Below are 56,244 nucleotides of genomic sequence, written 5' to 3'. Positions count from 1 at the left end.
TGTAGTGCTGTTGCTGGTGGCCGGCGAGGAGTTTTTGCCAAGTTTGCCGGTTGTGGTGCTGGAGTTGCAGTTGCTGTAACTCGGTTGTGTCGGCTTGCTGCTGCTGCTGAAGCAAATCGGTTGCTTGCTGCAATTGAGTTTGTTCGGAGGCGAGAGCCTCTTTTTGTTGCAGTTGCTCTTGTACGGTTAGCAAACTCTGTTTGAGCACTTCGACTTGAGCTTTAAATTGTTTGGAGGTATCCTTGGCTTGGTCGGATAAAGTATCGTAGGAGTCGAGTTTGAGCAGGTTGGCTAAAACTTGTTTGCGTTCGATCGGTTTTTTGAGCATAAATTCATCAGCTCGCCCTTGCCGCAAATACGCCGAGTTGATGAAAGTATCGTAATCTAGTTTAATGTGTTCGAGGATTTTTTGCTGAGTTGTTCTCAGCCCCTTGTCTGTGAGCGTGCGAAAATTCACCCCCCCCGCCCCCCCCTTACTAAGGGGGGGAGAAGAATTTAAGTTTTCTGGATCTTCTTTATTAAGGGAAGAATTCACTTCTTCTGGCTCCCCCTTACCAAGGGGGGGGAAGGGGGGGTTTGTTGCTACTTGAAATTCCAAACTTCCCGATTGTCCGCGCCGACGGTTGCGAATCACCCGGTAGATTTGGCCGCCGGTGGAGAAAGTGAAATCAACGCGCACATCAATTTCGCCGATATGGATGATATCGTCTTCCGTATCGCTGCGGCAACAGCCCCAAAGTGCCCAGGATATGGCTTCTAAGAGGGAGGATTTGCCAGCACCGTTAGGCCCGCAAATGCAAGCAGTGTGCAAGCCGCGAAAGTCTAAAGCAGCTTCGCGATAGCTGAGAAAATTTTTGAGTGTAAGTTGTATAGGAATCATTTAGGCCATCGCGCCATACAATCTATCTATAAATAACACTATTTGTACGCTGTTGCCTAGTTATTCAATCTAGATCCAGAACAATTGTCAGTGCTTCTGTAATTTCTTCCATAATTGTCTCGGACAGGGTTCCGAGTTGTCGGAGAAATCTTTGTTGAGAAACGGAACGGACTTGAAAAGCGTCGGCGGCGGAGAGTTTGGCCAAGCCATTTTCTGATGTCGGTTCGAGCTGCACCATCCAATCAAGCGGGGAAAAAAGATCGTTCCATGCTGTAATTGGAACAATTACTTTGAGGCGCAAATTTCCCACTTCATCATCGCTGACAACCACAACAGGTCTAGTTTTGCCGATTTCATCTCCCACCGTTGGATCTAGTCTGACGAGCCACACTTCGCCCTTACGCATTAGTTTCTACCCCTGCGCTCAGGTATTCTTCCTCTGAATCGAAATACGGTTCGCTGTCGGGCGACCACAAATCGTGCAGCGGCCCTCCTGGTTCATACAAAGGAACCGCTGCTTCGGCTGCGGCTCTGAGTCTCCGCTTTCTCTCAGCTTTGCGCTGGGCTTTTTCTTCTATTTCTTCGCGCATCATCCGCGAAGCTGTTTCGATGATTTCTAGGCGTTCTTCTGCTGTCAGATTTTTGAGTGCTGCTAAGATTTCTGTTTTGGTCACGGTTTTTTCGGGTGGTTGGTGAGAAAGTACGATCGATCCGGGAGCATCCCGATACTCGGCTACAAACGAGATTTGTGCGGTTTTTACTGTACGGGCTTGCAACCTTACGGGTAATTGTTGGGATTTTCAACTATCAAACCCTCACTTGTTGCTGCTGCATTCAGCTCCCCGTCAGCAGATACAAAAGTCATCGCAGGCAAACTGTTAGCTGTGCAAAGGTTATTTATGCCACAGCCTGTTGCTAGCTGCACAGCATCATAGCCTCGCAATCCGTAGGTTTCAGCTAATGCCATTGCAGAGTTAATAATGCTTTCGGTGAATTCTACAACCTGATACTAAGATTGTAGGTCACTCCTGAACTGATTGCACGCTGCTGTAGCATCTGTCGCATTGATACTTCGGCCGCGCGACCTTATGGTAATTGCAGCAACAATTTCAACACTTGTAATAGCAGCAATCAATATATCGTTGTTAAGTGCAGGATCGCACAAACTCAAAACCCATGCCGAACCTATTTCATTAATGTAGCGTTTGACCAGCGCACTGCTATCTACAAAATAAATTGTCATCTAGCGGCGTTCCTCAATAATTGTCTCAGAAACAGGCTTACCCTGTACCTGAATTAGTCGCCGTTCTGTTTGCTGACTCCCAGAAGAATGCTTGATTTTTTTTACTAAACCAGAAGTTAACAGCGCTTGGTGCAATTTTGTCCGTTGAGCAGTTTGTTCTTTCTGGGCCAGATATATCCCTATAGCGCGCTCTAGTTGCTGTAGTTCTAGCAGTTCCAGAGTGTCAAGCTGATTGAGGATTTTGTTGAAGATTCCCTGCGGCATAGGATTCTACTTTTTACGCTTGGCTAGTCTGTCTATTATACAACTATCAGACTTGCACACTGTCACGAATATTCCGGCTTTCTGGACTTAGATTGATGGCTGAAACGACCTATTATCCTTCATCGATCGGGCTTGTGCGTCCAGGACGAGTAAAGAAACCAGGTTTCTACGAAGATTTCCAACCCTACATTACCGCTCTGTGCTTGTGGCGCACCCTACATTGATCGCATAGACAGATTTTCCATCATCAAAAAGGGTTGACTGTATTCCTACAGCCAACCCCGCACATATTTATTTGTCCTGCGTTTGCTCAAACAGCAACACTACCGGGCAATATTCGGGAACGTATAGCCGACACCGACTAACAATCCCACTTCAGCTCCGTCTACAAAACCAACATTCAGTCCCGCTGTTGCTGTTAAATTTCTCGACAGCGGCACATCTACACCCCCCGAAATCAGGAAGCCAAAAGTACCGTCACCGCCGGTAGAAATTAGCACGCCAGCACCTGCATAAGGAGCCGCAGTAATCACAAAATCCTCGCTGACTTCGACGGCATCTTGAGATACAAAATCGAAGGTAACGGGAACTAGAAAAGCTAAGTTGTCGCGGAACAAAACAGTCGGTCTCACCGATAAATTGTTCGTCAAACCGATTTTGCTAATAATCGCAAATGAACCGTCGCCTAAAGCTGAATCTCCGCCAAAACCTAGATTGCCGCCAATGCCGATGTAGCTGGGCCCAGAACGAGTAGCTCGGCCTGGTCGGATTTGAGTTCCTTGAGCTACTTTTTCAGTTGGTTCCGAGACAGTTGCCGGTTTTTCAGCAACTTTCGGTTGGTTTGTCAAAGCTGAGGCGGAAGTGCTGACAGGATTGCTCAACAATTCTTGTGCTGTTTGGACTTCTTTTTCTTCCTTCGTTGCAGTTACTTCCAGATTATTGGTCTGGGCAACAATTGAGGTAGGTCGATCGCTCTTTTTGGCAGTCTCGACTGTTGACTGCACTTTGACACCATTATCAGCAATTTTAGCGGTTTCTTCCGACTTTTGGGTCTCAGCAGCAATGGATGTATTTTGCGCTGTTTCTGTCTCAGCAATTTCAGATGTTACTGCTTCCGATTTTTCGGGTGCAGCCATAGATACTTGCAAGTTGGCTGCCGATTCAGAGGCTGCTGGCTCTGCCACTTCTGTTAGTTCGCTCCAACTGATAGAATCAATTTTTTTATTACTAGCCGTTGTTTCTGCGTCGGGTTTAACTGCTGAAGTTGCCGTCGGCTCAGAAATTTGGTCAATATTTTGAGCTGCGATTGTTGCAGTTGTAGCGACATCGGGCAAGTTGCCAGTTTCAGCTTTCGCTGACATGGTACTGCAACAAACAGCTAAAGCTGCAAGATTTATTAACGCAAAAGTAGACTTGGAAAATAGACTATTCATAGAAACTCCTCAATGAAGGGTGTGTTAAAAGTGTAAGTGTTTGAGGGCGAACATCGAGAGCTTTGCTCAAAAAAGACACAAATATGAGTTGTGTTGTTCCTAGATTGCCATTTTACTGTTGAATAGTCAACTCTCAAGCTGATTAGATTCAAGAACGGACGGCGGGTTTAGAGGCTAATTTAAATTTACCGATCGATCGGCAAAAAATCAATCCTAGGGATGATTCCATCCTTAATCGTGTTTAATTGATGGGTCGATCGCGCGTCTCGCTTGCATTCTACAATACTGTACTTGGGGGCGCTGCACTCGCAGCCACGCCGGAAAAACCCGGTTTTTGAGGGCGCACCAGCTCGAAACCAAGAGACAGCAAGCTGTCAAAACAGTTTGGGCAACCCCGCCGCCCCAAGCAAGTGCAGTTAATACAACGCGATCGGCTGCTGCACAGTCCATGACAATTAATGTAGAATAATACCACCGATCCGAGAAATATTTGTGGCTCGATCGTGTCAAAATTACTGAATTTTATGAAAATTGTGTAAAATTTAGTGTTCTATTTGTAAAGTTTAGCCTTCGCTTTCGCTCAGGGTCTGACCATCTCACAACAGCACGCAACTAAACAAGTAAAAAAATACAAAGTATCTCATCTCAACCTGACTTTATGAGCAAAGTTCTAGTGATATTAGGCGAATTGAGCGATCGCGACATCGATTGGATGCTCGCCAACGGCACCCGCACCCAAGTCCTCCCCGGCACAACCCTGATCACCGAAGGTAAGCCCTTAGACGCCCTGTACATAGTTCTGGAGGGAACTTTGAGCGTTTCTGTATCATCTTTGGGCGACAAAGAAATTGGAAAAATTATTTCCGGGGAAGTGTTAGGCGAAATGTCTTTTGTAGACGGGAGGCTTCCTTCTGCTAGCGTCACGGCAATTGAAGAGTGCCTCATCCTGTCAATTCCCCGGCGACTGCTAACTGAAAAACTAGAGCAAGACGTGCTTTTTTCCCTGCGGTTTTATCGGGCGATTACCAAATTTCTGTCGTCGAGACTGCGGGGTACAGTCAAACGCTTCGGCGATGATAGTGATGGTTTAATATATGAAGATCCCGACGGCGAGGACGGGATCCCGCAAAATGTCGAAAATCCAGATTTGGCGGCATCGAGATTTCAATGGCTGTTGGAGCGTTTGAAGGGGAGTTGAAGGAAGAAGGAAGAGGGAAGAAGGAAGAAGGAAGAGGGAAGAAGAGAAAAGAACACCTCTTTTCAATTTCCAATTTCCAATTTCCAATTACAATTACAATTAGAAAACATATTTTTCAGCGACGCGCCAATAGCGAGAAAAACGCTTCAAATCAATGTAACCATCGTAGCGGACAAAGGGTTCGGGTGGCAAAACTTCTACTGGGTGCGATCGCTTAATTTCCCGGCAAATATCCTGAAATCGAGGACTGGGACTTTCGGTAGTTACCACTTGATTAGCGCCGGATTCGATCGCAAAAGCGATAACTTCGGCAGCCACATCGCCCCGCCGAATAACTACCGGCAACTCCAGCAAACATTCGTAAATAAACACCATTCGTTTGAGACTCAACTGCCATTCATCAATGAGCGCATCATCCCAAACCCAGATTGCCGGTGCCTGTGGGTGCGCTTGAAAAGCCGGGCCTTCAGGACTCAAGCAGTCACCGTGCAGCCAAATAATCGGATTGTTCATAAATTAGTAATTGTTAACTGTTGACTGTTGACGGTTGACTGTTGACTGTTGACTGTTGACGGTTGACTGTTGACTGTTGACTGTTGACTGTTGACGGTTGACGGTTGACTGTTGACGGTTGACTGTTGACTGTTGACAACTGACAACTGACAACTGACTACTGACTACTGACTTTTTAATTTCTGCGACCTTTTTTAGGCCGATCCCAACTTTTAGAACCGCCGCTACGATCGACCTTTTCTCCATGAGGAAACAACTTCCCTTCCAAATATTCGTAAGTTCCCTCAAAATCGCATTGCCCATACAGAGGACAATCGCGACAATAAACCGCCTTAGTGTAACGCTCCAAATTTTCCCGATTAAAAAAATAAGGTTTGTGACTAAAAGTGCTTGCTACCCACTGCCAAGAAAGATTATTGCTCGCCGGATCTCCATCTAGCAAATGTTGCAAAAACCAGCGAGCTCCGGCTTGCCAGCGCACGTGGCGCCAGTGTACGAGATAAGCGGCAGTCCACATCCGCTGGTGATTGTGCAAATAACCAGTTTCTCGCAACTCGCGGCTGAAACTGTCGATGCAAACCAAACCAGTCGAGCCCTCGACGACATCCTGCGGCAGAGTTTCGCTGTAATCTTTAGCAGTGTAACCAGTTTTGTAGGCTTCCCGGTCTTGCCAAATCCCGTTGCCCAATTCGGCATACAGTCGCTGCCAATAATCCCGCCAACCCAACTCGTTGACGAGTTTTACGGCTTCTTCTGGATGACGCACCTTCTCCAGTACGGCATCCCGGACTTCGGCAAGACTCAAAACGCCGTAGCGCAAATAGGGCGACAAGCGCGTTACCGCACCGTTGAGGAAATTGCGGGTTGAGGCGTACTTGCCGGGGTCAATTTGTTGCAGGGCTGTCTCGGCTGCTTTCCGCCCGCCTGGGGTTGGGGGTACGCTGCTGTCCCCGGCGGGGGCTTCGGGGAACTGTTCGCGCAGGTAGGCTATTAATTCGTCGCGGCTGGCAAATTCCCGCTTCATGTCCTGACTCATTCTTTTTTCAAGCACCTGCTATTGTTTCTTAATCTTAAAGCTATGCGATCGATCGTGCGGGTCGATGTCCTAAATTGCTTTTCACTCCTGGTAACTCACATCTTGCACCATTGTTAGCAACAGGCTTTTCGGCCTGTTCCACAAGAAAATTTATCTTTTGTGGAACAGGCATCTTGCCTGTTCATAAAGGCTAATTGAGAATGGTGCAATATCTCAGTGGTAACGTACAGTTTTCCCCCGCCGCAATCGATCGTCGGATCGCAGCCAAAATTAGCATCAAAGTTCAGTACACTCAGGGATAGATATAATACCAAAATCTTATGGAAACTTTTCCGGCGCACGCTCAAGCGATCGCCAGCTTAGCTAACCGACAGCAGCAAGGTACAAAACAACTGGAAAACAGCGAAGTTCAAGAGTTCGATCGAGCCATGATGCGCCGCTGCATAGAATTGGCTCGCCGTGCTCTCGGCAAAACCGCACCCAACCCCCTTGTCGGTTCTGTAATTGTCCGAGACGGCAAGATTGTCGGCGAAGGGTTTCATCCCGGTGCCGGTCAACCTCACGCCGAAGTTTTTGCGCTCCGGGAAGCGGGGGAACTCGCCGAAGGAGCGACTGTCTACGTGAACCTGGAACCCTGCAACCACTACGGCCGGACTCCCCCTTGTTCCGAAGCTTTAGTTAAGGCCAAGGTGGCAAAAGTAGTGGCTGGCATGGTCGATCCGAATCCTTTGGTAGCTGGAACTGGGCTAGCCCGGTTGCGAGAGGCTGGCATTGAAGTGGTGGCGGGAGTGGAAGGGGAAGCTTGCCAGAAACTCAACGAGGCTTTTGTGCACCGGATTTTGTACCGCCGGCCTTTTGGAATTTTGAAATATGCAATGACTTTGGACGGTAAAATTGCTACCAGTAGCGGCCACAGCGCTTGGGTGACAGGCGAGGAGGCTCGGAGCGAGGTACACCGGGTGCGCGTCGGCTGCGATGCTGTGATTGTTGGGGGAAATACGGTGCGTCTGGACAATCCCCTACTGACGAGCCACCAGCCTGATAGGAATAATCCCCTGCGGGTGGTGATGAGTCGCACTCTGGATTTGCCGAAGTCGGCTTGGTTGTGGGAAACCTCTGTGGCGGCTACTTTGGTGCTGACTGAGCCTGGGGTTAACCCGGAATTTCAGGAATTTTTGATCGCAAAAGGGGTGGAAGTTGTGGAATTGTCGCCGCTGACGCCGACTAATGTTATGGGTTATTTGTACGATCGATCTTTTCTTTCTGTACTCTGGGAGTGCGGCGGCACTTTGGCCGCGAGGGCAATTGCTGAGGGTGCAGTTCAAAAAATTATGGCTTTTATTGCTCCTAAAATTGTCGGTGGCCAAGGAGCTCCAACTCCTGTGGGAGATTTGGGCTTTTCGGCAATGACTGAGGCTTTGACTTTAGAGCGGATTTCTTGGCGCGCGGTGGGTGCAGATTGTGTGGTAGAAGGCTATTTAAAAATTAAAGATTGAAAGTTAAAAGCGAGTCTTTTGAGTTTTTGATTTTTAACTTTTAACTCCTTTTATGGTGGAAATTCTGATTTGGAGTTTGATGATTGGCAGTCTCGGCTTGGAGGCTGCGCTTGTGGGTCTTTTGGTGAACCACGAGCAATTGGATGCGGGGCAAAAATGCGATGAGGATGAGGAAGTTTTGACTCGGTACGAATCTCAAGAGGATAATTTTAATACGCCTGAAAATGCGCGAGCCAATGGCACTCCCCAATCTGATCCCAATTCTGTTGATTTGACGGTTTGGGAGTACAAGATTGTGCGGGCTAGCAACGATTTGTTCCGCAATCCTGCGATTTTTCAGAAGCTATGCCGGGAAGAGGCGGAAGTTGGCTGGATTTTGCTCGAAAAGCTAGACGACAGGCGGGTGCGGTTCAAACGTCCGATCGCGCTGCGGGACGCGCCGATGCCTAATTTACCACTGTTTGACCCTTACCGCACTCATTACGGCCCGCTCTCGAATGCGATGACTTGGGCTGCGACGATCGTGTTTCTGAGTGCGATCGTGCTTCCTGCTATTTTGGGCTATGCTTTGGTGTCTACTACTCTAAGCAGAAGTCGCTCTAATTGGCCTCCGGCACCTGTTCAATCTTTGCCTTCTCCCAGCGGGCCAGAAACTAATAATTGAAAGATCAGCCCAATGGAAGATAGAAGATGGAAAAGAGAATTGTTTGTTTTAATATCAAGTACGGTCAAAAATTTATAATTAGGTTTGTAGTGAGGGCTTAAGTCTTCTCTTCTCTTAAGAGGATGACAACAAACAATTATATTATAAGTCATTAACCGGACAGTATCTAACTGACAATCCCGCAGAATTATTTAATTATAAATTTTTATTTAATTCTGCATTCGGTCTTCCACCTTCCTATTTTGGCTGCCTTCGAGTGTAAACCCTCATGTCATAGAAGCGGCGTGGGAGAAGGAGCGGAAAGCAATCTCAAGTCATAATTTGTATCGCCTTGAAATTGAGAAACGCGGACAAAATAAGTCCCCGCAGGTAAAGCCCCATTGCTGACAATTGTTTCTGATGCCGTGCCTAAATTGTTAGACGAAGCAATAAAATCCTCTAACCCAACTGCGCCGTTGCCGTTGAGATCCTGAATTAATTCTACATCAACATCTGCACTCAAACCGTCAATAGTTACACTGAAAAGGCTGGGAGTATTGAGGATAAAACTGTAAATGTCGGCTGGTTCTGCATCTCCCACAAAATCGCTCGCCGTTTGAATTTCTCCCAGAATACCCAGGCTTTTTGCTACGTTCAAATTGTCTGCGGTATCGGGGAGAGTGCTCAACAGTCCTTCTTGTTGACCGAATTGAATGTAATGGCCGATCGCACTTTGAACTGCGCCGCTTTGAACGGCTGCTGCTACCAGCGGATATTTTTCTAGATAAAAGCTGGGATCGAAGAAAACGCTGGCTTTGCGGTTTTCTAATTGACCGGCTTTTAAATAGTGTTCAAAGGCGGTAAATTGATTGGTTTGGACTGCTGTCTGAACGTCTGGGTTGCTTGCTAGATAGAAACCAACATCGAAAAAAGGATTGGGGTTGCGTCGTTCAAATTGACCGAATCTAATAAAGTGATCGGCTGCTGAAAAGCCGTTGAGTTTGGCTGATACCGCTACATCTGTATTGGTGTCTAAATAATAGCTGGCGTCGAACAGGGCATTCGGGTCGCGATTTTCAAATTTGCCAATTTTTCGGTAGTGATCGAAGGGACTCGATACCGTGCCTCTGGCAACTGCTACGGCGACATCTGGGTTGTTTTCGAGATAAAATTTCCTGTCGAACAGTGTTCTGAGGGTTAGCATTATTAAAAAAATCTCTCTGGGCTTTAGTCTGGAAAGTGCACGATCGAGAATCCAGTTTACATCAAAGTTTTGTTTTGTGAGGATGTCTTAATTATGGCTAAGTCTGCACTGATGGCTATGCTGCGCCGCGCTGCGAGTATTGCCCAGAAATCAAGGGAAACGGGCATTCCGGCTGATGAACTGCTGGGGATGCTGAGCGTGAAGCGAAGCTATCCCGTAGGGAATCGCATTCCTAATTCTGCCATATCTCGTCGCCAGTTGCTGCACGGGGGTTTAGCTGCTGCGGGGGCGGCCGCTGCTGCGACTTTTACCAGGGATGGAGGGGGAGCTTTTGCTCAACAGGGCGGACGATCGCCGATTTTGGTTGTGGGTGCAGGGATTGCGGGTTTGACGGCGGCTTATCGCTTGGGCCAAGCGGGCGTGCGCGCCGATATAATCGAGGCAACTAACCGCGTGGGGGGGCGGATACGCACGGTTCCCAAGGTGGCTGGAACGCTAATTCCGGCGGATTTGGGGGGAGAATTTATTGACACCGGTCATACTAATTTAATCTCGCTGGCGACGGAATTGGGTTTGCGGGCGATCGACTTAGCCCAAGTGCAGAGTGGACTGGTGAAGGATACTTTTTTCTTTGAAGGACGGCGCTTTTCTCTTGAGCAATTAATCGCCGATTTTGCGCCCCTAGCTAGTAAAATTAATGGAGATTTGGCCGCTATTGGAGATAACATTAGCTATCAAGATTTTACGGAAGCAGCGGAAAGATTGGACAATCTTTCGATCGCTGAATATGTAGACCAAGCTGATACTAGCACTATTGTCCGGCAGTTACTCCGCATTGCTTATACGGGAGAATACGGTCGAGATCCTGAAGAACAGTCGGCGTTAAATCTGCTTTTTTTAATCGGTGCTGAATCTGGCAGTTTTGAATTGTACGGCAACAGCGATGAGCGTTATCAAATTGACGGCGGCAACAGTCAAATTATCAACAGTTTAGCCGGTCAATTATCTGGTTCGATCGAGGCGGGGACGGTTTTGGAAGCGATTACTCTTTTGCCGGATGGCCGCTATCGCGTAAATTTGCGATCGGGACAAAGCGCCTTCGATCGCACTTACGAGCGAGTTTTGTTAACTTTGCCGTTTAGCACTCTGCGAGACGTTAAAATTAACGTACCTTTGCCACAACCGAAGCGTAGGGCGATCGAGCAATTGGGTTACGGTACTAATTCTAAGTTAATTACTGGCTACCGCAGCCGAATTTGGCGGGAACTTTATCGATCGACAGCTTCTGTTTATAGCGATTTAGGATTCCAGAGTACCTGGGAAGCTACGCCTTTCGCCCCTACTCCTAACGGTTTAGTTACTAATTTTACAGGAGGAAAGCAGGGTTTGTCGATCGGTGCGGGAACTCCAGAAGACCAAGCACAAAGATTTTTAAACCAATTTGAAAGAGTTTTTCCCGGAGTGAGAAATTTGCGATCGGGCAAAGCTGTGCGAGCTTATTGGCCGGGAGAACGCTTTTTCAAAGGTTCTTATTCCTGCTATTTAGTCGGACAGTGGACGCAAATGTACGGCGTTGAAGGCGAACGAGTTGGCAATTTATATTTTGCCGGGGAACACACTTCGCTGGAAAATCAAGGTTACATGGAAGGCGGTTGTGAAACTGGACAAAGGGCGGCTTTTGAAATTTTGCAAGACTTGGGTTTGATACCTTCTGCTAATGCTTTGAATACTCGAACTGCGAGCAGTTTGAACAGTCCCCGTCCGAGCCGAAAAATTCCCGGAGCGCGGAATCTTGGGAATAGAAAGCCGAGTATTAGATAAGCTCGTAAGGTGTACATCTAATTCTTGTTTGCCGTTGCTCCTAGCCCGTGCATCTAATTCTTGTGGGGAGTAGGGGTTGGGCTTCTAGCCCGCCCCAAAATACAATTTAGATGCCCAACAGCTTATGGCGTACAACTTATCAAATAATCTCGTCCGGGTTAATTCCCCGATCGCGCAAATATTCAGCCAGTCGTTCGGCCCGTTCACGTTCGCGATCGGCCCGCTGGCGTTCTGCTGCTAACTGTTCTACACCCCATAAAAGCAGATTTCCTGCTTCATCCCACCAGCGCAACCAATAGCCTGAACGTTGTTCTTTCTCCCCCCGCCACGTTCCTAAATACAAACCAATATCTGCCATCCAGTGGCGACCTTCCGCGTCGGGAAATTCTAATTCGTAGTTGCCATTTTGCAAGCGATATACTTCCAGCAAGCCAGTTTCTGGGTCAAAAATGATGTAAGTTGGTACTTGCAGAATTTGTTCGTAAAAAAACCACTTTCCCGGAGGAAAAGTACGTTTTACAGAATATTCGCCGCCGTCTGTTTCCGACAAAAATTCCATGACAATGGTCGGGATTTCTCCTTCCAAGTTTGGGGTATAACTTTTGCGGTCTCTTCTCGATTCGGCAGGCAGTACCGACGGTACATAAACCCAATCTGGTGCTTTGATGACTAACTCGCCGTTGACAGTAGCGCAAATGCCAAAGTTGCTGGCTATCAGCATTCGTGACCCGATAAATCCTCTCAGTTCTAAGATTTCTCGCAGTGCACCAGCAATTAGCGGTTGACCTGTATTCTCCACTGGTTTTTCTTCTAATTGGAAGTCGTCGGGCAACTTCTCCCAAGTTACGATCAGTTCTAACGTTTTTTGTCCTGGGTTATTTTGAGTAACGACCATGACTTTATTTTCTAAATTGTGATGTCTTATGATAGCATAATTTAAATAGTTGACAGTTGACAGTGAGCTTTTTAGATTTGTAGGTTGGGTTGAGGAACGAAACCCAACACATCCTTGCCGCGAAAAATTTGGGTGGAGTGAAACGGAGGGTTAGTTCATTCGTGTCCAAGCTACGCAATCTCATTTTTATAACATTAACTGAAACCTATTTATATATAATAGATATGTAAGCGGAAATTTTAGGTAAACTATTTAGTAAAATTAACTTGAAAAAATCCTGAATAAATATGAACATTTTACATTTAACCGTAGCTTTATCGAGTTTGCTAATATCGCCGATATCTGCTCGTCCTTTGCTGGCAGACGCTACAAATACACTGGCTCAAAATTCACCAGTTGATGAGCCGTTTTGCTACATGAAAACCCCCGACGGCAAAACAGTAGACTTGGGCAGATTGTGCGATAAACAGCCAGCATCTGGAACTGCCAAAACTTGCATTCCCGGTTCCAACATCGCTGCAAAAGTGTCAATCGCGGCGGCCAATTATGACGGCAACTTTTTCAGCGGTCAAGTGCTTAATCGAGGCTGCAAAACAATCAAGAATGTCAAAGTCAATTATGAAGTTTTGGACGAGTCAGGCAATTTAATTGACAACGGATTTATCTACTCTGAACCAGTTACTCTTGCACCCGGACAGTCAGCCGCCTTTCGGGGCGAAGTTGTCGCGGGGGCTAAGGTAGTAGCTACTCATGCAGACGCTCAAGAATGATTGTTGAGATTTGTCCGATCGCTGTTATCATATTCTGGCTCCGATATCTCTATGACTTACGCAATGAGTGACCCAGAGATCCCCCTAAATCCCCCTTAAGAAGGGGGACTTTGAATAATAAATAATCTTGTCCCCCCCTTATTAAGGGGGGTTAGGGGGGATCGAAGTTTGAATATTCTTGCATAGATCCCCAAAAACAGAATTTGCGAGGGCAAAATATCTTGAAAACTCGATCGACATACTGGCAAATCTTACCCTACCTCCGTCCCCAAAAACAAACCATCGGTAAAGCATTAGCTTGTACCGTAGTATTTACCATATTTTGGCCAATTATAGCGTGGCTAGTTGGCGAAACCGCCAAATTTATAGGTAAAGGAGATTTACAAGGGTTCGCTCAAATTGCGGCACTCAGCGCCATTATCTTTCTAATTCGCGGTACAGCCCAGTACGGTCAAGATACACTGATGGCCAAAGCTGCTTTGACTATTGCTTTAGAAATTCGCAAAAAAGTCTACTCCCATCTTCAAACTCTCAATATCGGCTACTTTGAAACCGCCAAAACCGGAGACTTATCCTACCGCCTCACCGAAGATATTGACCGCATTGGCGAAGTAGTAAATAAATTTTTTCATCAGTTTATCCCTTGTGTTTTGCAGCTAATTGCCGTCATGGGATATATGATTTATCTCAACTGGCAATTAACCTTGGGTGCATTAATTATTGCACCGCTGATGGCTATTTTAATTGGCTGGTTTGGCGAAAGATTGCTGAGTTATTCACGCCAAAGTCAAAATCGCATCTCTGATTTATCCGCTTTGCTGACAGAAGTATTCAGCGGCATTCGTTTAATCAAAGCATTTGTTGCTGAAGACTACGAAATTGCCCGCTTTGCAGAAGAAGCAGAACAAAACCGCCGCGCTAAGTATTTGTCAGAAAGAGTAAAAGCACTTCAGTTCGTTGTAGTTGGCTTTCTGGAAGCGATGAGCGTGATTTTGCTCTTTTTCCTGGGAGGTTGGCAAATTTCTCAAGGAAATCTCACAGGTACTCAATTTATCAGTTATATCGCAGGGGTGGCACTTTTAATTGACCCCATTGCTATCACAACTGCTAATTACGGAGATTTTAAGCAGGGAGAAGCTTCTAGCGATCGCATTTTTGAATTATTAGCAATTCAACCAACAGTAGTCGAAAAGCCTGGGGCAACTGAACTTCCCCACGTTACCGGAAAAGTCGAATACCGCAATATTAATTTTGCCTACCCCCCTCAACCCCCCCTTGATAAGGGGGGGCAAGGGGGGGTTCCCATTCTGCAAAACATGAGTTTGTTGGTGCTTCCCGGAGAAATGATTGCTCTCGTGGGCGCATCCGGTGCGGGTAAAACTACTTTAGTAAACTTGTTACCGAGATTCTACGATCCGCAAGCGGGACAGATTTTAATTGACGGTATTGATATTCAAGATGTCACCTTAAATACTCTGCGGCGGCAAATTGGAATTGTACCGCAGGAAACTATTCTTTTTTCGGGTACGATCGCTCAAAATATCGCTTTCGGTCAATCTTATTATGAACTGAAAGATGTTCAAAAAGCTGCGGAGATTGCTAACGCTCATCAATTCATTAGTCAGTTTCCCGACGGCTATCAAACTTGGGTAGGAGAAAGGGGTGTAAATTTGTCTGGGGGACAAAAACAAAGAATTGCGATCGCCCGTGCAGTTTTGCTCGATCCGAGAATATTGATTTTGGATGAAGCGACATCGGCGCTGGATTCGGAATCCGAAGGTTTAGTGCAAGAAGCGCTGGAAAGATTGATGCGCGATCGCACGGTTTTTATTATCGCGCACCGCTTGGCTACTGTGCGGAGAGCCGATCGTATTTTAGTTTTGGAAAAAGGCAGAATTGTGGAATCGGGGACGCACGAGGAGTTGCTGGAAAAGGGATCTCGCTATGCTGGCTACTACGCTCAACAGTTTAGTCAGTAGGCTACTTTAGAAACCGGGTTTTTGGCCGTTTCTGCTGGCCTCAACCAAGTATTTTGGAAAAAACCCGGTTTCTGACCACCCGTGCATCCAGGACTATTCTTTTCGGAGTGCGATGGCACCCCCAACTAAGCTAAATAGGCGTTATTTTTCCGAACCTACTTCCGTTATTTTTAGACTCAAAACAGCCGAAAACCTTGTAAATTCGTGAAACATCCCTCAAATTAGGGGCTAAATGCTCAAATTAACTTCCGCTATTTTCCGAAACTGATTCCCTTATTTTGAAACAAGCAGCGATCCACTCTTCAGCTAGTGCGTAACTGCGGACTCTTGACCCAGAACCTGCTAAAACTGGATGGATCAAACTACCTTCAGTCCACTCAAGCAGCCATTCGCGGGCCGTCTTGTCAGAAATGCCAAACCAGGATGCAACATCTGAAACGTCGATGGCAAAAGGATTTTCCACTCCATCCAAAACCCTTGCCAAAAGTCGGGTGAGGAGTTGTTGAGAGCGACGTGGCAATGCTTCCCAGGGTAGGGCATCAGGAGAAGCGCCTTGATAAAGAGACTTAGCTTTAGCTTGCAGTTCATCGGCGGCACGAGCCATCGTCTCCACAAAGTAAAGCAGCCAGGGCGTGTGGTCTGGGTCGTGGCGACCTTCGTAGAAGTTCACCGGCAGTCCCATCTGCAACGAACGGTAATAGCGATCGCGATCGGCATTAAAATACTCATCAAATGAGAAAAACCCTCGCATTCGATAGCCGGAACGCCACAGTTCAGCAGTAGCCAATAGCCGTCCCGTGCGACCGTTCCCGTCGTTAAATGGATGGATACTGAGAAAGCGGTGCGTCAGAATAGCCGCACGGATAGGGGCTGACCATTCTGCTGCTGTCGTTGAAGATAGCCAATCGACTAATTCCCGCATCAGGGCGGGTACGTCCCCCGGTTCCGGTGGTCCGTAATCGATCGCCCGCGTGACTGTATCCACCACAGGGCATTCTGTAATGCGATACTCGCTTTTGCTACCCCGCCGCCCGCGACCGCGCACGATGACTATTCGGTGCAGTTCTTTGATAAATGCTTCTGTAATCGGGGTTTGGGCTTCTGCGAATTCTTCCACGCGATCGAGTGCCCGCCAGTAATTTCGGACTTCCTGTTCAGCATCACTTCCCGTGCGCGAGCTCCTGGCGATCGCCCGTCGCACCGCCGCTTCATCCAAGGGATTACCCTCAATCTGAGTAGAGCTGCGCGTACTTCTTTGCAAAGCATCGTGGCGCAGGCGTAGAGTCGTATCAGGTGGCAATGGTAACACCTTAATGACAGCACGGGCACCCTCGATGACTCCCAAATGCTTAACCAGATTGTGATTGTATGAGAAGCGGGGAATAAAGCTCATAGACTAATAGTTCTGAAGTTCGCGATCGATTTCTTCAACAGTTCTGGAAACGTGACGGCTGCGGATTTCTGTAAGCAATTCCAACACTTTACGCCGCCACGGAGGCTGTTCTGGTATAATCACAAAAACTTCAACATCTTCGCCCACCGATCCAGGCGGCACTTAAATTTCCAGTTTATTTCCTGCAAGAACTTTGGTTGTAATTCGTATTGCTGACTGCATACTTCCTCCTTTGCGATGATTAATTTTCAACAGCCCCTAAAGCTTTGAGCGTAACTTTCTCAACTTCCGTTAAACCCGTAACTCCAGCAATATTCATGTTTTCATAAGGTCTGTCACTTTTGAGGATTTTGAGGCACTCACCAGTCTCAATCTCCCACATCATAATTGTGCCATCCCGACTGCAAGCAGCAAGAATTTTTTCATTTGAACTGAAGGCAACTGAGTTAATTCTACTGGTATGATCTTGCAAAATTTTTAGACATTCACCTGTACGGATATCCCATATTCTTACCGTTCCATCGACACTTCCACTAACAAGTATTTCACTAGAAGAACTAAAGGCAACTGAACCTATCCAATCAGTATGCCCCTGCAAGATTAGAAGGCATTCACCGCTGCGAACATCCCACAGTCTGACTGTTCGATCGACACTTCCAGTGGCAAGTATTTCACCGTTGTGGCTAAAGGCGATCGCCCGCGCCCAAGCCGTATGCGCCTGCAAAATTTGGAGGCATTCACCAGTATGGATATCCCACAGCCTTACGGTTCCGTCATAACCTGTACTCGCAAATATCTCGCCCAAAGGACTGAAAGCAGCCGAGTGTACTGAACTGTTATGCCCTTGCAAGGTTTTGAGGCATTGACCACTGCTGACATCCCATAACTTCAATGTTTGGTTATAACTTGCACTAGCAAGTATTTCGCCCGAAGGACTGAAGGCGATCGAGTGTACTTCATTTCCCCACTCTGGCAAAGTATGGAGGCATTCACCACTGCTAACATCCCACAACCTCACTGTTTCGTCATAACTGCCGCTAGCAAGTATTTCACCGTTTGGACTGAAAGCAACCAAGTCTACCCGATCGAGATGTCCGTGCAAGATTTCGAGGCATTCACCACTGCTGACATCCCACAGCTTGACTGTTTGCGCGTCATCCCCGCTGGCCAGCATTTCACCGTTGGGACTGAAGGCGATCGACCTTACTTGATTGCTATGCCCTTGCAGTGTATTCAAGCATTCACCAGTATTGATATCCCACAGCTTCAGCGTTTGGTCACCGCTTCCACTAACAAGTATTTCACCAGCAGGATGGAAGGCGACTGACCCTATTCGATCGTTATGTTCTTGCAAAGTATTCAAGCATTCACCAGTACGGATATCCCACAGCTTCGTTGTGCGATCGTGACTTCCACTAGCGAGTATTTCGCCATTTGGACTGAAGGCGATCGACCGTACTTGATCCAAATGTCCCTCCAAAGTTTTGAGACATTCACCGCTACCGATATTCCACAGCCTCACTGTTTTGTCGGCGCTTCCACTAGCAAGTATTTCACCAGCAGAATGGAAAGCAACTGAAAATACAACTTTAGTATGACCTTGCAAAGTTTTGAGACATTCACCAGTACCGATATTCCATAGCCTCACTGTTTGGTCGCCGCTGCCACTAGCAAGCATCTCACCAGCAGGATGGAAAACAACTGAAAATACAACTTTAGTATGGTCTTGCAAAATTTTGCAGCATTCACCCGTGCGAATATCCCATAACCTTACCGTGCGATCGAAACTACCGCTAGCGAGTATATTTCCATCAGGATGGAAGGTGACTGACATTACTGATTCGGTATGTCCCTGGAAAACTTTTAAACATTCACCAGTCTTGACATCCCATAACTCGATCGTTTTGTCATAACTGGCGCTAGCAAGTATTTTGCCGTCAGGACTGAAGGCGACTGACTCCACCACGTTGGTATGTCCTTTACAGGTCAATATTTCTCTGCAACTGCTAGCTTCCCACAAGCGAACTATGCCATCAGTATCACCTGTAGCTAACAGTTTGCCATCTGGACTAAATATTACTGACCGAACACTGCCGAAGATTTTAGTAAAAGTAGAATTAGCCAAATTCGCTTCAGCCAAATTGACGTGGCGCAGCGTCGCGTTTGTAAAATCAGCACCTAAAATAACTGCACTAGAGAGGTCTTTCCCTTCTAAAGCAGTCTTGTCCTTTTTTAACAACAGAGTTGCCGCATTGCCTCCCACGTAGCCTACTTCAGTTTCTGTTTTACCTCGCGTTGCTTCTATAATTTCGAGTAGGGGCAATCCCCCCGTGGTTGCCCCTAAACCTTGGTCGGGCGGGCACGGGGGCACCGCCCCTACTAGCATCGGCAACAACAAATCCATGACTGCTTTTGTTAGCGGCGCGTGTCCGAAACTCTGAAGAAGTTGATCTAAATCTTCAGCAACAAATCCCTTCAAAGGTGCGATTAGTTCACCATTATTTCTCTTCTGGGCTTGAAGCCGACAATAATTTGACCAAGTGTACGATCGAGGTTCTGCATCAGGGTTGACGCAAGACTGTTCGGGCGCCACTAATTCGGTAAAATCTGCGGCCAAAACTCCCAATTCTGCTGCAAATTTATAAGCGACAAAAAACTCTAATAACGAACGGTGGGCTGGAGTATAATCGCCATCTGCATTGCGGATCAGCATCGTTTGACCCATCATGTCATAATGCCAGTGGTCTAAGTCTTTTTCCTCTTGGACGACGGAACCAAACAGGCCTCGAATGCGATCGGGAAAACCGCGATAATTCAGACTCATTTGGTTTGTAGACAGCATTTCCCACGATAACTCGCACAAAAAGTAAAGCTTATCTGCTAGCGAAGTAAAAGTCCGTTCAGCTTTGATATCTCTCTCTATCTTCCGCCGCACCGCATACAGATAGATCCGCGACATATCGACAGGTTTTCCAGCTTCAATATCGGGCAATGCTTCCAAAATTAACTCGGTCATCACAGGGCGACGCGCTAAATCCAATAGTTGCGGGTTTCCCATCACTTTTTCTACTGTCGCCGCTTCTGTTTGAAATGACAGCGCTTGGCTAATTTGTTGGTCGTTAAATTTCTCTAATTCTAAGACTTCAAATTGGGGAGTTTCGCCTGTTAAAATGGTTGTTGATGCTTGCAGTTCTGCATTGAACAATGCCCGTCCTTCCTTGCCTTCAGGAAAGTGTTCGGTACGGCAAGTGAGGATGACTTTTGCGCCGGGAACCACGGCTTTTGCTAGTTCCCAGAAGTTGTTGATGGTTTCTTGCCGATCGCACTTAGCGGCCATTTCATCAAAACCATCGAAAATCAACAAAAATTTACCCATCCGATTCAGTTGTTCAAAAGCCGAATAACCCGCCAAAGGTATCTCGTGTTTCCTAAAGAAAAACTCGGAAAATAGCGACTCGACACTAACTGCTTTGGCGTAATCTCGCAGCGGAATTACTAACGGCAAACGCGGACGTTCTAAGCCGCTTTTTTGAGCTTTTTTGTAGCGTTGCAGCGCCATCCAAGCATAGTGCATCGCAAACCAAGTTTTCCCGGTTCCAAATTCTCCTAAAACTGAAATATGTTCTTTTACTGGGTCATCCAACCACAGGTCAATATAACCTTCAATCCAGCCATCTCGCTCGCCATAATGACTCACGCCTATCTTGCGGTGAGTATCGGGGTCGATTTCTTCTTTCGTACAAGCTAGCGGTACGTATTTAGTATTAATTCCCCGGCTGGTGATTTCAGTTTCCAGCCAATCCAGATAAGCCGTAAAATCGGCATCTTGGTCGAGTAATTCATCGAAAGTATAGCAAGCTAGATCGCTATTTTCTGGTTTATCTACTTCATCCCGCGCTGCGCGACTGATGCGGCGGGCGGTGACTAACCATCCTTCATCGGTGCGCTGTTTTTCCACCGACTGGCGCAAGGCCGAGATATCTCTGAGTCCCGCTTCTCCGGCTATTCCGCGCACTAAAATGCGATCGTACCGATTGCGTCTGACGGGGACATTGATAATCCATTCAAAATAGTTATCCTCCGAGATTTGATAGGTTTCAAACTTATAACTTAATGTTTCAAACCAACCGCGCACTTGTTGTGATAAAATAAAAGCTTGAGACTTTTGAATATTAGTTGATGCTGCTGCGGGAAGTGCGGGATAATCTTCGGATTCCAACCGCGCAAATTCGGTGCGAATTCCTTCGATAGTGGGGAGGCGTTCGATGCGATCCATTACCAGAGATAGGCGTTTTTGCAAAGAGGCGATCGCATTTCCCACCATCACATCTCCCAGCGTCCGCGTCCGCTTTGCTACTTCCATAAACACGGCGGCAAATGCCATGAATTCCCGTCTGGGGTCAATGCCTAAATCTCGAATTTCTTTGCCTAAAGCACTCTCATTCAGATAGTCATCGCCTGCTTTAATTAAAATGGCTGGGCTATCGGACTCGAAGGCTTGGCGAAATGCTGATTCAATCTCTTTTTGGCGAAACAGTTCTAAAATCTGCTTGGGTTTGCCAGCGCCGTATTCTACTAAAGTATAAACATAAACTCCGCTAAAATCTGCCGGCGGAGCATCGGGGTCGAGGTTAAATTTTTTTAAGAGTTTGATGACAGTTTCGTTGCGCTGAAACTTGTCTCTGATGGTGCCGAGGGGAATGGCTGTCAGGAGGCTGATAACTAAGTCGAGACTAATTAACATGATTTAGGCTTTCCTGTTTGTCCGTGGAAGTAATGCTCAAATCTCGAATCGGTAGGCTGTGTCCCTGAAATGCGCTGCGGGCGATCGCAAAATGCTCTATTTTTATGGTAACCCATCAGCCAACTGTCGCCCACTGACAGTCCGAGATTCGCACAATCCGAGATTTGCCATCTTCCGACAGTAATCTAACAGTCCGAGATTTGCCATATTCCGATAGTAATCTAACCATCCGAGATTTGCCATATTCCGATAGTAATCTAACAGTCCGAGATTTGCCATATTCCGATAGTAATCTAACAGTCCGAGATTTGCCATATTCCGACAGTCCGCCAGGGGTTGAAACCCCTGTCTCATAGCAAAAGTCCTCTTGCATAGGACTAGGGAATCATATTTTATTTAGCAATTTGATTCGACCCAGGTATTATCTTGATATGCATTAACATTATTTGCGAATTTTTTACCCACCAATAGGATAATTTTCAATAAATTATTCAGTCCTCTTAAGAGGACTTTCGCTATGAGGCGGGGGTTTCAACCCCTGCCGGACTGTCGGATTATGCGAATATTTTAACCACTGCCGGACTGTCGGATTATGCGAATATTTTAACCACTGCCAGACTGTCGGATTGTGGGAATATTTTAACCCCTGCCAGACTGTCGGATTGTGGGAATATCCTCTTGCATAGGACTGTGGAATCGTATTTTTATTTAGTAATTGGATTCAACCCAGATATTGAATGATATCAAATCTATTAACATCAGAATTATTAATCTCTCTCTTCTCTTTCTCTGTGTGCTCTGCGTTCTCTGTGGTTAAATCATTCCGATCGAACGCTCGACGTTGCACAAAGAGTCAACAAAGGAATTTTCGATGGGATCGGGCGGGTTTATTTAACCTATTTGCACCCCAAAAGGCTCTGGGCGAACCCGCCCCTACATCACACGAATGGTGCAACATATCATATCCAACCGAAATTGATATGATATATAATAAGATTGCTTGATGAAATTCAATTCACAACTCCGAGCATTTTGAATAAATTCTTCAGTCCTCTTAAGAGGACTTTAGCTTTGAGGCAGGGGTTTCAACCCCTGCCGGACTGTCAGATAGTGCGAAATCAGACGGCGGAAAATCAACCAAAAATATTACCATTTTTTCCGCAAGATGACAACGATAATATCCAGGAAAAACCGACATATATTGTAGTAATAATAGCTCTCATATTAGTGGTCATCTCAGAGTTGACAAAGTTAAAATATAGATAACTAACAAATAAAACTTGCTATCTATGAAAATACAATCTTCCGTCTTAGTCCACCTGGGATTTGGCAAATATGTACGCTCCGATCGAGTAACAGCAGTAATACCAATTGAAGAAGAACGGGGGCCTGGTCGGCGCACTTTCGTGCACGTAGATGGCGAAGCAGACCCGATCGTTGCTTCGCGCGCGGAAGATACAATTGTTCGCGATTTGGTGCAGGAACCGCGCGAAATAACTCAAGCTCGGCAGCAACAAGAAATCCTGCAAGATTTGCTGGCAGATTTGAGCAATGTTAACGTCACCGTGCGCCGCATCAGCCGCGATGAAGGCGGACTCGACCTCGAACGTTTGGAGCGCCGCATTCGCCAAATTTTAGAAGCCTAAAAAACAAAGACCGCCCGCGCGGTCTTTCTTATTGTTTGTGTCGCTAAAAATTTTAACTTCAGGGTTTCAATGTAATTTCGATGTCCGCTAAACCAGTAAGTTTTTCTACCACTGGCTCTTCTTCAATTCGCGGTACAAAAATAGTTAAACCTCCCGGAACGCACTCAATAGAAACCGGAGTCATGCCGATGATTTCCCCGTCTAAAACCACTTTTTGAGGCGGATCGGTAGTAATTTTTATTTTTTTTGCCCGCAAATAACCGATGTCGTCGCGATCGGTAGGATTGCCGCTCAAAGCTGTTTGCAAAAGGTGATAAGAAGCTGCGATCGCCCCAGCTTTATTCTGAGGCGCCACCAGCGTCACGTCCAGCAAGCCGTCATCAAAAACAATTCCTGCCGGGCCTTGAGCTAAAATCGAAGTAGCCGGCGCTGCATTCGCCACCGTCACCGCCACAGCAGTAAGGCTGATAATTCTATCTTCGGTTTCGATTTCCGCTTCAAATCTTTCTAAATTGTTTAACTGTTTAATTCCCGACAGAATGTAAGCCAGCATTCCCCAGCGATTCTTCATTTCGCGATCGGCTAGTTCGACAGTTTCTGCCTCAAAACCCACTCCCGCTAACAAAACCATCGGCATTTCACCGTTGCAAATCGCCGCATCCACCACCCGCGTCAACCCTCCAAAAATAGTGGCGCAGGCGGTTTCAATTGTATTCGGAATCTCTAAAGCATTAGCAAAAGCATTAGCCGTTCCCCGCGAAATAATTCCTAAAGGAATATTTGTGCCGACAATCGCCCCAGCAACTGCTGATAATGTGCCGTCGCCCCCGCAAGCAATAATTTCCTCAACTCCTCTATCAACAGCTTCGCGGGCGATTTTATCTGCGTCTACTTCTGGGGTTGTCAGCCGAATGTCTAAGTCAATAAAAGGCTCTAAAAGTTCCTGAATTTTAGCTAAGTCTTGGTCGGGGTCGCTGTTGCCGGCGACGGGATTGAAAATTAGGCAAGCTGAACGTTTCATAGTTGGTAATAGGTAATAGGTAATGGGTAATGGCTGAACTGAAACCCTCGATTTTTTTTCGTTTGTCTCGAAGTTTCGATAGCCATCGCATCCCCCTTAATAAGACCCATTTTGACTGTTCTTATCCCCCCCTGATTAAGGGGAGTTAAGGGGGAGCAAGACTCAACTATAACGCTGATTGATATCATGTCCGATCGAGTGACCGCGATTAACAGGGCGGGTTTTTGAGATTGTCAATTATTGGCAAATATTTTTCGTGAACCCGCCCCTACCGTATTAGGGGTAATCGACCCAACATAATATGAGACATGGTTTTAAGATTAAGTTAACACAAATGCCATGCCCGCTAAACTTCGACAACAACCCTCACCTATTTTTCAAAGGTTTAGTTAAGACTTGACAAAAGTCCACTCTAAGACTTCGCGGGGAGCTTTGTGCAACGCTTCCTTAATTTCCTCGTTGCTGTCAAACTTGACTTGATTCAAATTGCACGCTTCGACGTTCACAGTAAACTTATCTTCTTCAAAAGGCCAAGGAGTTACAGTAACGAGTTCGTTGCTGTGCTGTACAATATCGTAGCGCTTGCCGTCCGGGCCGACAGCAATTTCTAAAGCTCGTTCTCCGGCCGGTAACTCGCGGCAGCAAAGAATTAATGATAGCCGATCGCACCACTGGAAAAAAGCATAAGCTGCCTTAGCATCTTCCTGAGAAATATTCAACTCTTTTTGCCATTTTTTTTGATTTTCCAGTTGTTCGTCCAAAAATTCGTCGAGTTCCTTCGACTCTCCCCGCTTTCCTTCATTGAGATAGCTCATGTGCATAGAAATCAGCATGGCTACCCACCTACCGCGATATAGGGAATTCTGCGCCATAGCTTTAATTTTCGGCAGAGAAGTTTCCGTCTGCAACGTAAAATCAAAGGGCGCGCCCGCTTCAGTTAAAATATTTTCTTCCCACTCTTTCTCCAAATCATCGTGATGCGAAATCGCGGCTATGGTTTCGTACAAGCGAAGCGGAGATTTCGAGCGCTTCCACTGTCCGCCAAGTTGGGCGGCGAGCAAAGCATGGGCGCGGTGGTAAATAATTTCCCAGCCGGTGGCGGTTAAGTTAGCAATCATTGAATTTTTCTCCTGAATTAAGTGAGGTTGGTTTTGTGGAACAGGTATCTTGCCTGTTTGGGCGGGCTCGCGTGCCCAACCCACAATCAAATTGAATTTTTGTGGAACAGGCCGGAAAGCCTGTTTGGGCCGGCTAGAAGCCCAACCCCTACTCCCCGCAATCAAATTGAATGACTGATGCTAAATCACAAAAGGTTCGATCGATATCTCCTGCCATTTCCCCTCAAATCGTTCGACAACCATAGGTCGGATGCGGAACTTCGGGGGACACCCGTCGAGAACATCAATCCGCAAACACGAATAAGGACGGCGTTTGTAGGAACCTTGACCGCTGCGGCCGACAAATAGCAAAGATTCCGCTACCCGCCTGCTGGCTGTTTCGGAACCAGACTGCCGCGCCAACCGATAAGCTTCAGGACTCAAGGCTTCCTGCAACATCGGCCCTTCCGGGCGCTGGCGGCGGAGACTGTGGCCGCTTCCCCCGCAGACAATCCAATTAATCCCAGAGTCGCCGTGTCCGGTATTCCCAGTCCGCAGGTATTCCAAACAGTGAGCGTGGCCAGTCAGCACCAAATCTACTAGCGGACGCCCCTGCGCCACATCCCCAACTGCATCGGCCACCCCGTCGAGTACCTCGCGCAATCGCAACCGAACCGCCAAAGTTTGAGCTTGATTCCACTTTGTCGCCTCGGTCACGTAGGGGGGATGGTGCAGGTAAATTACCCGCCCCCGCACCTCGGAATCGCCCCAAGAGTTAATCAGCCTTTTTTTCAGCCATTCGAGCTGTTCAACGTCGGTGGCGGCTGTTTTGTCGGGGGACAGTTGTTTGTCAATATCCATCAACATTTCGTCAACTTGCTCTAATTTGGCGGTCAAGTCGTCTAGCTGTTCGTCTTCCTCGGGAATCTCCGGCTTGAGCCGATCGCACATTTCGAGCATTGCCAATTTTTCTTGTTCCAACTTCTGGCGATCGAGTTCCAAATCCTGGCGGCGAATGTCGCCCTGTTTGGTTTTCGGGATCGGTAATGGTTCGTTGAAGGTGTTGGAGTCGAGGGCGAAGAAGTCTATGCCGCCGCTGCGGAAGGTGTAGTAGCGGTTGGGTAAGCGGGTAAAGCGTCCGGGTTGGTAGCGGATGCAGCGGCCTGTGCTGGTGCTGGCGGTGTAGTGGGCGTCTAGGTGGCGATCGAGCTCTCCCGGCATTTTGTGAGCTTTGAGGTAGTCGAGAAAGGCTTTGGCGTAGGTGTTTCCGCGATCGGAACCGTGCCAGCCGACATCGAGATCCAACTTGGAACCCAACAGCCGGCGCAGCGGCAAAGCTGTCGCCGACAGAATGCCGTAGACTATCGGCAAGTCGTAATAGTCGTGGTTTCCCGGTACGGGCAAAAACGGAAAGTTAAACACCATGCGATCGTAGGCAATCCGAGAGGGATGCTCGCCGCCGACTATAAATTCTCGGTAGGGGCGAATAAAGTTTTGCAAGTAATATTCGCTGGAACCTACGAGATAAACTACATCGCCGGTGTGGAGGACGAAACGGCAGGTTTCGCGCTCGGACACCATCTGTTCGGCAATCTGCCGCTGGGGATTGTAGCCGCGGTGATTGCCCGTGCCGCTGTCGCCTACGACTAAAAACGAAAACTCTGGAGAGTCGGTGGTTTGAGATTCTAAAACCATCCGAGTTTGGTCGATTCCCCGATGGACGATCGACTGTTCTTGCCACCGCACCCGCTCGTTCATTTTGCGGATTTTGACTTTTATTTGCGGGTCGGAAACGAATTTCAATTCACCTCTTCTCCAAAATTGCTGAGTTCCTAGTTAATAGTGTAGCGATCGGGCGAGTTTTTACATCTCTCTAAAAGCTGAAAATCGACGCGCGGGTACTCAGAAACCTGGTTTTTAGGAGAATACTGCCTGACAACTGACATATTGCACCATTCTCAATAAGCCTTTTAGGAACAGGCAAGATGCCTGTTCCACAAGAAAATTCACTCTTTGTGGAACAGGCATCTTGCCTGTTCTTGAGAATGGTGCAACATCTCAGTTAGAACTCACATCTTGTCGCATTCTCAATAAGCCTGTTATGGGCGGGCTCTGGGGTTCACCCCACAAGAAAGTTCACTCTTTGTGGAACGGGTCGGAAAGCCTTTTAAGCGAGAATGGTGCAATATGTGAGACGATCGCACTCTCCGACTCCAAGGGCGATCGAGCCCTACACCCTGCCCCAAGTGGGCAACATCAGATAGAATTTCGGGTTGGTATTTAGGCAGACAGCTTGGAGATTCGTCAAAACCACAAATCCCATCATCGCGAGTAATGTACCGATTTCTAGTTATTCGTTTTTTTCACAAGCCATAATTGTTTGGCGATAAAGCTTGCACATCACAGTAAAGAGCGTTATTCTTAAAGAGACAACTTAAAAACGACTCACAGATACTTATGACGTAGCCTGCCTAGCACCCATTTGCCTAAAATATCCAGCGTGAATTTAACTTTCAGCGGGATAGTTGTGTCAAAAAAAGGTGCCAAAATGGGAACAGGTAAATCAAAGCTGCATAAGTTGACCGTAGAAGCAATTAAAGCGGGCCGCATCTGTATTTCAGTACACGCCATAGATCGCATGGAAGAATGTGATCTTCTGGTAGAAGGCGTTATCGATTCAGCGCTGCGTGGCACTGTGATTGAAGAAAATTTTTACTACAAACGTTATTATAATCCTACTTGCTCGATCAACGGCATCACCAAGAGTGGTGTTAAAGTTAATAGTGTCTGGGCATATAATGAAGAGACAAAGTGGGCTATGCTCGTTACAGCGTACTGTGATAAAGGCTGGTTCAGCCGCCGTGTAAGGAGATAAAGTTGCTGCCTTTTGAGAAATGCCCCGTTTGTGCGGGGCAAATACTAGAAAAAGAAGTAAATCAGAAAATCAAAGGAGGCGGAAAAGTAGTAACGCTCAAAGTTCCCGCCTATGTTTGCAGTCAGTGTTCGGAACGACTGTACTCTCTTGATATTGTCAAGAAGTTTGAAAGGATCAAAGCACAACTCGAACGCCCCGTTTAGCAGAGTGTATATGTTTTGCACTTATTCCATACTTGACTGATATTGCTGTGAACAAATTTAAGCAGCCTGAAATAATCGTTCTAGCTTCTTAGTTGCTGGCAATGGTTTACCTTCTGCTTGACAGCTTTCGATTAGCAACTCTAGCACCTCTCGCGCATTATAGATAGCTTCTTCATAAGAATCTCCGTGAGTTACTGGTTGCATTACATCCTCAAATTCAGGCAAAAACACGACAAAGCACCGATCGTCTTCTGACCATTGGATCACAACTGTATATTTCATGGTTCTGTCTCCTCTGCTTCGATTTGCCTCAGCACCTCAATTGTTTCGTTTACTAACTTCTCTAAATATAGTTTAGCATCATTTCCGTCTTTGCCAGCTATGATAATAGCCTTGGCTAATTTGGGATGCTTCCACTTACTATGACTGCCTTTGGCGGGCTGACAAATGAATCCTGCTTTTAGTAATAGGCTTTTCAATTCTCTAATCTTTTTAGGCATAAGTGAATGGGAGCAGATATTGTACAATAACTCTACGCTATCTGTAATCGTTTTCGCAAAGTCTGACGTTCTGGTAGAGGTTTGCCATCTTCTTGATAAAGTTCAATCAATGTTTCTAACAATTATTGTCCCTGTTTTGCCGCTTCCTCGTAAGTGTGTCCGTGAGTGCAAGGCTGCATGACATCGGTAAACTCCGGCCAACTGACAACAAAAAGTCGATCTTCTTCTGACCACTCGATGATGAGACTGTAATGGCTATTCATTCTTCTATCTCCTTCAGCTTCTGCAAATCGGTTATTTTAATCAGCTTGTTGCTCCTCAACCCTATTTATTGTTAATTCTCGATCCCAGCTTTGAGCAAATATTTTTAATGCTTTGATATCCTCTGATGAGATATTCCCCTCAATTTCCTCATTCTGAAATCGTAGAATTTCACCTCTACCATCTTTCGCAGTAATTGTAAGTGTTTTTTCTTGCTGCCAAATACGATACCGATCTCCCTCAAGAAATTTACCGCCTTCGGGTATTTTTCTGCCGTAGTTCCTTAAGACTGTTTCCGCAGTTTGCACCATATCTAGACTATATTCATATAACAAAATATCACTAGCAAATTTGGGCATACCTGCTTTTTTTTCCAAAAATTCAAGTAATTCAGCAACAGTCTTCGGAGGTTTTTTGTACCTTTGCGACTGTTGCCGTAATAATCTCACTATTAAGTCCGGGTATTCGTCAAATAGCTCGCTCATAAACTCATCAGGTGACAGCGATTTGATGTTCCAAGGAGCTAAATCCTTTGCTTTGAAATCCGCTAGATTGCTGGTAACAATGACATCAGCCTTGGCTGTTACAGCAGCAGCAAGAACATGACGGTCTTTAGGGTCATTTTTCATGATTTGCTCTAAGCCGACAGGTACTTCAATTATTGCTTCGGGAAAGGCTGCATTGATTTCCGCTTCAAGATTGATTGCTTTCTCCTGGCATAATATCCCTTGGCGGACAAGGTTGCTCATTGCTTCATCAAGGATTTTCTGCGACCAATACGGTAAATACAGACCAGCCTCGGCGGTGGAAAGCAGAGTATCGCGCAGATACATAGGAAACAGGACACAAGCATCGAGGACAACACTAAGCTTAGACATATTAATGTTGGAATTATTTCTATGCCTCGTACAAACCAGCTTCTTCGGTCATCTCGATTAGCCGATCCAAGTGTTTGCGACGTTTGTTGTCTCGATGTTCTTTATATAAAGTTAAATCCTCCAAACGAATACGTCTATGCTTTCCTACTTTGATACAAGGAATTTCTCCCTGGTCTAGTAACTTGACCAGAAATGGTCGGGATACATTCAGAATATCAGCAGCTTCTTGTGTTGTCAGTTCGTGATTGTGAGGTACTAGAGAGATAGCTTGACCTGATGCCATTGCACGCACGACCTGACGCAAAATGCTGTAGACTGATTCAGGAATTACTATCTCTTCTCCGTTACTTCCGACTAATTTTGGTTGTGCAAATTCGTGGCTGAGAATCCGATATAATTTTGCTATTTCTTCTTGTTTTTGTTCAGGAATCAAAACTGACTCAAGCGATGCTTTTTGGTTCAACATAATTAATATCTTTTTTGATGTGATTGTTTTTGAAGCAAAGAGCCAATATTTTATGCCTCAGCAGACAGAGGCCGCGATCGGGGAAAACCTGTGCAGCCATTGCTGGAAGGGTATGTAAGTATTTGGCCGGCATATACTTGGTTGTTTCCTTCACGATAACACTTACTCTGCCATAAACGCAATATCCGAAACAAACGAAATATTCAAATCCAGAAATCGGAAAGTTCGATCGCCCGATCGCCCGAAATTCCCCATCCCGACTCAAGACCGATGCCTCGCAGATGTACAATAGGGCGATCGCACTCTCTGACTCCAAGCGCGATCGATCCCTACACCCTGCCCCAAGTGGGCAACATCAGATAGAACGCAGTAAAAAACTAGAAACAGGTTTATTGCAAGCTGGTTTTCGGCCAGTAGCAAGTGTTGAAATCAATGGTGCTTTTGTTTCAAGATGAGCATCGATCGCCAAAGAATAACGTATAATGAGACTATCGCTAACATTGAGGGAAGATGACTTCTCAAACGATCGAACTTTTGGAAGATTTGCTAGGCAAGTTACAACACTTACTCCCGGAAAATCAGCAGCTTCTGTTAACTTTTGCAGAGTTTTTGCTGGAACGACAGATGCGATCGAACCCCGAAAACACTTCAGTTGAAGCTGAACCTCCTCCTGGGCAACAACGGGTTTTGGGCCTGCATCAAGGGATGGGCTGGATGAGTGAGGATTTTAACGAGCCACTTCCTGATGCGTTTTGGTTGGGTGAAGCATGAATATTTTGCTGGATACGCACGTCTTGATTTGGCTGGCGATTTCTCCCCAAAACTTATCGCAACAAGCGACGAATATTCTCACCGATCCAACTCATACTTTCTCCTCTGCTTCGATTTGCCTAAGCACCTCAATTGTTTCATTTTACGCTATCTGTAATCGTTTCCCCAAGGTCTGAGGTTCTGGTAGAGGTTTGCCATCTTCTTGATAGAGTTCAATCAATGTTTCTAACAATTCTTGTCCGTGTTTGGCCGCTTCTTCGTAAGTGTGTCCGTGAGTGCAAGGCTGCATGACATCGGTAAACTCAGGTAAACTGACAACAAAAAGTTGATCTTCTTCTGACCACTGGATAATGATACTGTAATGGCTATTCATTCTTCTATCTCCTTGAGCTTCTGTAAATCAGAAATTACTCTTTTTTCGTGATAATTGGGTGCATCATCACCATCATTACCTGATAGTGTAATTTTTTCAGGTAATAATGGGTGTTCCCATACAGTGTGACTGCCTTTTCCCTGTCTGTAAGTAAAGCCGGCTTTTAGTAATAGGCTTTTCAATTCTCTGATTTTTTTAGGCATGAGTGATGCCCGCTAATGAGGTTTAGGATATTATAGCCGATCGCCCAAACGACAAAAACCGAGTTGATTTAAGAAACCGGGTTTTTACCAAATCTGCGGGCTGAAACAAAGTATTTTCGTAAAAAACCCGGTTTCTGGGCCCATGTGTAAGTCCTATGACTCTTGTATCCCCTCGCAGAGGTACAATAGGACGATCGCATTCCCCAACTCCCACCGTGATAGAGCGCTACACTTTGCCCGAAATGGGCAACATCTGGACTGAAACCGCCAAACTGAAAACCTGGCTGCAAGTAGAAATCGCTGTCTGCGAAGCTCAAGCCGAACTCGGCTACATCCCCGCCGCGGCAGTCGAAGAAATCAAAGCTAAGGCTAATTTTGATCCCAAACGAGTCCTCGAAATTGAAGCCGAAGTCCGCCACGACATGATCGCCTTCTTGACAAATGTCAACGAATATGTAGGCGATGCCGGCCGCTACATTCACCTCGGCTTAACCAGTTCCGATGTGCTCGATACCGCTTTGGCGCTGCAATTAGTCGCCAGCGTCAATATTTTGTTAGAACGTGTCGAAGAATTGAGTCAAGCTATTCGCTATCAGGCTCAACAGCATCGCAATACCGTCATGGTTGGCCGATCGCACGGAATTCACGCCGAACCGATCACCTTTGGCTTTAAACTAGCAGGATGGCTGGCAGAAGTGTTTCGCAGCCGAGAAAGATTGGTGAATTTGCGATCGTCCATTGCAGTCGGCAAAATCTCCGGCGCAGTCGGAACCTATGCTAATATTGACCCGCGAATTGAAGCGATCGCCTGTCAAAACCTCGGCCTCGAACCGGATACCGCATCGACTCAAGTCATTTCGCGCGATCGCCACGCCGAATACGTCCAAACCTTAGCACTCTTAGCAGCATCGATCGAGCGTTTTGCAGTAGAAATCCGCAACCTGCAACGCACCGACGTTCTCGAAGTCGAAGAATTCTTTTCCAAAGGGCAAAAAGGCTCATCCGCCATGCCCCACAAACGCAACCCGATTCGATCGGAAAGACTGACAGGAATGGCGAGAATTGTCCGCGCCAACGCTGTCGCAGCCTTAGAAAACGTTGCACTTTGGCACGAAAGAGACATCTCTCACAGTTCCGTAGAACGGATGATTTTGCCCGACAGTTCTACAGTAACTCACTTCATGTTAGTAGAAACCACAGACTTAGTAAAACACCTGCTAGTCTATCCCGAAAACATGAAACAAAACATGAACCTTTACGGCGGAGTCATCTTCAGCCAGCGCGTGATGTTAGCTTTAGTAGAAAAAGGCACAAGTCGCGAAGACGCCTACAAAATTGTGCAATCTTGTGCTCACGAAGCCTGGAACAAACCGGGCGGCAATTTCTACAATTTAATTGCTAAGGACGATCGGGTAACAGCTAAGATGACTACCAAAGAAATTGATGATTGTTTCGATCCGCAGTATCAATTGAGGCACTTAGACTTAGTGTATCAGCGCTTGGGAATTTGATGAGAATTAACAATTAAAAATTACTTCGAGAAGTGATTTATCATTCTCGCGCTTGTCCCACAGTCCGCCGGGGGTTAAAACCCCCGTCTCATAGCTAAAGTCGGTTAAAACCGACTGAAAGACTCATAAAATAAAAGTTTTAGAGAAATATTTCAGTCCTCTTCAGAGGACTTTAGCTATGAGACAGGGGTTTCAACCCCTGTCGGTCTGGCGGGATGACAGACAACACGAAAAGCGCGAAAATTCCCCAAGATAGGAAATGTAAAAACTCTATTAAATATCCACTTAACACAGCTATGAAATCAAACAGATCTACCAAATATTTAATTGTATTCGCTCTAATATTACTATCTACAACCACACTGCATCATACAACATTTGTCCGCGCCCAGGAGCCGCCACAAGTGCAAATTACCCAACCAGAACCAAACCCAGTAGTACCTGAAAGCATTTTCATGAGTCAACTTCCCAGTGGAGCACGACTGGTTGACATCCGCAGCGTAAATCCCAACATTCGGCTCGATATCCGATACGCCACTACTAACAATTTCTTGAAACGAAAACTTTACCCTATATCGAAATGCGCCTTGAGAAGTTCTGTTGCTCAACAGTTAGCGCTGGTTCAAACAGATTTGGAAAAAATCGGATTGGGTTTGAAAGTTTACGATTGCTACAGGCCTTTCTCTGTGACTAAGCAAATGTGGCAAGCTTGGCCAGATCCGCGCTATGTTGCTAATCCTGCTAGGGGTTCGCGGCACAATCGCGGTGCTGCTATTGATTTGACTTTAGTCGATCGCACTGGCAAAGAATTAGAAATGCCTACACCTTACGATGATTTTACCGAAAAAGCTCACGGAGATTATCAAGGGGGCAGCGCGGAATCTCGGAAAAATCGTCAAGTGCTTAAGGATGCGATGAAAAAACACGGATTTATGAGTATCACAACTGAATGGTGGCACTTTGATTCGGAAGATTGGCAGAAGTTTGCGATTCTGGATATATCACTTTCCGAGATTCCTTAATTACTGGAGTAGCGTCTACGAGGCACTACAAGATACAAGGGTTCGATCGTTCATCGGTTAATAGACCTCTTGCAAAAATAACTAGGACGGGCTCTGGGGCCCATCCCACAAGAAAAAATAACTCTTGTGGGATGGACCCCAGAGCCCGTCCAATAAATTTATGAAAAGGACTTTTGCAAGAGGTCTAATGAAGCTCTACATCGCACAAATCCCGCCGTCAGAAAGAATTGTGTTAGCAGGCGATCGCACCAGGAAAGTCGAGACCGCTTGCCAAAACCCTTCAATAACGTATTTAATACGCTGTAAAAATAAGTCGCGCTTCGGAATTTGTTCGGCAGTTAGCGTGGCATTGAAATATTGAATAAATGGATATTTTTCTCTGGTTAAGACGATTTCCGATACTTCTGCTGTCCTGCTCTTTTTTTACGAGCGATCGCTTCATAGGGATCTTCATCCCCTTCCGCATATTGCATCAACTCTGTCATAGACCAACCGATAGCATAGGCAAACTGAACTAACTTTTGCAATCTGGGATCGGCTTTGCCCTCGTTCCAGTTCACCAGCGTGTTGAATGCAACTCCTGTAATCCTTCCTAGTTCCCTAGAACTACCAACGCGCTCATCCTCCACCAACGCCTCTATTAACTGACCGAGACGTTTATGGATTCCAGTATTGATCGCTAGATTTTCCTCTACTTTTGTTGACATTCCTGTTTTCTACTAGCTAAGGAGTTACCGCAGGCATAATTGTATCCCCTGTATTATACCAGAATAACTCGTTTTACAGTCAATCAACGCCGCCCAAAATACAAACAAAGTCGGGATAGGGCATTGCCACGACTCGCTTGACTGACGACGCAGAGGGGACGTAAGACTACCGAAGGTAGCAGACCCCAAAAAAGCGTCAAGAATCATAGTTCGACTACGCTCACTAACCACCGCACATGAAAGGGCGATGAGTATGTCAACGCACTTGTACTAAAAATTCGTATTCGTACCCCCGGAAATTTGAGTCTAGTTGTAATGTGTAATTGCCAGTTACTGGCACTTTTCCAGTCCACTCTGTTTCATTGCCTTGATAAGGATCTCCGGCTAAAAGTTTGCCACGAGGAGTTAGAATTTGCGGGAAAACATCTTTCCGATTCCTAACAGTCATTGTTTGACCTTTTCGGGCGCGAATCCGGTAAGAGTGGGTGCCGCCGCCGATGATTCGACCTTTAACAATTGCCTCATCTCCTCCCGGTAGAAAATTAATCTGCTGGTTGACGTTAGAACAACTGCTTTCGGTGCGGTTTTTGGCAATCCAACCGGGCGGATCGGTAATTCGCAGCCAACCGTTTTGTTCTTCGGCGACTGAAACAAAGGTATTATTTTTAAGTTTTCCTACTATGTTGCTGCCCCTTACTTGGGGGATCGATCGCACATTTAGCGGTGGATTGGGATCGCTGACTACAGCCATACTGATTTTGCAACCAGAATTGGGCGGTGTGACAACTACTGGCTCACCTTTTGGCCCAGAGACTCCTGCAACTAGCGAGGATTGAAGTGCTGGTGTTTTTGCCGGTTGGGGTTGGGATTTCGGAGATTCTGCCGCTTGGGTTTGTGCTTGCAGAGGTTCTGGTTGCCGAGATTCAGGGTTGTTCCTCGGCCCTGCAATCTGGTTTCTGGTGGATGTCGGCGATTCAACGAGGGGAAGATGGGATTGTTTCATCGCACCCGACTGTATAGTTGCAACAGCTACTCCCACCGCTGTTGCAACTCCTGCTAAGCTTACTGTGATGATTTGACCCTTCGTAAATGACATAAAAAACCCTCTCTGTATCTATACTAATAATTTTTGTTTAGGAGTTGAGGCGATCGCCAGTTAATTTATAGTGGAAATACCTAGTGCGGGCCACAGGGTCAGGATTTTTAGATAAAATTTCATATCCATAATTGTCGCAATAATTTGAGTCAATATATACTGGACGCCTATACTGATGGTAATCTTGCTCTGGGTTATCGAAAATTTGGGTTTAAAACCCCGCCCTTCTAGGACGGCTTTACATTAATTTGAAGACCTTACAGAATATCTGATACAATGTAAGTATGACACAAAAAGCATTTAAGTACCGATTCTATCCAACTCCTGAGCAAGAAACTTTGCTGAGAAGAACGATGGGATGTACTCGATTAGTTTACAACCGTGCTTTAGCCGCAAGGACAGAAGCATGGTATGAACGTCAAGAGCGAGTCGGCTACTCGGAAACCTCAACAATGCTAACCAGTTGGAAAAAGCAGGAAGACTTGCAGTTTCTCAATGAAGTTAGCAGTGTGCCATTACAGCAAGGATTGAGACATTTACAAACTGCCTTTATTAATTTCTTTGCAGGAAGGGCAAAATACCCGAACTTCAAGAAAAAGCATCACGGCGGTAATGCTGAATTCACTAAAGCCGCTTTTAGGTGGAAAGATGGCAAAGTATTTTTAGCTAAATGTACTCAACCCTTGGATATCCGATGGAGTCGTCAACTCCCAGAAAGCGCAGAACCATCAACAATTACGGTGAAGCTCTCACCGTCTGGACGGTGGACTGTTTCTTTACTGGTAGATGTTGAGATAGCTGCATTACCGGCGTCTCCTAATCAAATTGGTTTGGATTTGGGTATTACTAGCCTGATCGCTTTGAGTAATGGCGAGAAGATTGTTAACCCTAAAACTTTCAAAGCAAAGCGCCGTAAGTTACGTAAAGCTCAAAAAGCGCTTAGCCGAAAGAAAAAAGGCTCTAAAAACCGCCACAAAGCAAGGTTGAAAGTCGCTAAAGTTCATGCAAAAATTAGCGAGGCTCGCAATGATTTTCTTCACAAGTTGACAACTCGACTGGTTCGTGAAAACCAAGTGATTGCAGTCGAGGATCTATCTGTGAAGAATCTGGTAAAAAATAGAAAACTCGCTCTCTCGATTAGTGATGCTAGTTGGGGGGAAATCGTCAGGCAACTTGAATATAAGTGCAACTGGTACGGTCGTACTTTTGTCAAAATTGACCGATGGTTTCCTAGCTCGAAGCGGTGTGGACATTGTGGACATATCGTTGACAAGCTGACTTTAAATATCAGAGAGTGGGATTGCCCTAAGTGCGGTACACATCACGATAGAGATGTAAATGCTGCTAAAAATATTCTTGCCGCAGGGCTTGCGGTGAATGTCTGTGGAGCGACTGTAAGACCCGAACAGAGTAAATCTGTTAAGGCTGGTGCTATGAAACAGAAACCTAAGTCGTGAGTCTTAGGAATCTCCGTCGCAGAGAGCGCGGAGTGGATGTCAATTGCGCGCAAATTTGCGAAGGTAAGCGTTCAGCGCGAGGTACATAAAATGTCAAAATTGATTCCTCTGAGATTGCAACAGCCTCGCGATCGATTGTTGGAGGAGGTGAAGCAGGAAGTCCAAGCAGGCCTCGCGCAGTCTTTGCACGCTGCTGTGCTCGCTAACCTCAGCCAAGACTCGCCTCCTGTTGGTGTTAACCGCTGTTGGGATGTGGAAGTGAAAGCGGGCAACCGTCCGAGTTTTCGGCTTCCTCCCACAGCAAGCATTGCCAAAGTGTTCGATCGCACCGGTGGCAAATTGGTAATTTTGGGAGCGACGGGTGCAGGCAAAACTACGACGCTGCTAGAATTAGCTCGCGTGTTAATTTCCCGCGCCCAAAAAGATGCTAGTTTGCCAGTACCAGTGCTGTTTGAACTCGGATCGTGGAAAGCAGAATCTGGGGCGATCGCAGATTGGTTAATTGCTCAACTTCAGTTCAAATACGGCATCTCTCCTGCGGTGGGCAAAAAATGGCTTGCCGCAAAACAATTGCTGCCTCTCCTCGACGGTTTGGACGAAGTAGAAACCCACCGCCAAAATATCTGCATTCAAGCAATTAATCAATTTGTTGAAAGCGAATTTAAACCCAAACATTTAGTAGCTTGCAGCAGTTTTGATGCTTACAAAAACTGCGAAAGTCGATTTCGCCTGCAAGCAGCGGTTTTATTGAAACCTTTAACAGAAACTAAAATTCAAAATTATCTGCTAGAAGCCCGAAGCCGCGAACTTTGGTACAGCATTGAGCACGAGCCGGAGTTGTTGAAATTGGCAAAAGTTCCCTTGCTTTTGAGCATGATGGCTCTGGCTTACGACGATATTTTAATTGAAGCTTGGAAGCGCATTATTTCCGCAGAAGAACAGCGCAAATATCTGTTAACTGCGTATATTCGCCACCAAATCACCGGCGAAGTCAAGCAGTATCCCAGAGGTAAGGAACTGCGGCCCGAACAAATTCGCCACTGGCTGGGATGGTTGGCGAGAAGGATGGAACAGGAAGGAATTCAAGAATTTTACCTCGATCGCATACCATCTAGCTGGCTGCAAACAGACGAGGAACGGCGCAAGTATCAGTTTGGAGTTAAGCTGGTTGGCGGGCTGATTTGGGTGCTTTTGGGATTAATTGCCAGCCTAGTCTCCGGGTCGATTTGGGGATTAATTGCCGGCGCTGTTGCTGCGGTAATTAGTGCTTTGTTGCCGGGACTTCCGGGGATTGAAAGTTTTATATTGCACCTTGTACTGTGGTCGAAGGGTTACATTCCTTGGGATTACAGGCGTTTTCTCGATGCTGCGAGCGATCGCTTGTTGCTGCAAAAAACTGGCGATCGGCGTTATCGATTTATTCACGATTTATTGCAAAAACATTTTTCGGAAATCTAAATGCCGGAGCTTGACAAAAACAAATATTTATGATATAAACTGGTCTCCTATAAGGTATGAGTTGGGACTCTTTTAACTAGAGGTATTTAACAAAAAAAAGAAATATAATAAATGGAACTGTGGAGGAACCGTAAATACCCACTAGCCAAATATTTGCCAAGCAAAAGGAAACTCAATGACTGTAAAATTCATTCTGAGCGAATACGTTGACAAAGCAATGGCGGAGGCGATGTATGACAAACTTGAAGATCGTAGCTTTGTTGGGAAAATTCCTGTTTGCAAGGGAGTCATCGCCTTTGGTTCAACTTTAAAGGAGTGTCAAAATGAGTTGCGCTCAACTTTGGAAGACTGGATTTTGCTAGGGTTAAAATTGCAACATCGAATGCCCGTCATTGACAATATTGATTTAAATAGGGAATAGCTTGTCAACTACCACACACTCATCCTAAAAAAAGTTTATGGTATTTTTGCCATCTGAAATAGCTGTTCTGCCGTAAATTCTAATCCCTCAAAAAGTGTATCTGTTAATAGCGTATCTCCCCTATAAGTCTGCAGTGCTGCATCGGGGTAAAAAACTGTAATGCTTCTCGCCTTGCTATCTACTACCCAAACCCGCAATACCTTAGCATCTAAATAATCTCTCGCTTTAGCAGCTAACTGACCGAAAGTTGGTTCTGGTGAAATAATTTCTATGACTAATTCTGGGACTACAGGACAGGCTTCATCTTGATTCCAGTCAGGAGATAAGCGTTCGTAAGAAACATATAAAAGATCGGGTACAGGCACCCAGTCTCGCCCCAGTCTGGTTAATCTTACCGCCCATTCTACACCAATTTCTCCCCGTTCCTCACCCCACTGTTCGAGGATTTTTATTAGGCTTCGGGTGAGGCGAGAATGAAATTTTTTAGGTGACATCTTCGGTACTGCTTGCTCGTCAATAAGTTCGTAGGTAATATCGCCTTCTCCTTCGCCAAGAGCGAAAAACTCTTCCAGAGTTAGTTGAGTTTTTGTCTGGAGCATAATATTCCTCTGCTGTGGGCAGGCAAGTTAGTATTATTTTAACTTCTTAAATATTCATTGACATAATACAAATGTTATGATAAAGATTGGGAAAATCTCAGGTTTTAACTGCCGAATTTGCGATCGCATCCTCATCGACACCCCCAAAAGGTTAATATTCTAGTCTGACCCTCCTGCAATCATTGCTTAATCTCCTATGGCAGAAACCTTACTTTTCAACGCCCTCCGCGAGGCGTTAGACGAAGAAATGGCCCGCGACTCCGCCGTATTCGTACTCGGCGAAGACGTAGGTCAATACGGCGGTTCCTACAAAGTCACCAAAGACCTCTACAACAAATACGGCGAACTTAGAGTGCTCGACACCCCGATCGCCGAAAATAGCTTTACAGGCCTGGCAGTAGGCGCAGCAATGACGGGGCTGCGGCCGGTCATCGAAGGCATGAACATGGGCTTTTTGCTGCTGGCCTTCAACCAAATTTCCAACAACGCCGGAATGCTGCGCTACACATCGGGCGGCAACTTCAAAATGCCAATGGTAATTCGTGGGCCCGGCGGCGTGGGCCGGCAACTCGGCGCCGAACACTCCCAGCGCTTAGAAGCATATTTCCAAGCAGTACCCGGTTTGAAAATAGTCGCCTGTTCGACTCCCTACAACGCCAAAGGACTCTTAAAATCAGCTATCCGCGACGATAACCCCGTTCTGTTTTTCGAGCACGTTCTTCTTTACAACCTCAAAGAAAATTTGCCAGAAACAGAATATTTAGTGCCGCTGGACAAAGCAGAAATTGTGCGATCGGGCAAAGATGTCACAATCGTGACATATTCGAGGATGCGACACCACGTCATGCAAGCCGTCCCCGCCCTGGTAAAAGAAGGTTACGATCCAGAAGTAATCGACCTAATTTCTCTCAAACCCCTGGACATGGAGACCATCGGCGCATCCCTTCGCAAAACTCACAAAGTAATTATTGTAGAGGAGTGCATGAAAACAGGAGGCATTGGTGCCGAACTAATTGCCTCAATCAGCGATCGATTTTTTGACGAACTCGACGCACCAGTTTTGCGCCTGTCTTCACAAGATATTCCCACACCTTACAACGGGAATTTGGAAAGACTGACCATTGTCCAGCCCAATCAAATTGTCGAGGCCGTCCAAAAAATGGTAGCTTTGCGAGTATAAATAGTCATCAGTCATTAGCCATTAGTCATTAGTTATCATTCTTTGGTTGTTCGCTAAAACTAACGATATCTGCCAGCAGGACATTGATGCTAAAACACGGATGCACAGATTGATTATTTCTTCCACCTAACTACTGACTAATGACCAATGACCAATGACTAATGACCAATGACTAATGACTAATAATTAAATATGCAAAAACAACGTTCCCTATTAGCCCTAATTTTTGTTTTAATCATCGCCGCCATTACTGTAATAGTAACAATTCCGACGCGGCTGGGATTAGACTTGCAAGGAGGGTCGCAACTCACAATTCAGGTAAAAACTACCCCCACAATTCCCAAAATTGACCAGGGAATGTTAGAAGCAGTGCGGCGGATTGTCGAAAACCGCGTCAACGGTTTGGGTGTTTCCGAAGCATTAGTCCAAACAGTAGGAGAAGACCAAATTCTCGTGCAGTTGCCCGGAGTAAATGACCCGCAGCAAGCAGAACGAGTTTTGGGCGGCACGGCAAAGCTAGAATTTCTGGAACAACTGCCTGGAACAGAAGCACAATTAGGCATTGAAAGGCAGTTGCAGCAGGAATTGCTGGTCAAACAAGCAGAATTGAAAACTAGCCCGAATGAGGCGGCTATTAAAGAAAATCAGGCTGCTTTGAAAAGAAGCAATGAGGCGATCGCCAAACTCTTCAAAAGCAGCGGCCTCGGCGGCGAAAACCTCAAAGACGCTCAACCTCAACCCTTGGCGGCTGGGAACAACTGGAACGTTGCTCTTGTTTTCGATTCCAAAGGAGGCGAACTATTTGCCCAACTCACTAAAAATTTAGCCGGCACCGGACGCAGTATCGGTATTTTCCTAGACGAAAGAATGATCAGTTCTCCAGTCGTCGGCGTTGAATTTGCCCAAACAGGAATTACTGGTGGGAGTGCCGTAATTCAAGGCAACTTTACAACGCAAGAAGCCAACGATTTAGCAGTGCAATTGCGGGGCGGCGCTTTGCCTGTGCCGGTCGAAATTGTAGAAAACCGCACCATCGGCGCTAGCTTGGGTAAAGACAGCATTCAAAGCAGTATTAACGCAGGTATCGGCGGCTTAGTTTTAGTCTTGATTTTCATGGTTGCCTACTATCGACTCCCCGGCGTAATTGCCAATATTGCGCTGTTAATTTATGCTCTATTAACTTGGGCAGCTTTCGTGCTTTTGGGAGTGACATTGACGCTGCCGGGAATAGCTGGTTTTGTGCTCAGCATCGGGATGGCTGTGGATGCTAACGTGCTGATTTTTGAACGCACGCGGGAAGAGTTGCGGGCGGGGAAATCGCTTTATCGATCGGTAGAATCGGGTTTTTACCGCGCTTTTTCCAGCATTTTAGACGGTAACGTCACAACAGTTATTGCTTGTGCTGCTTTGTTCTGGTTGGGCGCTGGTTTAGTTAAAGGGTTTGCTGTAACTCTGGCATTGGGGGTGGGAGTGAGTATGTTTACGGCGCTCACTTGCAGCCGCACTCTGCTGTTCGTAGTATTGAGCTTTCCAGCATTGCGGAAACCTCAGTGGTTCTGTCCCGGTTTGTCGAAAACTGCTAATAGCTAATGGGTAATTGGTAATTGGTAATTGGTAGTTGGTAATCGCTAAGAGTTGTCAGCTACAAACCGCTAAAAATTAGTTGTAAATTAATTACCAATGCCCAATGCCCAATGCCCCATGCCCAATGCCCAATGCCCAATTCCCAATGCCCAATTCCCAATTCCCGCTAAATTATGAAATTCAGTGTAATCAAACAGCGATCGCTCTGGTGGAGTATTTCCGCCGCTATAATCCTCGCAGGTATAGTGTCGATGGCGATTTCTTGGAGTCGTCCCGACATCCGCGCACCGCTGCGCCCAAGTTTAGATTTTGTCGGCGGCACTCGCCTGCAATTTGAGCTCGACTGCACGAAACCGGAAAATTGTAAACCCATCGATCTTGCTGCTGTCCGTGAAGTCCTGGACACCCAAGGTTTAGGTGGCAGCAGCCTTCAAGTTATCGGCAAAGAACAGCGCGGTTTGTCACTGCGAACAAAAACTTTGGATGTCGAACAGCGGACTAATTTGCAAACAGCTTTGAGCGAAAAGATAGGCACTTTTTCTCCTCAATCTACTCAAATCGATACGGTTGGGCCTACCCTCGGTAAACAATTATTTACTTCGGGATTGTTGGCTTTATTTCTTTCTTTTGCCGGAATTACGGTTTATCTAACATTCCGGTTTCAGTTGGATTATGCCTTTTTTGCTTTCGTTGCTCTATTCCACGACGTGTTGGTTACTCTTGGTGTTTTCTCGTTTTTGGGTTTAGTTCAAGGAGTGGAAGTTGACAGCTTATTTGTGGTCGCTCTCTTGACAATTATCGGTTTTTCTGTTAACGATACAGTCGTAATTTACGATCGCGTGCGCGAAGTAATCAAGCTAAATCCGGGACAGCCAATCAATCAAATTGTCGATGATGCTGTCATGCAGACGCTGGGAAGGTCAATTAACACAACGTTTACCACGCTGCTGACATTGTTTTCAATCTTTTTGTTTGGCGGCGAAACCCTCAAATACTTTGCTTTAGCTTTGATTGTCGGTTTTATTGCTGGTTCGTATTCGAGTATTTTCGTTGCCAGTACGCTGCTAGCTTGGTGGCGCAGTCGCACCGGTCACTCCATCCCCGTCCCCGCAGAAGGAATCAACCAGTCAGAGGAAGTTTAATTGACTGTTGACGGTTAACTGGTGACGGTTAACTGTTGACGGTTAACTGTTGACTGACTAATAATAAATCCTCAATAATCAATAACCAATGACAAATGAGAAATGACTAATAACTAATGACTAATGAAAGCGATGCAAATTTTCAAAGTGAAGTCCAAAGGCTTCACAAACTAACAGTTTACGGCCGCTGGTTAACTGTGATATTGCTGTGGATTAGCGTCGGTTCTTTGAGCATTTGGGGTTTGCGCCGCGAAATCGCTTTGTGGTTAGAACACTTCACTTGGGCGGCAGTGCGCTACGGTTTATCTTTTCATCGCTGGCCGACTCTCGGTTTGGGTTTGTGCTTGGGGATGACTTTAGGAGTGCTAACTTGGCAAAGTCGCAATATGGTGCGAGGATTGCCCCTGCGGGAAAAACAGGGTTTGGAACAACAAGTTCGCCGCATTCGCCAACAGGGGCCGAGTCATCCTTTGTGGAAGTGGGTTTGCAAAGGTTCGCGGTAGCCGACGGGCTTTATTCTTTAGTCTCAAGCGAGAGGAACGAAAGTTTGACAAGAAGCGGTTTCAACCGCCGAGTCCCTAACTTTTATTGCTTCTTCCTTCTTCCTTCTTCTTTCTTCCTTCTTCCTTTTTCTTTCTTCCTTCTTCCTTTTTCTTTCTTCCTTCTTCCTTTTTCTTTCTTCCTTCTTCCTTCTTCCTTCTTCCTTCTTCCTTCTTCCTTCTTCCTTCTTCCTTCTTCTATATCATGCAAAGCGAGGCAAAATCTGTGCTACGGAAGACTGTTGAAGCGGAATTTCGATCGCAAATTCTGCTCCTTTTCCCGGTTCCGAAAAGCACTTCAATGCGCCGCCGTGTTGGTTGACAACAATTTCATAGCTAATCGACAGTCCCAAACCCGTTCCTTGGCCGACCGGCTTAGTAGTAAAGAAAGGGTCAAACAACCGCTTCCGAACATCTTCTGCCATCCCCGGCCCGTTGTCAGAAATTTTAATTATTACCTTTTTTTTCTCAATTAATTCGGTGCGAATCCGAATCACAGGAATCAGGCGGGTAGAGTTAGAAAGTGATAATTGAGTCGTTGTACAAGACTGCTTTGGGTCGCCTAATTGCGACTTTTTAGGGTTGTTTTTATCGACATTTTCGTATGTATTAGACTCAAGAAGAGCGTAAATTGCATTAAGTAAAATATTCATAAATACCTGATTTAGCTGTCCGGGATAGCACTGCACCAGCGGCAAGTCGCTGTATTCTTTGTGAATTTCGATCGCCTCCTGCCCCGGTTTCGCTTTAAGCTGGCTTTGCAACAGCATAATCGTGTTGTTGATACCGTCGTGAATGTTGACCTGCTTCATTTCAGCTTCGTCTAATCTGCAAAAATTCCGCAGCGACAAAACGATGTCGCGCACTCTTTCTGCACCTTGCTGCATGGAATTTAAGACTCTTGGCAAGTCTTCTAGCAAATAATCGAGTTCGATTTTTTCAGCTTCCGCTGCAATTTCCGGTATGAATTCGGAACACTGCTGCCTGTAGATGTTGAGCATCTGCATTAAAGCTTGCGTGTATTCTTTAGCGTGGTGCAAATTGCTGTAGATAAAGCCGATAGGATTGTTGATTTCGTGAGCTACTCCTGCTACTAACTGCCCCAAAGAAGACATTTTTTCTGTTTGAATTAGTTGAGTTTGAGTGCGCTGAAGTTCCAGCAGGGCCAGTTCGAGCTGTTGGGCTTGATGTCTCAATTGCGCTTGCGACTCGCGCATTGCCACGGTTGATAACTCGTGAATTTGCAACTGAGAAAGCAGCAGTTGGTGTACGTCTAAAAGTTTGTAAGTTTCCGGTTCTACTTGTACTACAATTGGTTCGTGGATTAGTTCGGGCGATCGCTCCAAAGACTGCCGCACTGCCGTCACAATTGAGGTTTCGCGATCGAGAACCAACATATCAGTTTTAGTAAAGCGGTAGAGTATGAACAAAGGCTGTTGAGAAAATAACTCCAAGCTGTAGGGGCGGCTCATGTGTTCAAAATAACGCCGCCGCGAAATCATCCCTATAAACTTTCCTTGCTGAGTGATGATGATGCCCGGAACTAAAGGGTTTGCTTGAAAAATTTTAGCAACTTCGTCCCCCGGACACTCAGATTCTAGGAGAAAGTCGTACAGGGTTAATTCCTGTAGAGTCGATCGCAAACCAAGCGGCGATTTTAGGGGACTCAACCCGTCAGTTTCATACACTGCTCCCTCCTTTGGTAATTGGCAGTTGCGGTTGGCTGCTGGAGTCTTGCCTACTATTTAGACGGCATTTTCAACTCTTTTTATAGCTTAGTTATCAACTTCCCTCTGCTCCCTGGAATCCCGTTAATTCAGCAGGATTTTTTTGTCTTAAATCGTGCTGGTGTCCCCCGAAACGATATTGCAGGTTAGATTGATTTAACAGCAGACACCCCTTTGAAACTTGACTATGTAGTAAATTTTATATATCCAAGATTTGGCTAATCCGAATATAACAGTCATAACTATTTTTAATGTTTGATGACATTAACTTGGTTCAGATGGATAGACATCTGCGACCTGTGGCAGTACATTTCGTATTACCCCTTGCGTAAAATTATATTACAATAAGACAAGAATAGCGACAAATCGGCCGCCGATCGCCCGATTTTAAAATTCAGGCCAAACAGGTTTCCGGCAATTGCCAATTAATCTCAATTGTCAGTTTTTTTGCACAAATGCCGATCGCACTCAACCCGAAGATTGTATTGTAGGTAGTCTCCGAGCCAGGGACAGCCGATGGCGAGCAATTTGTCAAGTTCGGCAGCTTATACTTTAGCCGCATCGACACTCCAAAGTTTCACCGACGAAATTTTTCCCGGCAGATGCTAAAGTTGTGCGATCGCAACTAAAACTCACATTCCACACATCCCCTTAACCTGCCTTAAAAGTTTCCACAAAAGTACCGTCGGGGCACCAACTTGAAATTCAAATTCTGTCGCTGGCAAATCGGAGACGGAGAATCAAGAGGAAGCAGAAATAAATAATTCTATTGTACCCGAATTTTCCCCAACTTCAACTTCAATTTGACGAAATTGGTTTGGTTGCGGTAATATTTCGATCATTATTATTTCTCCTCCCCCTTGAGTTTAGGCAATTCTCATTAGAAACTCTAAGATGTTGATTTGAGGAACATCGGGGGGTGGGGTTTGCTTGGGCGATCGCACTGAGCTAAATTGAAATGACATTGGAGGAAAGTAAGCGACGGTTTCCATGTGCGGTTTCCCGAACTAGAGGTGGTAATTCTATACACGGCGGGGCGATCGTACTTTCAGTACAATGTCAGTATTTCAACCTGTACATTTGTTGAGTCTGAGTCTCTGAGAGTGTGAAAGTCGCTTTTATCCTTTGGCTGTCTGGATAGAAGGTTTTTCAAGGGTGGGGCGGTGCGAGGGCCAGAAGCAGACAGTTAACCAAACGGCACAAGGGAAGTCGGCCGCTAACGCCCACTGAGGAAGGAGTTTAGAATCTCACCGTCAAATCTCAATAGAGAAAAGCACCATAGCACCCCCAGCAATATCACCCAAAAGAATGATTGATTCAAAAAAAGTTGCGTGTTATATTTCAATATAATTCTATACAAAAATACTTTTACCTAAAAGGAGAACAAAAAATGGACACACCTACAGAACGCCTACAAGAACCAGTCGGGACAAGAGAACTCGAATCAATACCTGTATCTGACAAAGTTTCGGCCGACAAAATTAGTGAAGTTAATTTTGAAACGACTCCTTTAGAAACCCCTACTTATACTCAGGAAAAAGTTAGCGTCGAGGAGTTGAAGATTAACGGGGACGATTTGGTTGCTAAAGTTAAAGAACTGATTCACGAAGGAAATATCCGCCGCATCATTATCAAAAATGAAGAGGGACGGATTTTGGTAGAAGTTCCTCTGACGGTGGGAGTAGTCGGTGGAGTCATCGGTGCGGCCTTGTTTCCAGTCATTGCAGCAATAGGAGCGATAGGTGCATTAGTCGCTCACCTTACCATCATCATTGAAAGAACCGAGTAAAAAAACTCAGTTGTTAGTAAGGCTCCTGTCCGGTTAATATCCCGTAATCAAGCTTGTTGGTAGTGAGTACGACTATCATCTATTGATAAGCTGTTCAGCATTTAAATAGAATGTCAACAAACAATTCGCCGTCTTGTGGGGAGTAGGGGTTGGGCCAGAAAGCCCGCCCTGAATATGCAATTTAAATGCGTGACACCTTAGATGAGAAAAAACTTGTCTTTACTACTAAAAACTTAATTGTGGTTATCTAACCGGACTTGAACAAATTTCAAGCACAAACTGGCTTTATAAATATAGCAAGCCTTGCAGGAGTCGTAAAATTTTTACGACTCCTGCAAGGCTTGCTATATGCTTGCACAGCAAGCATTATAAATAACTCATTTAGCGGGTATTCTTTGTTGAAGTCCGGCTAATCCTATTCCTTTGGAGACTTGGGCAATCACTCTGGGGGTAGAGCCTGGTTAATATATTGGCGAGTTAGATTCGATACAAATGAAGGAAAAACCAAAAGTTCTCTAAACTCCCGAAGCAGAAAGCTGTTAAGCATTTAAACTGGGTATGAGCAAAACGCCAAATGCTTACACATGAATCTTGCCTGAATCTTGACAGTGAATCGAAGTAAGTGATTTAAATGCTGAACAGCTTAGCTCAAGTTTTCCAACCAGAGCATCTCCTACAGACAAATATTTTTTGAATAGTTGTGGCGAAGATAATTATGAAACCTAACGAAGAAAATAGCTCTAGCCGTGAAATTCATCAAGAAGTTCACACAGATGCAAGTAACGGTCACGTCAGTACAACGCGAACCACTACAAGTGTTCCGAGTACAACTGCGAAGGCTTCTAAAGAAGCAGCTCATCACCAAGGTTATGTACAGGGTCAAATGGCGGAAAACCACCGCCAACTTGGAGTCCAAGAAGTCCGCGATAATGAGAATGCTGGTCGCGGGTTACTGTTAGGAATTCTTCTTGCTTCTTTGGCAGGTTTAGTTCTGGGCAGTGTATATTACTTCAATCGGAGCGAGGAGGCTCCTACTCCTGCTTCTGCTCCTGTGATTGTTGTACCGAAAGCGAATCAACCTTCAGCAACACCTGCTCCGACTCGGACTATAGAGAGAGAAAAAACGATCATTCAAAAGATTGTTCCGGTTCCGGTTCAACCATCTCCAGCTCAAAAGGCTACGCCGAGTCCTCAACCAAGTCCAGCTCAAAAGGCAACTCCGGCTCCTCAACCAAGTCCGGCTCCCAATATCAATATTACAATTCCAAATTCACAGCAGCAAGATGCACCCGCTCAGCAAGCAGCGCCGTCTCCATCTTCGCCGTCAAATAATACCAATACTACGGTTCCGAATCCGCAGGATGAGCCAGCTTCCACTCCGCCAACTGCAGCACCTGAGAGTTCAGCTACTCCTTCTCCAACTCAAGATGAGGGCGCTCCTGGAGCAGGTACCAGCGGCGAAACTAATACCGAAAGCCGGAGCGAGTCTAATCCTACGGATACGGCTGTACCTGAAAGCAACTCCGGCGCAGAGGGTGCGACTGGTTCACCGCAATAGAAGTTGGATGTCGAATTAGTCCGCCTGGGGTTCCAACCCCAGACTCATAGCTAAAGTCCTTTAAAGCTGATATCTGGCACCAGTCTCAAGAACAGGCTTTTCGGCCTGTTCCACAAAGAGTAGATTTTATTGTGGAACAGGCATCTTGCGTCTCAAGAACAGGCTTTTCGGCCTGTTCCACAAAGAGTAGATTTTCTTGTGGGGTGGGCTTCTAGCCCGCCCAAAAAAGGATTATTGAGAATGGTGCAACATATTAGTTAAAGAGGACTTTTTTTTAGGGTTTAAAGTGAAATCTTGCACCATTATCAATAAGCCTGCTATAGGCGGAATCTCCTGCCCAAACCCTACTCCCCACAAGAAAACTCATTCTTTGTGAAACAGGCGCGAAAGCCTGTTAAGCGAGAATGGTGCAACATCTCAGACTAACCGGACATTGTGGCTGAACTCAAGAAACCTGGTTTCTGCGGTGGAAAACGTTTTAAGAGTGTGCCAACCTATCCTAAGAAACAGTTTGGTGAACTAATTTAACTTTCCCTAAAGCCGTCTTCCTGCTGTCAAAGAGTTTCATCACGCCGGAGGTGATGGTCTCGATGACATCGGGAGCGCAGTAAGAGAGAAACTCTTCCGAAGAAGTAGGATCTGCAAAAAACTCTTGAGCTTTCTTCAAAAAGTTTTCTGTTTCAGCAAAGCCGATAGATTTGATAATAAACGTAGAAACCGGGGAGTTTTTAATATCATAGCGCGATTCTTGATTGCGTCCTATTTCTAGCAGGTCTAACACTTCTCTTTGCAACTGACTGTCTAAGGGGTAGGCGCTCTGTCTGTTGGGCAAGTAATCCTCCAAAACCGAGGTTTTAAATCCTGGTGTACGCAATTCTCCCATCATAGTTGAAAGCGGAATATCGCGCCCCAAACGGTAGGAAAGAGCTTCTAAAATGGCGATAGTAATTAGCTTGACCCCCAGATAAAGTTTAGCAACTTCGATATTTTTGCGAGTTCTAGCAATCAGGTTAGCGTAGGTTGCATCGTCCGGCTCTTGCATAAACTGCTGGAAAACCAGTTCGGGTTTGAGGAAGTTCAAAAATCCTTCCATTTTTTGCAGAGACCTGCGATATCCGGCAACAGTATAGGAATTAACATTGGTCAATTCGTGGTTGGTTTCTGGCATCAAATTCCAGGTATTGTCTAAAAAATTAGAGGAATTGGGAGAGGCAAAATTCTCTACATCCCGATTGGCTAACCTGACAGCACGCTTGACAATTTCTACGATTTGGGCATCGCTCCATCCCAAGTTAAAATCGCGGTTCGCACTTACCAAACGCTGGTGCAAAAGTTCGATCGCGCTCAAACCGCTGGGCGAAACGGGACGAAAAGGGATAGTAGCTTCGATGCAAGCGGCGATTTCGGCGATCGTACTAGCTGGCAAAAAAGGCTCCAAAGATTTGGCAGCAATAACGGCACTCAAAAATTCGTTTTGGCCGCCAAACGGAGAGAGAGTCTTGCCGGGAATAAACCCAAATACTGAGGCCACTAGGTGATACATGGCATCGTCGGGCAGTTCGGTTTCATTTCTAATAACTAACTGCGATCGCACCTCTTTGACAAAAGGACAAAGGGCGCTGCTAATATTGAAACTAACGCCCTGATCGACTTGCACGTACACGAGGTCGTGAAACAACGCAGCCAGCACCTCGATCGGATCGACTGACCCCCCGACCTCAAAAATGTGTTCCGACGTGTGAAAGTAGCGCCAAGGCCCTCTCATCGTTTGAATAATTAGCTCAGCTATCTGCTCCAGCTTTGGAATGTCTACTCGACCTCCCAATTGCTCGATCGAGCTTACCAAGCAATCCAAGCACCGTTTTTGTTCTGCCAAAAGCTCCATTTACACACCTCCAGTGCATTCCCTGATTGTCTTGCGCTTGATTGAATGGTATCAAAACGCGCTGCGATCGTGCCATAATTCGTCACTCAAAAATTTCAAATTTTAGGGTGAAACAGAGAGAGGGGGCGAGAGAAAGAGGAAGAGCGAGGAAGAGCGAGGGAGAGCGAGGGAGAGAGAGAGCGAGAAATTAAATATTAAAAATTCTGCCGTTGTGGATCTTCGGGCAACTTGGGCGATCGGTATCATAAATTACAGTAAAAATGACAAAAAGTGGGTAAAAACTTGATGAATTTTTGATGAAATTATGAGGAATTTTTGACAAAAGCTGTGGGTGGGTGGCATTGACACCAGCTTCAAGCTGCAGTGGTCTAAATACTGCGTGTAGCCTCAGAATAAGATTCCTAGACGTGCTGATAAACCTCTTGATATTTGCGCTGATACACTTGAGTTGATTAGCTTTCGGGCAGTTGGTCTAAAGCTTCCTATCGCCACTTTAACTGCTGCCTTGGTTTGCTGTCGCATCCCCAATCTAACACTAACAGAACTTACACAAGTGTCACCAGTGATCCGGGCACTATGCAGCACAAAATCCGACAATAAACATGGGAAAATCGGGGCGTTTCAGTGGCTCAATTAAATAATTGGACAACATCAATCCAGCTTAAATACCCCCTTAATCCCTCAGTCCCCCTCGGCTGGGACTTTGTATGTTTAGAAGCGATTTAAATCGCCGAATCAACTGTTATATTCCCAACTTCTTTAAGAAGTCGGGTATCGGGGTCTTGTGTGTTTTGAGCCGTTGCTGACCAAGAATTTCAAAGGTGGTACCCCCCACGTGATTTATCCGTGGAATCAATCCAAAATCGAAAATCGAAAATCCTCAAGAAAGAGCATTTATCCGTGGGGTCGCCTCTAAAATCTAAAATCTAAAATCTAAAATCGATTGACTTACTGCATCCGATCGATCGTCCGATACTGCACCGCCTCCGCCACATGATTCGTTTTCAAGCTTTCATCCCCCGACAAATCAGCAATAGTTCTAGCAACCTTCAAAATGCGATCGCTCCCCCTCGCCGACAGCCCCAACTTCCGAATCGCCATCTCCAATAAATTCCGAGAAGCATCATCCAACTGACACCATGTGTTAATGTGACTGCTTTGCATCTGGGCATTACAGCGCAAACTAGATTCCGACTGAAAACGGCGAGTTGCGAGTTCTCGCGCCCGCTGCACCCTCACCCGCACCGGTTCCGACTCCTCCCCCGTCGGCTGTCGCGTAATTTCCTCGGGTTTCAAACGATTTACGGCCACTTGCAAATCAATCCGATCCATCAAAGGCCCCGAAAGTTTTGCCCAATATTGCTCCCTCTTTTGCGGCGAACAAGTACACTGTTGAATCGAATCGCCGTAATAACCGCAAGCGCAAGGATTCGTACTAGCAACTAAAGTGAATTGCGCCGGAAACATCACCGATTGTCTAGTTCGAGAAATCGTCACATAACCATCTTCCAGCGGTTGTCGCAAAAACTCCAAAACATCTCTTTTAAACTCAGTTAATTCATCCAAAAAAAGAATGCCGCGATGTGCTAAAGAAATTTCACCCGGACGCGGAAAACTGCCGCCACCTACCAAAGAAGGCCCAGATGCCGAATGGTGAGGACTGCGAAAAGGTCGATCGCCCACCAAGCTTCCCTTATCCTTCAACAACCCAGCCACCGAATGAATCTGAGTCACATCCAAAGCTTCATCAAAAGTCAGCGGCGGCAAAATACCCGGCAAACGCCTCGCCAACATAGTCTTACCGCTCCCTGGCGGCCCCACAAAAATTAAATTGTGTCCCCCCGCCGCCGCAATTTCCAAAGCCCGCCGCGCGTGAATTTGCCCCTTTACATCCTTTAAATCAAGGCCAGAAAACCGCGTTTTAGCTAATTCTTCTCGACCGTTTACTTCTACAGGCGAATAAACTTCAGGATTGTTCAAAAAATCAGTAACTGCAAAAATATTCTCAAAACCATAAACAGATATTCCGTGCACCAAAGCCGCTTCTTGCGCGTTACCAGCCGGTACAACCAACCCCGAAATACCCATTTTTTGAGCAGCAGCGGCGATCGGCAAAACCCCAGCCACAGGCCGTAAACTCCCATCTAAAGAAAGTTCCCCTAAAAACAAATAATCTCCCAAAAGTTGACCGCTGACTTGTTCGGATGCTGCTAAAATGCCAATGGCGATCGGCAAATCAAAACTCGGCCCCTCCTTCCGCAAATCCGCCGGAGTCAAATTAATCACAATACTCCGCATCGGAAAAGCATATCCAGAATTTTTTAGCGTAGCCTTAACCCTTTCTTTAGCTTCTTGCACCGCAGAATCGGGCAACCCCACAACGACGATTTTCGGTAGCCCCCCTGACACATCAGCCTCAACACCCACCTTTACCGCGTCAATTCCAACGATCGATGCACTCCAAACCCTAGCAAGCATTTTTCTTTATCCTTAATTTGCCTGTCCTTGATTCATCATCTATTATGATTAACAATGACTAATGAATATCGGGAGAGGCAAGAAAACTTTTCCTTGCCTCTTCTTTTTCTCCTCTTCCCTCTCTCCTGCTGCCTCTTCCCTCTTCCCACTTCCCCTTCTCCCTTCCCACTTGGGCCTTCCCTCTTCCCACTTCCCACTTGGGCCTTCTTCCCTCTTCCCCCTTCCGCCTTCTTCCTTCTTCCTTCTTCCTTCTTCCTTCGTTCGTTAACACCCATGACAACTCAAGAAACGCTTTTCAGCAAAATCATCCGCAAAGAGATTCCCGCAGACATCGTTTATGAAGACGACTTGGCCCTCGCGTTCAGAGATATCCATCCGCAAGCACCCGTCCACATCCTCGTCATTCCCAAACAGCCTATTGCCAAATTAGCCGATGCCGAATCGGGAGATCATGCTCTCATGGGACACTTGCTGCTGACTGTCAAACGGGTAGCAGAACAACTCGGACTTAGCAACGGCTATCGCGTCGTCATTAATAGCGGCAGCGACGGCGGTCAAACTGTAGACCACCTGCACCTTCACATTCTCGGCGGACGGCAGATGAAGTGGCCCCCAGGCTAAAGCCTAATTTTTACGCAGAAATTGCGGACTCATCCTCAGAAATCCGGTTGATTTCTATTGCCCAGCGCTTCAGAAACCGGGTTTCTTTTTTCGTCAATAAACCGGGTTGATTGGCTCTTATTGAGAATGGAGCCCGATCGCACTTGAAACCAGGTTTTCACTATTCTCCCGATAAAATTTCCCCTCGCAGAATCCACCGGGTATTTGTGAATAAATATTAAAAATCATCTCTTCACGACCTAATTAACAGATATTTAAAGACAAAGAGAATCGACCTGAACAAAAAACAATGCTCGAACTGCTGAACCAAGCTACAGCCAATAGATTCAGTTATTCAGGTCGCTGTATTTAACCCGTTTTGCTTGTAATATTACTTTGTAAAAAACTATAAATATTTACCAAGAATCCAATTTTTGTAAATGTTTGTAAAATATTTAAATTGTCAGCAGTAATCCCTTGGCAAACTTTAGTGAATGGTGTTACTAATATAAGCGTGGGGCATCCCCACAACGAACCTTGAAAATTCAATTAAGCAATCATAAACCAAGTCAGTAACTCAGGGCTAAAGCCACTGAGCTTGTAAGAGAAATCAAGCAAGCTGTATTGACCAGCCTAAGTCTTCACTGACTACGTTATTGGGGTCATAACACCGGAAAATGCGACGCTAGTTTTCCGCTCTGTTGTTTACAGTTAAACAGCCTTAAAGTCACTCTCGACAGTGCTGTAAGCGTGACAAGCCCCGATAACCTTGGCGAAGCGAACATTACCCCGAAAAGGAGATTGAGGCAACCATACCTCACCGGAGAGGCAACCATACCTCTCCAACCCCGCAAGGGATTCAAGGCGGTTGAAACCGCCGAGTCGTTTCCCACTTACCGAAAGTTTCTTATGACAACAACCGTACAGCGTCGCGAAAACGCCAACGTTTGGGAGCAGTTTTGCAACTGGGTAACTAGCACGGAAAACCGGATTTACATCGGTTGGTTCGGCGTCTTGATGATTCCTACCTTGCTGAGTGCCACCATCTGCTACATCATCGCCTTCATCGCTGCTCCTCCTGTGGACATCGACGGCATCCGCGAACCAGTTGCTGGTTCCTTGATGTACGGCAACAACATCATTAGTGGTGCTGTTGTTCCTTCATCGAATGCGATCGGGCTTCACTTCTATCCCATCTGGGAAGCAGCTTCCCTCGATGAGTGGTTGTACAACGGCGGCCCCTACCAATTGGTAGTATTTCACTTCCTGATTGGCATTTTCTGCTACATGGGTCGTGAATGGGAATTGTCCTACCGCTTAGGTATGCGTCCTTGGATCTGCGTCGCTTACTCTGCACCAGTTGCAGCAGCCACCGCAGTATTCTTGATCTACCCGATCGGACAAGGCAGCTTTTCTGACGGTATGCCCTTGGGTATCTCCGGCACATTCAACTTTATGATCGTGTTCCAAGCCGAGCACAACATCCTGATGCACCCCTTCCATATGTTGGGAGTTGCTGGTGTCTTCGGCGGTGCTCTGTTCTCCGCCATGCACGGTTCCTTGGTAACATCTTCTTTGGTTCGCGAAACAACCGAAACTGAATCTTTGAACTACGGTTACAAATTCGGTCAAGAAGAAGAAACCTACAACATCGTTGCAGCCCACGGCTACTTCGGTCGTTTGAT

At 46.1% G+C, this 56,244-nt stretch carries 61 protein-coding genes (1 of these 61 only partly in view); 24 read left to right on the top strand and 37 right to left on the bottom strand.

What is annotated here, in order from left to right; all coding sequences use genetic code 11:
* The 8 genes from QT990_RS18165 to QT990_RS18130 all read right to left on the bottom strand — a co-directional run.
* Window positions 1-880 carry the start of an SMC family ATPase gene (locus tag QT990_RS18165; RefSeq protein ID WP_333141839.1) on the bottom strand. Its footprint begins 2,336 nt before the window's first position, so the window shows 880 of its 3,216 coding nt (coding positions 1-880); it begins with the start codon at window positions 878-880; its stop codon lies off the left edge, out of view.
* Between the two features lie 64 nt (window positions 881-944).
* Window positions 945-1,286: a type II toxin-antitoxin system PemK/MazF family toxin gene (locus tag QT990_RS18160; RefSeq protein WP_333141837.1), complete on the bottom strand. Its 342-nt coding sequence runs from the start codon at window positions 1,284-1,286 to the stop codon at window positions 945-947.
* On the bottom strand, window positions 1,279-1,656 hold the full coding sequence (locus QT990_RS18155; protein WP_333141835.1) for a hypothetical protein: 378 nt from the start codon (window positions 1,654-1,656) through the stop codon (window positions 1,279-1,281). Before QT990_RS18155 ends, QT990_RS18160 begins: the two co-directional genes overlap by 8 nt.
* Before the next feature lie 2 nt (window positions 1,657-1,658).
* Window positions 1,659-1,847 carry a type II toxin-antitoxin system VapC family toxin gene (locus QT990_RS18150; protein WP_333141833.1) on the bottom strand — a complete coding sequence of 63 codons (189 nt, stop codon included), beginning with the start codon at window positions 1,845-1,847 and terminating at the stop codon, window positions 1,659-1,661.
* A 42-nt stretch (window positions 1,848-1,889) separates the two neighbouring features.
* On the bottom strand, window positions 1,890-2,123 hold the full coding sequence (locus tag QT990_RS18145; RefSeq protein WP_333141831.1) for a type II toxin-antitoxin system VapC family toxin: 234 nt from the start codon (window positions 2,121-2,123) through the stop codon (window positions 1,890-1,892).
* Window positions 2,124-2,387: a hypothetical protein gene (locus QT990_RS18140; RefSeq protein WP_333025420.1), complete on the bottom strand. Its 264-nt coding sequence runs from the start codon at window positions 2,385-2,387 to the stop codon at window positions 2,124-2,126.
* A 323-nt stretch (window positions 2,388-2,710) separates the two neighbouring features.
* Window positions 2,711-3,820 (bottom strand): hypothetical protein, encoded by a 1,110-nt coding sequence (locus QT990_RS18135; protein WP_333141829.1) that lies wholly within the window; start codon window positions 3,818-3,820, stop codon window positions 2,711-2,713.
* A gap of 231 nt (window positions 3,821-4,051) precedes the next feature.
* Window positions 4,052-4,330: a hypothetical protein gene (locus tag QT990_RS18130; RefSeq protein WP_333465588.1), complete on the bottom strand. Its 279-nt coding sequence runs from the start codon at window positions 4,328-4,330 to the stop codon at window positions 4,052-4,054.
* A gap of 148 nt (window positions 4,331-4,478) precedes the next feature.
* On the opposite strand from QT990_RS18130, the gene QT990_RS18125 reads away from it, so the two are divergent.
* A complete protein-coding gene (locus QT990_RS18125) occupies window positions 4,479-5,018 on the top strand; it encodes a cyclic nucleotide-binding domain-containing protein (RefSeq protein WP_333103913.1) in 540 nt (179 codons plus the stop codon).
* Window positions 5,019-5,117: 99 nt separating this feature from the next.
* Here the strand turns inward: QT990_RS18125 and QT990_RS18120 are convergent, their stop codons facing one another.
* The 4 genes from QT990_RS18120 to QT990_RS18105 are packed head-to-tail and all read right to left on the bottom strand — an operon-like array spanning window position 5,118 to window position 6,739.
* Window positions 5,118-5,531 carry a hypothetical protein gene (locus QT990_RS18120; RefSeq protein WP_333103914.1) on the bottom strand — a complete coding sequence of 138 codons (414 nt, stop codon included), beginning with the start codon at window positions 5,529-5,531 and terminating at the stop codon, window positions 5,118-5,120.
* Window positions 5,532-5,534: 3 nt separating this feature from the next.
* Complete coding sequence (locus QT990_RS18115) at window positions 5,535-5,684, bottom strand: hypothetical protein (protein ID WP_333465587.1); 150 nt, start codon at window positions 5,682-5,684, stop codon at window positions 5,535-5,537.
* Window positions 5,685-5,706: 22 nt separating this feature from the next.
* Window positions 5,707-6,567: an FAD-binding domain-containing protein gene (locus QT990_RS18110; RefSeq protein WP_333103915.1), complete on the bottom strand. Its 861-nt coding sequence runs from the start codon at window positions 6,565-6,567 to the stop codon at window positions 5,707-5,709.
* A gap of 40 nt (window positions 6,568-6,607) precedes the next feature.
* Window positions 6,608-6,739: a hypothetical protein gene (locus QT990_RS18105; RefSeq protein ID WP_333465586.1), complete on the bottom strand. Its 132-nt coding sequence runs from the start codon at window positions 6,737-6,739 to the stop codon at window positions 6,608-6,610.
* Window positions 6,740-6,887: 148 nt separating this feature from the next.
* On the opposite strand from QT990_RS18105, the gene ribD reads away from it, so the two are divergent.
* Window positions 6,888-8,063 (top strand): bifunctional diaminohydroxyphosphoribosylaminopyrimidine deaminase/5-amino-6-(5-phosphoribosylamino)uracil reductase RibD, encoded by a 1,176-nt coding sequence (gene ribD / locus QT990_RS18100; RefSeq protein ID WP_333465585.1) that lies wholly within the window; start codon window positions 6,888-6,890, stop codon window positions 8,061-8,063.
* Window positions 8,064-8,115: 52 nt separating this feature from the next.
* The gene (locus QT990_RS18095) at window positions 8,116-8,727 is read left to right on the top strand and encodes a hypothetical protein (protein ID WP_333465584.1); all 612 of its coding nucleotides are present in this window, start codon (window positions 8,116-8,118) and stop codon (window positions 8,725-8,727) included.
* 271 nt (window positions 8,728-8,998) lie between these two features.
* Here the strand turns inward: QT990_RS18095 and QT990_RS18090 are convergent, their stop codons facing one another.
* Entirely contained in the window at window positions 8,999-9,910 is a 912-nt protein-coding gene (locus tag QT990_RS18090) for a PPC domain-containing protein (RefSeq protein WP_333465583.1), read from the bottom strand.
* A 93-nt stretch (window positions 9,911-10,003) separates the two neighbouring features.
* Between QT990_RS18090 and QT990_RS18085 the strand changes: the two genes are divergently transcribed.
* Entirely contained in the window at window positions 10,004-11,731 is a 1,728-nt protein-coding gene (locus tag QT990_RS18085; RefSeq protein ID WP_333141809.1) for an NAD(P)/FAD-dependent oxidoreductase, read from the top strand.
* Window positions 11,732-11,870: 139 nt separating this feature from the next.
* On the opposite strand, the gene QT990_RS18080 is transcribed toward QT990_RS18085, so the two are convergent.
* Window positions 11,871-12,626, bottom strand: a complete 756-nt coding sequence (locus QT990_RS18080) for a Uma2 family endonuclease (protein ID WP_333141807.1) — start codon at window positions 12,624-12,626, stop codon at window positions 11,871-11,873.
* 287 nt (window positions 12,627-12,913) lie between these two features.
* On the opposite strand from QT990_RS18080, the gene QT990_RS18075 reads away from it, so the two are divergent.
* Entirely contained in the window at window positions 12,914-13,396 is a 483-nt protein-coding gene (locus QT990_RS18075) for an FxLYD domain-containing protein (protein WP_333306936.1), read from the top strand.
* Between the two features lie 221 nt (window positions 13,397-13,617).
* Window positions 13,618-15,375 carry an ABC transporter ATP-binding protein gene (locus tag QT990_RS18070; RefSeq protein ID WP_333465582.1) on the top strand — a complete coding sequence of 586 codons (1,758 nt, stop codon included), beginning with the start codon at window positions 13,618-13,620 and terminating at the stop codon, window positions 15,373-15,375.
* 241 nt (window positions 15,376-15,616) lie between these two features.
* Here the strand turns inward: QT990_RS18070 and QT990_RS18065 are convergent, their stop codons facing one another.
* The 4 genes from QT990_RS18065 to QT990_RS18050 all read right to left on the bottom strand — a co-directional run bounded on the left by QT990_RS18065 (window position 15,617) and on the right by QT990_RS18050 (window position 21,866).
* Window positions 15,617-16,768 carry a Fic family protein gene (locus QT990_RS18065; protein WP_333287610.1) on the bottom strand — a complete coding sequence of 384 codons (1,152 nt, stop codon included), beginning with the start codon at window positions 16,766-16,768 and terminating at the stop codon, window positions 15,617-15,619.
* A 3-nt stretch (window positions 16,769-16,771) separates the two neighbouring features.
* The gene (locus tag QT990_RS18060; protein WP_333141798.1) at window positions 16,772-16,930 is read right to left on the bottom strand and encodes a hypothetical protein; all 159 of its coding nucleotides are present in this window, start codon (window positions 16,928-16,930) and stop codon (window positions 16,772-16,774) included.
* Between the two features lie 79 nt (window positions 16,931-17,009).
* Entirely contained in the window at window positions 17,010-21,512 is a 4,503-nt protein-coding gene (locus QT990_RS18055) for a WD40 domain-containing protein (protein WP_333306932.1), read from the bottom strand.
* A 102-nt stretch (window positions 21,513-21,614) separates the two neighbouring features.
* Window positions 21,615-21,866: a hypothetical protein gene (locus QT990_RS18050; RefSeq protein WP_333141794.1), complete on the bottom strand. Its 252-nt coding sequence runs from the start codon at window positions 21,864-21,866 to the stop codon at window positions 21,615-21,617.
* 935 nt (window positions 21,867-22,801) lie between these two features.
* On the opposite strand from QT990_RS18050, the gene QT990_RS18045 reads away from it, so the two are divergent.
* Window positions 22,802-23,158 carry a hypothetical protein gene (locus tag QT990_RS18045; protein WP_190740317.1) on the top strand — a complete coding sequence of 119 codons (357 nt, stop codon included), beginning with the start codon at window positions 22,802-22,804 and terminating at the stop codon, window positions 23,156-23,158.
* Between the two features lie 58 nt (window positions 23,159-23,216).
* Here the strand turns inward: QT990_RS18045 and QT990_RS18040 are convergent, their stop codons facing one another.
* From QT990_RS18040 to QT990_RS18030, 3 genes are all read right to left on the bottom strand, one after another.
* Window positions 23,217-24,179: a YegS/Rv2252/BmrU family lipid kinase gene (locus QT990_RS18040; protein WP_333465581.1), complete on the bottom strand. Its 963-nt coding sequence runs from the start codon at window positions 24,177-24,179 to the stop codon at window positions 23,217-23,219.
* A gap of 389 nt (window positions 24,180-24,568) precedes the next feature.
* Window positions 24,569-25,297 carry a DUF3891 family protein gene (locus tag QT990_RS18035; RefSeq protein WP_333141791.1) on the bottom strand — a complete coding sequence of 243 codons (729 nt, stop codon included), beginning with the start codon at window positions 25,295-25,297 and terminating at the stop codon, window positions 24,569-24,571.
* Window positions 25,298-25,477: 180 nt separating this feature from the next.
* Complete coding sequence (locus tag QT990_RS18030; RefSeq protein ID WP_333465580.1) at window positions 25,478-27,079, bottom strand: metallophosphoesterase; 1,602 nt, start codon at window positions 27,077-27,079, stop codon at window positions 25,478-25,480.
* Window positions 27,080-27,305: 226 nt separating this feature from the next.
* Between QT990_RS18030 and QT990_RS18025 the strand changes: the two genes are divergently transcribed.
* The 3 genes from QT990_RS18025 (at window position 27,306) to QT990_RS18015 (ending at window position 28,354) form a co-directional block, all read left to right on the top strand.
* Window positions 27,306-27,560: a hypothetical protein gene (locus QT990_RS18025; protein WP_333465579.1), complete on the top strand. Its 255-nt coding sequence runs from the start codon at window positions 27,306-27,308 to the stop codon at window positions 27,558-27,560.
* 216 nt (window positions 27,561-27,776) lie between these two features.
* Window positions 27,777-28,151: a DUF4258 domain-containing protein gene (locus QT990_RS18020; protein WP_333465578.1), complete on the top strand. Its 375-nt coding sequence runs from the start codon at window positions 27,777-27,779 to the stop codon at window positions 28,149-28,151.
* Between the two features lie 2 nt (window positions 28,152-28,153).
* Window positions 28,154-28,354 (top strand): YgiT-type zinc finger protein, encoded by a 201-nt coding sequence (locus tag QT990_RS18015; protein ID WP_333141777.1) that lies wholly within the window; start codon window positions 28,154-28,156, stop codon window positions 28,352-28,354.
* A gap of 57 nt (window positions 28,355-28,411) precedes the next feature.
* Here the strand turns inward: QT990_RS18015 and QT990_RS18010 are convergent, their stop codons facing one another.
* The 6 genes from QT990_RS18010 to QT990_RS17985 all read right to left on the bottom strand — a co-directional run bounded on the left by QT990_RS18010 (window position 28,412) and on the right by QT990_RS17985 (window position 30,775).
* Entirely contained in the window at window positions 28,412-28,636 is a 225-nt protein-coding gene (locus QT990_RS18010; RefSeq protein WP_333141775.1) for a type II toxin-antitoxin system HicB family antitoxin, read from the bottom strand.
* Complete coding sequence (locus QT990_RS18005; RefSeq protein WP_333141773.1) at window positions 28,633-28,854, bottom strand: type II toxin-antitoxin system HicA family toxin; 222 nt, start codon at window positions 28,852-28,854, stop codon at window positions 28,633-28,635. The genes QT990_RS18010 and QT990_RS18005 overlap by 4 nt, the downstream gene beginning before the upstream one ends.
* Window positions 28,855-28,976: 122 nt before the next feature.
* The gene (locus QT990_RS18000) at window positions 28,977-29,117 is read right to left on the bottom strand and encodes a hypothetical protein (protein WP_445252028.1); all 141 of its coding nucleotides are present in this window, start codon (window positions 29,115-29,117) and stop codon (window positions 28,977-28,979) included.
* A 36-nt stretch (window positions 29,118-29,153) separates the two neighbouring features.
* A complete protein-coding gene (locus tag QT990_RS17995; RefSeq protein WP_333465577.1) occupies window positions 29,154-29,993 on the bottom strand; it encodes a PIN domain-containing protein in 840 nt (279 codons plus the stop codon).
* 19 nt (window positions 29,994-30,012) lie between these two features.
* Window positions 30,013-30,459 (bottom strand): helix-turn-helix domain-containing protein, encoded by a 447-nt coding sequence (locus tag QT990_RS17990; RefSeq protein ID WP_333141768.1) that lies wholly within the window; start codon window positions 30,457-30,459, stop codon window positions 30,013-30,015.
* Complete coding sequence (locus QT990_RS17985) at window positions 30,434-30,775, bottom strand: hypothetical protein (protein WP_333141766.1); 342 nt, start codon at window positions 30,773-30,775, stop codon at window positions 30,434-30,436. The genes QT990_RS17990 and QT990_RS17985 overlap by 26 nt, the downstream gene beginning before the upstream one ends.
* Window positions 30,776-30,969: 194 nt before the next feature.
* On the opposite strand from QT990_RS17985, the gene QT990_RS17980 reads away from it, so the two are divergent.
* Entirely contained in the window at window positions 30,970-31,230 is a 261-nt protein-coding gene (locus QT990_RS17980; protein WP_333141764.1) for a DUF2281 domain-containing protein, read from the top strand.
* Between the two features lie 142 nt (window positions 31,231-31,372).
* Here the strand turns inward: QT990_RS17980 and QT990_RS17975 are convergent, their stop codons facing one another.
* A complete protein-coding gene (locus QT990_RS17975; protein ID WP_293354324.1) occupies window positions 31,373-31,603 on the bottom strand; it encodes a type II toxin-antitoxin system HicB family antitoxin in 231 nt (76 codons plus the stop codon).
* Window positions 31,600-31,806 carry a type II toxin-antitoxin system HicA family toxin gene (locus QT990_RS17970; protein ID WP_106148795.1) on the bottom strand — a complete coding sequence of 69 codons (207 nt, stop codon included), beginning with the start codon at window positions 31,804-31,806 and terminating at the stop codon, window positions 31,600-31,602. Before QT990_RS17970 ends, QT990_RS17975 begins: the two co-directional genes overlap by 4 nt.
* 215 nt (window positions 31,807-32,021) lie before the next feature.
* Here QT990_RS17970 and purB point away from each other — a divergent pair, with 215 nt between their 5' ends.
* Together purB and QT990_RS17960 are read left to right on the top strand one after the other, a co-directional pair.
* Window positions 32,022-33,317 (top strand): adenylosuccinate lyase, encoded by a 1,296-nt coding sequence (gene purB, locus QT990_RS17965; RefSeq protein WP_333141872.1) that lies wholly within the window; start codon window positions 32,022-32,024, stop codon window positions 33,315-33,317.
* A gap of 296 nt (window positions 33,318-33,613) precedes the next feature.
* Window positions 33,614-34,339, top strand: coding sequence for a M15 family metallopeptidase (locus tag QT990_RS17960; protein WP_333141761.1), 726 nt, complete (start codon window positions 33,614-33,616; stop codon window positions 34,337-34,339).
* Window positions 34,340-34,722: 383 nt separating this feature from the next.
* On the opposite strand, the gene QT990_RS17955 is transcribed toward QT990_RS17960, so the two are convergent.
* Both QT990_RS17955 and QT990_RS17950 read right to left on the bottom strand, forming a co-directional pair.
* Entirely contained in the window at window positions 34,723-35,046 is a 324-nt protein-coding gene (locus QT990_RS17955; RefSeq protein WP_333141759.1) for a transcriptional regulator, read from the bottom strand.
* 256 nt (window positions 35,047-35,302) lie between these two features.
* Window positions 35,303-36,142 (bottom strand): SH3 domain-containing protein, encoded by an 840-nt coding sequence (locus QT990_RS17950; protein WP_333141757.1) that lies wholly within the window; start codon window positions 36,140-36,142, stop codon window positions 35,303-35,305.
* Between the two features lie 284 nt (window positions 36,143-36,426).
* Here QT990_RS17950 and QT990_RS17945 point away from each other — a divergent pair, with 284 nt between their 5' ends.
* From QT990_RS17945 to QT990_RS17935, 3 genes are all read left to right on the top strand, one after another.
* The gene (locus QT990_RS17945; protein ID WP_333141755.1) at window positions 36,427-37,599 is read left to right on the top strand and encodes an RNA-guided endonuclease TnpB family protein; all 1,173 of its coding nucleotides are present in this window, start codon (window positions 36,427-36,429) and stop codon (window positions 37,597-37,599) included.
* A 90-nt stretch (window positions 37,600-37,689) separates the two neighbouring features.
* Window positions 37,690-39,057 carry an NACHT domain-containing protein gene (locus QT990_RS17940; protein ID WP_333141753.1) on the top strand — a complete coding sequence of 456 codons (1,368 nt, stop codon included), beginning with the start codon at window positions 37,690-37,692 and terminating at the stop codon, window positions 39,055-39,057.
* A gap of 175 nt (window positions 39,058-39,232) precedes the next feature.
* The gene (locus QT990_RS17935) at window positions 39,233-39,478 is read left to right on the top strand and encodes a type II toxin-antitoxin system HicB family antitoxin (RefSeq protein WP_333141751.1); all 246 of its coding nucleotides are present in this window, start codon (window positions 39,233-39,235) and stop codon (window positions 39,476-39,478) included.
* 35 nt (window positions 39,479-39,513) lie between these two features.
* Here QT990_RS17935 and QT990_RS17930 read toward each other — a convergent pair whose 3' ends face one another.
* Complete coding sequence (locus QT990_RS17930; protein ID WP_333141749.1) at window positions 39,514-40,077, bottom strand: Uma2 family endonuclease; 564 nt, start codon at window positions 40,075-40,077, stop codon at window positions 39,514-39,516.
* Window positions 40,078-40,273: 196 nt separating this feature from the next.
* Here QT990_RS17930 and QT990_RS17925 point away from each other — a divergent pair, with 196 nt between their 5' ends.
* The 4 genes from QT990_RS17925 (at window position 40,274) to QT990_RS17910 (ending at window position 44,486) form a co-directional block, all read left to right on the top strand.
* Window positions 40,274-41,257 (top strand): alpha-ketoacid dehydrogenase subunit beta, encoded by a 984-nt coding sequence (locus QT990_RS17925; RefSeq protein ID WP_333141747.1) that lies wholly within the window; start codon window positions 40,274-40,276, stop codon window positions 41,255-41,257.
* A 192-nt stretch (window positions 41,258-41,449) separates the two neighbouring features.
* Window positions 41,450-42,847, top strand: coding sequence for a protein translocase subunit SecD (gene secD / locus QT990_RS17920; protein WP_333141745.1), 1,398 nt, complete (start codon window positions 41,450-41,452; stop codon window positions 42,845-42,847).
* Between the two features lie 167 nt (window positions 42,848-43,014).
* Window positions 43,015-43,983 (top strand): protein translocase subunit SecF, encoded by a 969-nt coding sequence (gene secF, locus QT990_RS17915; protein ID WP_333141743.1) that lies wholly within the window; start codon window positions 43,015-43,017, stop codon window positions 43,981-43,983.
* A 116-nt stretch (window positions 43,984-44,099) separates the two neighbouring features.
* Complete coding sequence (locus QT990_RS17910; RefSeq protein WP_333141741.1) at window positions 44,100-44,486, top strand: hypothetical protein; 387 nt, start codon at window positions 44,100-44,102, stop codon at window positions 44,484-44,486.
* Between the two features lie 82 nt (window positions 44,487-44,568).
* On the opposite strand, the gene QT990_RS17905 is transcribed toward QT990_RS17910, so the two are convergent.
* Together QT990_RS17905 and QT990_RS17900 are read right to left on the bottom strand one after the other, a co-directional pair.
* Entirely contained in the window at window positions 44,569-44,733 is a 165-nt protein-coding gene (locus QT990_RS17905) for a hypothetical protein (protein ID WP_333141739.1), read from the bottom strand.
* Window positions 44,726-46,210 carry an ATP-binding protein gene (locus QT990_RS17900; protein ID WP_333141737.1) on the bottom strand — a complete coding sequence of 495 codons (1,485 nt, stop codon included), beginning with the start codon at window positions 46,208-46,210 and terminating at the stop codon, window positions 44,726-44,728. Before QT990_RS17900 ends, QT990_RS17905 begins: the two co-directional genes overlap by 8 nt.
* Window positions 46,211-47,639: 1,429 nt before the next feature.
* On the opposite strand from QT990_RS17900, the gene QT990_RS17895 reads away from it, so the two are divergent.
* Both QT990_RS17895 and QT990_RS17890 read left to right on the top strand, forming a co-directional pair.
* Complete coding sequence (locus QT990_RS17895) at window positions 47,640-48,038, top strand: DUF4342 domain-containing protein (RefSeq protein WP_333141735.1); 399 nt, start codon at window positions 47,640-47,642, stop codon at window positions 48,036-48,038.
* A 715-nt stretch (window positions 48,039-48,753) separates the two neighbouring features.
* A complete protein-coding gene (locus QT990_RS17890; RefSeq protein ID WP_333141732.1) occupies window positions 48,754-49,596 on the top strand; it encodes a hypothetical protein in 843 nt (280 codons plus the stop codon).
* A 499-nt stretch (window positions 49,597-50,095) separates the two neighbouring features.
* Here the strand turns inward: QT990_RS17890 and QT990_RS17885 are convergent, their stop codons facing one another.
* From QT990_RS17885 to QT990_RS17875, 3 genes are all read right to left on the bottom strand, one after another.
* Window positions 50,096-51,481, bottom strand: a complete 1,386-nt coding sequence (locus QT990_RS17885; RefSeq protein WP_333141730.1) for a hypothetical protein — start codon at window positions 51,479-51,481, stop codon at window positions 50,096-50,098.
* Window positions 51,482-52,429: 948 nt separating this feature from the next.
* Window positions 52,430-53,959 carry a YifB family Mg chelatase-like AAA ATPase gene (locus QT990_RS17880; RefSeq protein WP_333141728.1) on the bottom strand — a complete coding sequence of 510 codons (1,530 nt, stop codon included), beginning with the start codon at window positions 53,957-53,959 and terminating at the stop codon, window positions 52,430-52,432.
* 35 nt (window positions 53,960-53,994) lie between these two features.
* Window positions 53,995-54,234 carry a hypothetical protein gene (locus QT990_RS17875; protein ID WP_333141726.1) on the bottom strand — a complete coding sequence of 80 codons (240 nt, stop codon included), beginning with the start codon at window positions 54,232-54,234 and terminating at the stop codon, window positions 53,995-53,997.
* On the opposite strand from QT990_RS17875, the gene QT990_RS17870 reads away from it, so the two are divergent.
* A complete protein-coding gene (locus QT990_RS17870; protein WP_006631073.1) occupies window positions 54,233-54,580 on the top strand; it encodes a histidine triad nucleotide-binding protein in 348 nt (115 codons plus the stop codon). The genes QT990_RS17875 and QT990_RS17870 overlap by 2 nt on opposite strands.
* Window positions 54,581-55,468: 888 nt before the next feature.
* Window positions 55,469-56,244, top strand: a 776-nt coding sequence (locus QT990_RS17865) for a photosystem II q(b) protein (protein WP_333465576.1), incomplete at its 3' end; no start/stop codon positions are given.

Origin of the sequence: Microcoleus sp. T3_B1, assembly GCF_036700445.1 — a bacterium.
GTDB lineage: Bacteria > Cyanobacteriota > Cyanobacteriia > Cyanobacteriales > Microcoleaceae > Microcoleus.
This window is presented reverse-complemented; position numbering and strand designations above follow the sequence as displayed.

Bases quoted from the DNA above. Each gene is read 5' to 3' on its own strand.
- QT990_RS18065 (WP_333287610.1), bottom strand. From the start codon at position 16,768: ATGAGCTTTATTCCCCGCTTCTCATACAATCACAATCTGGTTAAGCAT.
- QT990_RS17885 (WP_333141730.1), bottom strand. From the start codon at position 51,481: ATGGAGCTTTTGGCAGAACAAAAACGGTGCTTGGATTGCTTGGTAAGC.
- QT990_RS18090 (WP_333465583.1), bottom strand. From the start codon at position 9,910: ATGCTAACCCTCAGAACACTGTTCGACAGGAAATTTTATCTCGAAAAC.
- QT990_RS17990 (WP_333141768.1), bottom strand. From the start codon at position 30,459: ATGTTGAACCAAAAAGCATCGCTTGAGTCAGTTTTGATTCCTGAACAA.
- secD (WP_333141745.1), top strand. From the start codon at position 41,450: ATGCAAAAACAACGTTCCCTATTAGCCCTAATTTTTGTTTTAATCATC.
- QT990_RS18110 (WP_333103915.1), bottom strand. From the start codon at position 6,567: ATGAGTCAGGACATGAAGCGGGAATTTGCCAGCCGCGACGAATTAATA.
- QT990_RS18125 (WP_333103913.1), top strand. From the start codon at position 4,479: ATGAGCAAAGTTCTAGTGATATTAGGCGAATTGAGCGATCGCGACATC.
- QT990_RS17970 (WP_106148795.1), bottom strand. From the start codon at position 31,806: ATGCCTAAAAAAATCAGAGAATTGAAAAGCCTATTACTAAAAGCCGGC.
- QT990_RS18135 (WP_333141829.1), bottom strand. From the start codon at position 3,820: ATGAATAGTCTATTTTCCAAGTCTACTTTTGCGTTAATAAATCTTGCA.
- QT990_RS18085 (WP_333141809.1), top strand. From the start codon at position 10,004: ATGGCTAAGTCTGCACTGATGGCTATGCTGCGCCGCGCTGCGAGTATT.
- QT990_RS17910 (WP_333141741.1), top strand. From the start codon at position 44,100: ATGACTAATGAAAGCGATGCAAATTTTCAAAGTGAAGTCCAAAGGCTT.
- QT990_RS17895 (WP_333141735.1), top strand. From the start codon at position 47,640: ATGGACACACCTACAGAACGCCTACAAGAACCAGTCGGGACAAGAGAA.
- QT990_RS17925 (WP_333141747.1), top strand. From the start codon at position 40,274: ATGGCAGAAACCTTACTTTTCAACGCCCTCCGCGAGGCGTTAGACGAA.
- QT990_RS17980 (WP_333141764.1), top strand. From the start codon at position 30,970: ATGACTTCTCAAACGATCGAACTTTTGGAAGATTTGCTAGGCAAGTTA.
- QT990_RS18120 (WP_333103914.1), bottom strand. From the start codon at position 5,531: ATGAACAATCCGATTATTTGGCTGCACGGTGACTGCTTGAGTCCTGAA.
- QT990_RS18140 (WP_333025420.1), bottom strand. From the start codon at position 2,387: ATGCCGCAGGGAATCTTCAACAAAATCCTCAATCAGCTTGACACTCTG.
- QT990_RS17930 (WP_333141749.1), bottom strand. From the start codon at position 40,077: ATGCTCCAGACAAAAACTCAACTAACTCTGGAAGAGTTTTTCGCTCTT.
- QT990_RS17870 (WP_006631073.1), top strand. From the start codon at position 54,233: ATGACAACTCAAGAAACGCTTTTCAGCAAAATCATCCGCAAAGAGATT.
- QT990_RS17950 (WP_333141757.1), bottom strand. From the start codon at position 36,142: ATGTCATTTACGAAGGGTCAAATCATCACAGTAAGCTTAGCAGGAGTT.
- QT990_RS17875 (WP_333141726.1), bottom strand. From the start codon at position 54,234: ATGGGTGTTAACGAACGAAGGAAGAAGGAAGAAGGAAGAAGGAAGAAG.
- QT990_RS17945 (WP_333141755.1), top strand. From the start codon at position 36,427: ATGACACAAAAAGCATTTAAGTACCGATTCTATCCAACTCCTGAGCAA.
- QT990_RS18075 (WP_333306936.1), top strand. From the start codon at position 12,914: ATGAACATTTTACATTTAACCGTAGCTTTATCGAGTTTGCTAATATCG.
- ribD (WP_333465585.1), top strand. From the start codon at position 6,888: ATGGAAACTTTTCCGGCGCACGCTCAAGCGATCGCCAGCTTAGCTAAC.
- QT990_RS17940 (WP_333141753.1), top strand. From the start codon at position 37,690: ATGTCAAAATTGATTCCTCTGAGATTGCAACAGCCTCGCGATCGATTG.
- QT990_RS18150 (WP_333141833.1), bottom strand. From the start codon at position 1,847: ATGGCATTAGCTGAAACCTACGGATTGCGAGGCTATGATGCTGTGCAG.
- QT990_RS18080 (WP_333141807.1), bottom strand. From the start codon at position 12,626: ATGGTCGTTACTCAAAATAACCCAGGACAAAAAACGTTAGAACTGATC.
- QT990_RS17890 (WP_333141732.1), top strand. From the start codon at position 48,754: ATGAAACCTAACGAAGAAAATAGCTCTAGCCGTGAAATTCATCAAGAA.
- QT990_RS18045 (WP_190740317.1), top strand. From the start codon at position 22,802: ATGAAAATACAATCTTCCGTCTTAGTCCACCTGGGATTTGGCAAATAT.
- secF (WP_333141743.1), top strand. From the start codon at position 43,015: ATGAAATTCAGTGTAATCAAACAGCGATCGCTCTGGTGGAGTATTTCC.
- QT990_RS18000 (WP_445252028.1), bottom strand. From the start codon at position 29,117: ATGAATAGCCATTACAGTCTCATCATCGAGTGGTCAGAAGAAGATCGA.
- QT990_RS17880 (WP_333141728.1), bottom strand. From the start codon at position 53,959: ATGCTTGCTAGGGTTTGGAGTGCATCGATCGTTGGAATTGACGCGGTA.
- QT990_RS18010 (WP_333141775.1), bottom strand. From the start codon at position 28,636: ATGAAATATACAGTTGTGATCCAATGGTCAGAAGACGATCGGTGCTTT.
- QT990_RS17960 (WP_333141761.1), top strand. From the start codon at position 33,614: ATGAAATCAAACAGATCTACCAAATATTTAATTGTATTCGCTCTAATA.
- QT990_RS17995 (WP_333465577.1), bottom strand. From the start codon at position 29,993: ATGTCTAAGCTTAGTGTTGTCCTCGATGCTTGTGTCCTGTTTCCTATG.
- QT990_RS18095 (WP_333465584.1), top strand. From the start codon at position 8,116: ATGGTGGAAATTCTGATTTGGAGTTTGATGATTGGCAGTCTCGGCTTG.
- QT990_RS18005 (WP_333141773.1), bottom strand. From the start codon at position 28,854: ATGCCTAAAAAGATTAGAGAATTGAAAAGCCTATTACTAAAAGCAGGA.
- QT990_RS18160 (WP_333141837.1), bottom strand. From the start codon at position 1,286: ATGCGTAAGGGCGAAGTGTGGCTCGTCAGACTAGATCCAACGGTGGGA.
- QT990_RS17935 (WP_333141751.1), top strand. From the start codon at position 39,233: ATGACTGTAAAATTCATTCTGAGCGAATACGTTGACAAAGCAATGGCG.
- QT990_RS18105 (WP_333465586.1), bottom strand. From the start codon at position 6,739: ATGCCTGTTCCACAAAAGATAAATTTTCTTGTGGAACAGGCCGAAAAG.
- QT990_RS18040 (WP_333465581.1), bottom strand. From the start codon at position 24,179: ATGAAACGTTCAGCTTGCCTAATTTTCAATCCCGTCGCCGGCAACAGC.
- QT990_RS18050 (WP_333141794.1), bottom strand. From the start codon at position 21,866: ATGAGACAGGGGTTTCAACCCCTGGCGGACTGTCGGAATATGGCAAAT.
- QT990_RS18145 (WP_333141831.1), bottom strand. From the start codon at position 2,123: ATGACAATTTATTTTGTAGATAGCAGTGCGCTGGTCAAACGCTACATT.
- QT990_RS17975 (WP_293354324.1), bottom strand. From the start codon at position 31,603: ATGAATAGCCATTACAGTATCATTATCCAGTGGTCAGAAGAAGATCAA.
- QT990_RS18055 (WP_333306932.1), bottom strand. From the start codon at position 21,512: ATGTTAATTAGTCTCGACTTAGTTATCAGCCTCCTGACAGCCATTCCC.
- QT990_RS17955 (WP_333141759.1), bottom strand. From the start codon at position 35,046: ATGTCAACAAAAGTAGAGGAAAATCTAGCGATCAATACTGGAATCCAT.
- QT990_RS18035 (WP_333141791.1), bottom strand. From the start codon at position 25,297: ATGATTGCTAACTTAACCGCCACCGGCTGGGAAATTATTTACCACCGC.